General features: G+C 64.7%; 54 protein-coding genes (2 of these 54 running past the window's edge). 38 read left to right on the top strand and 16 right to left on the bottom strand.

What is annotated here, in order from left to right; translation table 11 throughout:
• The 15 genes from hscB to LDJ84_RS23690 form a co-directional block, all read left to right on the top strand.
• Nucleotides 1–376, top strand: partial view of a co-chaperone HscB gene (hscB, locus tag LDJ84_RS23760; protein ID WP_024762956.1) — the 3' portion only. The gene continues 146 nt to the left of window position 1, outside the view; the window shows 376 of its 522 coding nt (coding positions 147–522); the start codon falls outside the window, past its left edge; it ends in the stop codon at nt 374–376.
• Nucleotides 377–420: 44 nt separating this feature from the next.
• Nucleotides 421–2,280 carry a Fe-S protein assembly chaperone HscA gene (gene hscA, locus LDJ84_RS23755; RefSeq protein ID WP_024762957.1) on the top strand — a complete coding sequence of 620 codons (1,860 nt, stop codon included), beginning with the start codon at nt 421–423 and terminating at the stop codon, nt 2,278–2,280.
• Between the two features lie 6 nt (nt 2,281–2,286).
• Nucleotides 2,287–2,625 (top strand): ISC system 2Fe-2S type ferredoxin, encoded by a 339-nt coding sequence (gene fdx / locus LDJ84_RS23750; RefSeq protein ID WP_024762958.1) that lies wholly within the window; start codon nt 2,287–2,289, stop codon nt 2,623–2,625.
• A 14-nt stretch (nt 2,626–2,639) separates the two neighbouring features.
• Entirely contained in the window at nt 2,640–2,840 is a 201-nt protein-coding gene (gene iscX / locus LDJ84_RS23745; protein ID WP_024762959.1) for a Fe-S cluster assembly protein IscX, read from the top strand.
• 249 nt (nt 2,841–3,089) lie between these two features.
• On the top strand, nt 3,090–3,521 hold the full coding sequence (gene ndk, locus LDJ84_RS23740) for a nucleoside-diphosphate kinase (RefSeq protein ID WP_024762960.1): 432 nt from the start codon (nt 3,090–3,092) through the stop codon (nt 3,519–3,521).
• A gap of 29 nt (nt 3,522–3,550) precedes the next feature.
• Nucleotides 3,551–4,699, top strand: coding sequence for a 23S rRNA (adenine(2503)-C(2))-methyltransferase RlmN (gene rlmN / locus LDJ84_RS23735; protein ID WP_170859360.1), 1,149 nt, complete (start codon nt 3,551–3,553; stop codon nt 4,697–4,699).
• A gap of 16 nt (nt 4,700–4,715) precedes the next feature.
• Nucleotides 4,716–5,474, top strand: coding sequence for a type IV pilus biogenesis/stability protein PilW (gene pilW / locus LDJ84_RS23730; protein ID WP_024762962.1), 759 nt, complete (start codon nt 4,716–4,718; stop codon nt 5,472–5,474).
• On the top strand, nt 5,471–6,496 hold the full coding sequence (locus LDJ84_RS23725; RefSeq protein WP_024762963.1) for a helix-turn-helix domain-containing protein: 1,026 nt from the start codon (nt 5,471–5,473) through the stop codon (nt 6,494–6,496). The genes pilW and LDJ84_RS23725 overlap by 4 nt, the downstream gene beginning before the upstream one ends.
• A gap of 1 nt (nt 6,497) precedes the next feature.
• Nucleotides 6,498–7,610 carry a flavodoxin-dependent (E)-4-hydroxy-3-methylbut-2-enyl-diphosphate synthase gene (gene ispG, locus LDJ84_RS23720; RefSeq protein ID WP_084359509.1) on the top strand — a complete coding sequence of 371 codons (1,113 nt, stop codon included), beginning with the start codon at nt 6,498–6,500 and terminating at the stop codon, nt 7,608–7,610.
• A gap of 18 nt (nt 7,611–7,628) precedes the next feature.
• Nucleotides 7,629–8,918, top strand: coding sequence for a histidine--tRNA ligase (gene hisS, locus LDJ84_RS23715; RefSeq protein ID WP_084359511.1), 1,290 nt, complete (start codon nt 7,629–7,631; stop codon nt 8,916–8,918).
• Between the two features lie 23 nt (nt 8,919–8,941).
• On the top strand, nt 8,942–9,586 hold the full coding sequence (locus LDJ84_RS23710; RefSeq protein WP_037014564.1) for a YfgM family protein: 645 nt from the start codon (nt 8,942–8,944) through the stop codon (nt 9,584–9,586).
• A 1-nt stretch (nt 9,587) separates the two neighbouring features.
• Nucleotides 9,588–10,730: an outer membrane protein assembly factor BamB gene (gene bamB, locus LDJ84_RS23705; protein WP_024762967.1), complete on the top strand. Its 1,143-nt coding sequence runs from the start codon at nt 9,588–9,590 to the stop codon at nt 10,728–10,730.
• Between the two features lie 83 nt (nt 10,731–10,813).
• Nucleotides 10,814–12,304, top strand: a complete 1,491-nt coding sequence (gene der / locus LDJ84_RS23700; protein ID WP_226045506.1) for a ribosome biogenesis GTPase Der — start codon at nt 10,814–10,816, stop codon at nt 12,302–12,304.
• Nucleotides 12,305–12,385: 81 nt separating this feature from the next.
• Nucleotides 12,386–13,534, top strand: coding sequence for a pyridoxal phosphate-dependent aminotransferase (locus LDJ84_RS23695; protein WP_024762969.1), 1,149 nt, complete (start codon nt 12,386–12,388; stop codon nt 13,532–13,534).
• A complete protein-coding gene (locus LDJ84_RS23690) occupies nt 13,522–14,316 on the top strand; it encodes an amidohydrolase (protein ID WP_024762970.1) in 795 nt (264 codons plus the stop codon). The genes LDJ84_RS23695 and LDJ84_RS23690 overlap by 13 nt, the downstream gene beginning before the upstream one ends.
• 20 nt (nt 14,317–14,336) lie before the next feature.
• On the opposite strand, the gene LDJ84_RS23685 is transcribed toward LDJ84_RS23690, so the two are convergent.
• Entirely contained in the window at nt 14,337–15,290 is a 954-nt protein-coding gene (locus LDJ84_RS23685) for an aldo/keto reductase (RefSeq protein WP_037014555.1), read from the bottom strand.
• Between the two features lie 133 nt (nt 15,291–15,423).
• Between LDJ84_RS23685 and LDJ84_RS23680 the strand changes: the two genes are divergently transcribed.
• Nucleotides 15,424–15,756 carry a DUF5629 family protein gene (locus tag LDJ84_RS23680; protein WP_037006648.1) on the top strand — a complete coding sequence of 111 codons (333 nt, stop codon included), beginning with the start codon at nt 15,424–15,426 and terminating at the stop codon, nt 15,754–15,756.
• Nucleotides 15,757–15,798: 42 nt separating this feature from the next.
• On the opposite strand, the gene LDJ84_RS23675 is transcribed toward LDJ84_RS23680, so the two are convergent.
• The 4 genes from LDJ84_RS23675 to leuA form a co-directional block, all read right to left on the bottom strand.
• Nucleotides 15,799–17,037: an OprD family porin gene (locus LDJ84_RS23675; RefSeq protein WP_051445567.1), complete on the bottom strand. Its 1,239-nt coding sequence runs from the start codon at nt 17,035–17,037 to the stop codon at nt 15,799–15,801.
• 80 nt (nt 17,038–17,117) lie between these two features.
• Entirely contained in the window at nt 17,118–18,494 is a 1,377-nt protein-coding gene (locus LDJ84_RS23670) for a spinster family MFS transporter (protein ID WP_024762974.1), read from the bottom strand.
• 272 nt (nt 18,495–18,766) lie between these two features.
• On the bottom strand, nt 18,767–19,243 hold the full coding sequence (locus tag LDJ84_RS23665; protein ID WP_170859355.1) for a hypothetical protein: 477 nt from the start codon (nt 19,241–19,243) through the stop codon (nt 18,767–18,769).
• A gap of 74 nt (nt 19,244–19,317) precedes the next feature.
• Nucleotides 19,318–20,988 (bottom strand): 2-isopropylmalate synthase, encoded by a 1,671-nt coding sequence (leuA, locus tag LDJ84_RS23660; protein WP_024762976.1) that lies wholly within the window; start codon nt 20,986–20,988, stop codon nt 19,318–19,320.
• 400 nt (nt 20,989–21,388) lie between these two features.
• On the opposite strand from leuA, the gene LDJ84_RS23655 reads away from it, so the two are divergent.
• The 5 genes from LDJ84_RS23655 to LDJ84_RS23635 all read left to right on the top strand — a co-directional run bounded on the left by LDJ84_RS23655 (nt 21,389) and on the right by LDJ84_RS23635 (nt 26,651).
• Entirely contained in the window at nt 21,389–21,847 is a 459-nt protein-coding gene (locus tag LDJ84_RS23655; RefSeq protein WP_024762977.1) for a DUF2946 domain-containing protein, read from the top strand.
• A gap of 105 nt (nt 21,848–21,952) precedes the next feature.
• Entirely contained in the window at nt 21,953–24,049 is a 2,097-nt protein-coding gene (locus LDJ84_RS23650; RefSeq protein WP_226045505.1) for a TonB-dependent copper receptor, read from the top strand.
• A gap of 53 nt (nt 24,050–24,102) precedes the next feature.
• On the top strand, nt 24,103–25,473 hold the full coding sequence (locus LDJ84_RS23645) for a PepSY-associated TM helix domain-containing protein (RefSeq protein ID WP_226045504.1): 1,371 nt from the start codon (nt 24,103–24,105) through the stop codon (nt 25,471–25,473).
• Nucleotides 25,474–25,602: 129 nt separating this feature from the next.
• Nucleotides 25,603–26,109, top strand: coding sequence for a copper chaperone PCu(A)C (locus LDJ84_RS23640; RefSeq protein WP_037015862.1), 507 nt, complete (start codon nt 25,603–25,605; stop codon nt 26,107–26,109).
• Entirely contained in the window at nt 26,109–26,651 is a 543-nt protein-coding gene (locus LDJ84_RS23635; protein ID WP_226045503.1) for a GNAT family N-acetyltransferase, read from the top strand. The genes LDJ84_RS23640 and LDJ84_RS23635 overlap by 1 nt, the downstream gene beginning before the upstream one ends.
• Here the strand turns inward: LDJ84_RS23635 and LDJ84_RS23630 are convergent.
• From LDJ84_RS23630 to xseA, 4 genes are all read right to left on the bottom strand, one after another.
• Nucleotides 26,632–27,021 (bottom strand): DUF2809 domain-containing protein, encoded by a 390-nt coding sequence (locus tag LDJ84_RS23630; RefSeq protein ID WP_226045502.1) that lies wholly within the window; start codon nt 27,019–27,021, stop codon nt 26,632–26,634. The genes LDJ84_RS23635 and LDJ84_RS23630 overlap by 20 nt on opposite strands.
• On the bottom strand, nt 27,021–27,857 hold the full coding sequence (locus tag LDJ84_RS23625; protein ID WP_226045501.1) for a M23 family metallopeptidase: 837 nt from the start codon (nt 27,855–27,857) through the stop codon (nt 27,021–27,023). Before LDJ84_RS23625 ends, LDJ84_RS23630 begins: the two co-directional genes overlap by 1 nt.
• A 138-nt stretch (nt 27,858–27,995) precedes the next feature.
• Nucleotides 27,996–28,751 carry a M15 family metallopeptidase gene (locus LDJ84_RS23620; protein WP_084359521.1) on the bottom strand — a complete coding sequence of 252 codons (756 nt, stop codon included), beginning with the start codon at nt 28,749–28,751 and terminating at the stop codon, nt 27,996–27,998.
• A gap of 6 nt (nt 28,752–28,757) precedes the next feature.
• Entirely contained in the window at nt 28,758–30,137 is a 1,380-nt protein-coding gene (gene xseA, locus LDJ84_RS23615) for an exodeoxyribonuclease VII large subunit (protein ID WP_196913131.1), read from the bottom strand.
• Between the two features lie 148 nt (nt 30,138–30,285).
• Between xseA and guaB the strand changes: the two genes are divergently transcribed.
• The 4 genes from guaB to tadA all read left to right on the top strand — a co-directional run bounded on the left by guaB (nt 30,286) and on the right by tadA (nt 35,719).
• Nucleotides 30,286–31,755, top strand: coding sequence for an IMP dehydrogenase (gene guaB, locus LDJ84_RS23610; RefSeq protein WP_024762983.1), 1,470 nt, complete (start codon nt 30,286–30,288; stop codon nt 31,753–31,755).
• An 81-nt stretch (nt 31,756–31,836) separates the two neighbouring features.
• Nucleotides 31,837–33,414, top strand: coding sequence for a glutamine-hydrolyzing GMP synthase (gene guaA, locus LDJ84_RS23605; RefSeq protein WP_024762984.1), 1,578 nt, complete (start codon nt 31,837–31,839; stop codon nt 33,412–33,414).
• Nucleotides 33,415–33,809: 395 nt separating this feature from the next.
• On the top strand, nt 33,810–35,213 hold the full coding sequence (locus LDJ84_RS23600) for a multicopper oxidase family protein (protein WP_226045500.1): 1,404 nt from the start codon (nt 33,810–33,812) through the stop codon (nt 35,211–35,213).
• Nucleotides 35,201–35,719 (top strand): tRNA adenosine(34) deaminase TadA, encoded by a 519-nt coding sequence (gene tadA / locus LDJ84_RS23595; protein WP_065084989.1) that lies wholly within the window; start codon nt 35,201–35,203, stop codon nt 35,717–35,719. The genes LDJ84_RS23600 and tadA overlap by 13 nt, the downstream gene beginning before the upstream one ends.
• Before the next feature lie 42 nt (nt 35,720–35,761).
• On the opposite strand, the gene mltF is transcribed toward tadA, so the two are convergent.
• On the bottom strand, nt 35,762–37,237 hold the full coding sequence (mltF, locus tag LDJ84_RS23590; protein WP_024762987.1) for a membrane-bound lytic murein transglycosylase MltF: 1,476 nt from the start codon (nt 37,235–37,237) through the stop codon (nt 35,762–35,764).
• 290 nt (nt 37,238–37,527) lie between these two features.
• Between mltF and purL the strand changes: the two genes are divergently transcribed.
• Together purL and LDJ84_RS23580 are read left to right on the top strand one after the other, a co-directional pair.
• A complete protein-coding gene (gene purL, locus LDJ84_RS23585) occupies nt 37,528–41,424 on the top strand; it encodes a phosphoribosylformylglycinamidine synthase (RefSeq protein ID WP_226045499.1) in 3,897 nt (1,298 codons plus the stop codon).
• A gap of 81 nt (nt 41,425–41,505) precedes the next feature.
• Nucleotides 41,506–41,736: a CDGSH iron-sulfur domain-containing protein gene (locus LDJ84_RS23580; RefSeq protein ID WP_205346025.1), complete on the top strand. Its 231-nt coding sequence runs from the start codon at nt 41,506–41,508 to the stop codon at nt 41,734–41,736.
• A 52-nt stretch (nt 41,737–41,788) separates the two neighbouring features.
• Here the strand turns inward: LDJ84_RS23580 and LDJ84_RS23575 are convergent, their stop codons facing one another.
• Nucleotides 41,789–43,504, bottom strand: a complete 1,716-nt coding sequence (locus tag LDJ84_RS23575; protein WP_226045498.1) for a B12-binding domain-containing radical SAM protein — start codon at nt 43,502–43,504, stop codon at nt 41,789–41,791.
• A 394-nt stretch (nt 43,505–43,898) separates the two neighbouring features.
• On the opposite strand from LDJ84_RS23575, the gene LDJ84_RS23570 reads away from it, so the two are divergent.
• Nucleotides 43,899–44,216: a YqfO family protein gene (locus tag LDJ84_RS23570; RefSeq protein ID WP_024762990.1), complete on the top strand. Its 318-nt coding sequence runs from the start codon at nt 43,899–43,901 to the stop codon at nt 44,214–44,216.
• A 47-nt stretch (nt 44,217–44,263) separates the two neighbouring features.
• On the opposite strand, the gene LDJ84_RS23565 is transcribed toward LDJ84_RS23570, so the two are convergent.
• Complete coding sequence (locus tag LDJ84_RS23565; RefSeq protein ID WP_024762991.1) at nt 44,264–44,764, bottom strand: L,D-transpeptidase family protein; 501 nt, start codon at nt 44,762–44,764, stop codon at nt 44,264–44,266.
• A gap of 50 nt (nt 44,765–44,814) precedes the next feature.
• Nucleotides 44,815–45,369 carry an NUDIX hydrolase gene (locus LDJ84_RS23560; protein WP_024762992.1) on the bottom strand — a complete coding sequence of 185 codons (555 nt, stop codon included), beginning with the start codon at nt 45,367–45,369 and terminating at the stop codon, nt 44,815–44,817.
• A gap of 135 nt (nt 45,370–45,504) precedes the next feature.
• Between LDJ84_RS23560 and LDJ84_RS23555 the strand changes: the two genes are divergently transcribed.
• From LDJ84_RS23555 to LDJ84_RS23535, 5 genes are read left to right on the top strand one after another with little or no spacing between them, the layout of a single operon-like run.
• A complete protein-coding gene (locus LDJ84_RS23555) occupies nt 45,505–46,101 on the top strand; it encodes a CoA pyrophosphatase (protein ID WP_037006654.1) in 597 nt (198 codons plus the stop codon).
• Between the two features lie 40 nt (nt 46,102–46,141).
• Nucleotides 46,142–46,669, top strand: a complete 528-nt coding sequence (locus LDJ84_RS23550) for a gamma carbonic anhydrase family protein (protein WP_024762994.1) — start codon at nt 46,142–46,144, stop codon at nt 46,667–46,669.
• On the top strand, nt 46,662–46,850 hold the full coding sequence (locus LDJ84_RS23545; RefSeq protein ID WP_024762995.1) for a DUF1289 domain-containing protein: 189 nt from the start codon (nt 46,662–46,664) through the stop codon (nt 46,848–46,850). The genes LDJ84_RS23550 and LDJ84_RS23545 overlap by 8 nt, the downstream gene beginning before the upstream one ends.
• A gap of 37 nt (nt 46,851–46,887) precedes the next feature.
• Entirely contained in the window at nt 46,888–48,069 is a 1,182-nt protein-coding gene (gene purT, locus LDJ84_RS23540) for a formate-dependent phosphoribosylglycinamide formyltransferase (RefSeq protein ID WP_024762996.1), read from the top strand.
• Nucleotides 48,066–48,806, top strand: a complete 741-nt coding sequence (locus LDJ84_RS23535) for an SGNH/GDSL hydrolase family protein (protein WP_024762997.1) — start codon at nt 48,066–48,068, stop codon at nt 48,804–48,806. The genes purT and LDJ84_RS23535 overlap by 4 nt, the downstream gene beginning before the upstream one ends.
• A 31-nt stretch (nt 48,807–48,837) precedes the next feature.
• Here the strand turns inward: LDJ84_RS23535 and LDJ84_RS23530 are convergent, their stop codons facing one another.
• The 3 genes from LDJ84_RS23530 to LDJ84_RS23520 all read right to left on the bottom strand — a co-directional run bounded on the left by LDJ84_RS23530 (nt 48,838) and on the right by LDJ84_RS23520 (nt 52,572).
• Entirely contained in the window at nt 48,838–50,151 is a 1,314-nt protein-coding gene (locus LDJ84_RS23530) for an MFS transporter (RefSeq protein WP_024762998.1), read from the bottom strand.
• A gap of 285 nt (nt 50,152–50,436) precedes the next feature.
• Nucleotides 50,437–51,729, bottom strand: coding sequence for an HlyC/CorC family transporter (locus tag LDJ84_RS23525; protein WP_084357578.1), 1,293 nt, complete (start codon nt 51,727–51,729; stop codon nt 50,437–50,439).
• Nucleotides 51,730–51,771: 42 nt separating this feature from the next.
• Complete coding sequence (locus LDJ84_RS23520) at nt 51,772–52,572, bottom strand: inner membrane protein YpjD (RefSeq protein WP_024766880.1); 801 nt, start codon at nt 52,570–52,572, stop codon at nt 51,772–51,774.
• A 220-nt stretch (nt 52,573–52,792) separates the two neighbouring features.
• On the opposite strand from LDJ84_RS23520, the gene ffh reads away from it, so the two are divergent.
• The 5 genes from ffh to rplS form a co-directional block, all read left to right on the top strand.
• Entirely contained in the window at nt 52,793–54,166 is a 1,374-nt protein-coding gene (gene ffh / locus LDJ84_RS23515) for a signal recognition particle protein (protein ID WP_024766881.1), read from the top strand.
• Nucleotides 54,167–54,310: 144 nt separating this feature from the next.
• Complete coding sequence (gene rpsP, locus LDJ84_RS23510) at nt 54,311–54,559, top strand: 30S ribosomal protein S16 (protein WP_024766882.1); 249 nt, start codon at nt 54,311–54,313, stop codon at nt 54,557–54,559.
• A gap of 5 nt (nt 54,560–54,564) precedes the next feature.
• Nucleotides 54,565–55,101 (top strand): ribosome maturation factor RimM, encoded by a 537-nt coding sequence (gene rimM / locus LDJ84_RS23505; protein WP_037015339.1) that lies wholly within the window; start codon nt 54,565–54,567, stop codon nt 55,099–55,101.
• A gap of 26 nt (nt 55,102–55,127) precedes the next feature.
• Nucleotides 55,128–55,871 carry a tRNA (guanosine(37)-N1)-methyltransferase TrmD gene (trmD, locus tag LDJ84_RS23500; protein WP_024766884.1) on the top strand — a complete coding sequence of 248 codons (744 nt, stop codon included), beginning with the start codon at nt 55,128–55,130 and terminating at the stop codon, nt 55,869–55,871.
• Between the two features lie 43 nt (nt 55,872–55,914).
• A protein-coding gene (gene rplS, locus LDJ84_RS23495; protein WP_017522234.1) for a 50S ribosomal protein L19 crosses the window boundary here: on the top strand, nt 55,915–55,954 show its 5' portion. 311 nt of this gene lie beyond the right edge of the window; 40 of the gene's 351 nt are visible here — the first part of the coding sequence; it begins with the start codon at nt 55,915–55,917; its stop codon lies off the right edge, out of view.

The raw sequence follows: 55,954 nt of genomic DNA, 5'->3' as shown, positions 1-55,954 counted from the left end.
GGCGCAGTCCAAGGCCGCCGAGCTCAACGATGCCTACCAGACGCTGAAGAGCGTCCCGCGTCGCGCGCTGTACTTGCTGGCCCTGCGTGGCGATGCATTGCCGCTGGAAGCCACGGTGCAGGACCCGGAGTTCCTGCTGCAGCAGATGCAGCTGCGCGAGGATCTGGAAGATCTGCAGGACAACGCCGATCTTGATGGCGTGGCGCAGTTCAAGCGTCAGCTGAAATCCGCCCAGCAGCGTCTGGAAGAGGATTTCGCCGATTGCTGGGATGATGCCGCCCGTCGTGAGTTGGCCGAGCGTCTGGTTCGCCGCATGCAGTTCCTCGACAAGCTGGCGCAGGAAGTGCGGCAGCTCGAAGAGCGACTCGACGATTAATCCGCGCGGCCCGCGCCGCGCCCGATAGCCTGATTAGAAACCGCATGGCCCTACTGCAGATCGCCGAGCCCGGACAAAGTCCCCAGCCACACCAGCGCCGCCTGGCGGTAGGGATTGACCTGGGCACCACGAATTCCCTGGTCGCTGCCGTGCGCAGCGGCGTCGCAGCGCCCTTGCCCGATGATCGCGGCGAAGTGATCCTGCCTTCTGCAGTGCGCTATCTCGCCGATCGCATCGAGGTGGGGGAGAGCGTTCGCGCCAACGCCTCGCAAGACCCCTTGAACTCCATCATCTCGGTCAAGCGCTTCATGGGGCGCGGCCTGGAAGATGTGAAGCAACTGGGCGGCCAGCTGCCGTATCGCTTCACCCAGGGCGAATCGCACATGCCCTTCATCGAGACAGTCCAGGGGGCCAAGAGCCCGGTGGAAGTCTCGGCTGAGATCCTCCGTGTCCTGCGTCAGCGCGCCGAGTCGACCCTGGGTGGCGAGCTGGTGGGCGCGGTGATCACCGTTCCCGCCTATTTCGACGACGCCCAGCGCCAGGCCACCAAGGACGCCGCGCGTCTGGCCGGCCTCCACGTTCTGCGTCTGCTCAATGAGCCGACCGCTGCTGCCGTGGCCTATGGCCTGGACAAGAACGCCGAGGGCGTGGTCGCCATCTATGACCTGGGCGGCGGTACCTTCGATATTTCCATCTTGCGCCTGACCCGTGGCGTCTTTGAGGTCCTGGCCACCGGCGGCGATACCGCCCTGGGCGGCGACGACTTCGACCATGCAATTGCGGGCTGGATCATCGAGCAGGCCGGTCTCTCGGCCGACCTCGATCCGGGCGCCCAGCGCCGTCTGCTGCAGACTGCCTGCGCGGCCAAGGAAGCGCTGACCGACAGCGCCAGCGCGGCCGTTGCTTATGACGGCTGGTCTGGTGAACTGACCCGTGCCCAGCTCGAGGCTCTGATCGATCCGCTGATTCAGCGCAGCCTCAAGTCCTGCCGTCGCGCAGTCCGTGATTCCGGTGTCGAGCTGGAAGAGGTCAGCGCCGTCGTCATGGTGGGCGGCTCGACCCGCGTACCTCGGGTACGCGAACTGGTGGGCGACCTGTTCGCTCGCGACCCGCTGACCGACATCGATCCGGACCAGGTGGTCGCCATCGGCGCGGCCATCCAGGCTGATGCCCTGGCCGGCAACAAGCGCGGCGAAGAGTTGCTGCTGCTGGACGTGATTCCCTTGTCGCTCGGCCTGGAAACCATGGGCGGGCTGATGGAGAAGGTGATCCCGCGCAATACCACCATTCCGGTGGCCCGCGCCCAGGAGTTCACCACTTACAAGGATGGCCAGACAGCCATGATGATCCACGTGCTGCAAGGCGAGCGCGAGCTGGTCAAGGACTGTCGGTCCCTGGCGCGCTTCGAGCTGCGCGGCATTCCACCGATGGTGGCTGGTGCGGCGAAGATTCGCGTCAGCTTCCAGGTCGACGCCGACGGGTTGCTGGGCGTTTCCGCCCGCGAATTGTCCTCGGGCGTCGAGGCGAGCATCCAGGTCAAGCCTTCCTACGGCCTGACCGATGGCGAAATCGCCCGCATGCTGCAGGACTCCTTCCAATATGCCGGCGATGACCTTGCTGCCCGCGCCCTGCGTGAACAGCAGGTCGAGGCCCAGCGCCTGCTGGAGGCCGTGCAGTCGGCGCTGGACGCTGACGGCGAACGCCTGCTGGAGGCCGACGAGCGCCTGGTCATCGATGCCGGCATGGACTCGTTGCGCGAGCTGGCCACCGGCAGCGATACCGTCGCCATCGAACAACAGATCAAGCGTCTGTCCCAGCTGACCGACGCCTTTGCCGCGCGCCGTATGGACGCCACCGTCAAAGCCGCACTGGCCGGTCGCCGGCTCAACGAAATCGAGGAATAAGCGAAGATGCCGCAGATTGTCTTTCTGCCCCACGCCGAGCACTGCCCTGAAGGCGCGGTGATCGAAGCCCAGCCGGGCGAAACCATCATGAAGGCAGCGCTGCGCAATGGCATCGAGATCGAGCATGCCTGCGAGATGTCCTGTGCCTGCACCACCTGCCACGTGATCGTGCGCGAGGGCTTCAATTCGATGGAAGCCTCCGACGAGCTGGAAGACGACATGCTGGACAAGGCCTGGGGTCTGGAGGCGGATTCGCGTCTTTCCTGTCAGGCCGTGGTCGGCGAGACGGACCTGGTGGTGGAGATTCCGAAGTACACCATCAACCAGGTGTCCGAAGGTCACTGAGGCGGAGCGTTCACATGAGTCTGAAATGGGTTGATGTGCTCGAAATCGCGATCCAGCTGGCCGAGTCCAAGCCGGATGTCGATCCGCGCTACGTGAATTTCGTCGATCTGCACCGCTGGGTGCTGGCATTGCCGGAGTTCAGCGACGATCCTTCCCGCGGCGGGGAAAAGGTCCTGGAGGCCATCCAGGCCGCCTGGATCGACGAAGCCGACTGAGGGGCGGCTCACCAGAGCCGCGTACCCATTTGTCATGAACCCGCGTATAATTCGCGGGTTTTATCTTTAGGTGAGCTGTCGAAAATTTCCCCAGGGGAATTTTCCAGTCGCCGGCCCTGTCGCAGTCGGGCCGGTTTCGCGGCCTTCGCCCTGCGGGCTCGGCACGCGGCAAACCCTAGAATCGCAGGAGCTCCTGGCCACGCCAGGGGCTTCTTGGCATTACCAACCTTGCTTTTCGGAGTTATTTCCATGGCCCTGCAACGTACCTTCTCCATCATCAAGCCCGACGCCGTTTCCAAGAACGTCATCGGCGAAATCCTGACCCGCTTCGAGAAAGCCGGTCTGCGCGTTGTCGCTTCGAAGATGGTTCAGCTGTCCGAGCGCGAAGCTGGCGGCTTCTACGCCGAGCACAAAGAGCGTCCCTTCTTCAAGGACCTGGTTTCCTTCATGACCTCCGGCCCGGTCGTCGTTCAGGTTCTGGAAGGCGAAGACGCCATCCTGCGCAACCGTGAGCTGATGGGTGCCACCGATCCGAAGAAAGCCGACGCCGGCACCATCCGCGCCGACTTCGCTGTTTCCATCGACGAGAACGCCGTACACGGTTCCGACTCGGAAGCTTCGGCTGCCCGCGAAATCGCTTACTTCTTCTCCAGCACCGAGGTGTGCGAGCGCATTCGCTGATCCGTCAGTGAATGAGCGAGGGTGAATCCATGACTGATACCGCTGTAAAGGCCAACCTGCTGGGCATGACCAAGCCCCAGCTCGAGGAATTCTTCGAGTCCATCGGTGAAAAGCGCTTCCGCGCCGGCCAGGTGATGCAATGGATTCACCACTTTGGCGCCGTCGATTTCGACGCCATGACGAATGTCGGCAAGGCCTTGCGCGAAAAGCTCAAGGCCGTTGCCGAAATTCGCCCGCCGGAGATCGTCAGCCAGGACATTTCCTCTGACGGTACCCGCAAGTGGGTCGTACGCGTGGCCTCGGGCAGTTGCGTCGAGACCGTGTACATCCCGCAGGGCGGCCGCGGCACCCTGTGCGTGTCGTCCCAGGCCGGTTGCGCGCTGGACTGCAGCTTCTGCTCCACCGGCAAGCAAGGCTTCAACAGCGACCTGACCTCTGCCGAGATCATCGGCCAGGTGTGGATCGCCAACCAATCGTTCGGGACCATCCCGGGCAAGATCGACCGTGCCATCACCAACGTGGTGATGATGGGCATGGGCGAGCCGCTGCTGAACTTCGATAACGTCGTGACCGCCATGAGCATCATGATGGAAGACCTCGGCTACGGCATTTCCAAGCGCAAGGTGACCCTGTCCACCTCCGGCGTGGTGCCGATGATCGACAAGCTCGCCGAGGTGACCGACGTGTCCCTGGCACTGTCGCTGCACGCGCCCAACGATGAACTGCGCAACAAGCTGGTGCCGATCAACAAGAAGTACCCGCTCGAAATGCTGCTCGACTCCTGCTACCGCTACATCACGCGCCTGGGCAAGGAGCGCGTGCTGACGGTGGAGTACACTCTGCTGGCCGGCGTCAACGACCAGCCCGAGCATGCCGAGCAGTTGATCGCATTGCTCAAGGATTTCCCTTGCAAGATCAACCTGATTCCGTTTAATCCGTTCCCGCATTCCGGCTACGAGCGTCCGAGCAACAATGCCATCCGCCGTTTTCAGGACATGCTGCACAAAAGCGGCTTCAACGTTACGGTTCGCACCACTCGCGGCGACGACATCGATGCCGCCTGTGGTCAGCTGGTAGGCCAGGTGATGGACCGCACCCGCCGCAGCGAACGCTATATTGCCGTACGACAGCTGGCCGCCGATGCCGAACAGGCTCCGACCAACGCCAATCGAAACTGAACTAGGGAGGATTCCGATGACCCTGCGCGCCGCGCTGTTCTTACTGTTGGCAACCGTGCTGACGGGTTGCGTGACGACTGGTAAACAGGATCCTCTGAAAACCGAGAAGGGCCGGGACGAGGCGCGTGACGCCTACATCCAGCTTGGTATCGGTTACCTGCAGATGGGCAATACCGAGCAGGCCAAGGTGCCGTTGCGCCAGGCGCTGGAGATCGACTCGTCCAGCGCTGACGCCCACGCTGCGCTGGCGGTTGTCTACCAGACCGAAATGGAACCCAAGCTCGCCGAGAGCGAGTACCGCAAAGCGCTGTCCGCGCGTTCGGGAGATGCCCGTATCCTGAACAACTACGCGAGTTTCCTGTTCGAGCAGAAGCGCTACAAGGAAGCCTACGACACCTATATGAAGGCCACCGAAGACGGCCTTTACTCCGAGCGCTCGCGCATCTTCGAGAATCTCGGCATCGTCAGCCTCAAGCTCAACGACCGGGTCCAGGCCAAGCAGTACTTCGAGAAGGCCGTGCGCCTGAATCGCAATCAGCCGGGGGCACTGATCGAACTGGCTGACCTGAACTACCAGGATCGCGAGTACGTGCCGGCCCGGACTTTCTACGAGGAATACCTCAAGCAGGGCCCGCAGACCGCACGCAGTTTGCTGCTGGGGATTCGACTGGCGAAGATTTTTGACGACCGGGATACCGCTGCCAGTTACGGGCTGCAACTCAAGCGCCTGTATCCCGCTTCTCCTGAATACCAGGCATACCAGGCGGATAAATGATGAATACGTCGCAGTCCGATGTCATCGGCACGACCCGCGCCAATCCTGGCGAGACCCTGCGCCAGGCGCGCGAGAACAAGGGCTGGAGTACCGCTCAGGTCGCCGGTCAGCTGAATCTCACCGAGAATGCGCTGCGCCAGCTGGAGCAGGGCTCCTTTGACCAGTTGCCGGGCCACACTTTCGCCCGTGGCTATATCCGCGCCTACGCCAAGCTGCTGGGCATGGACCAGGCCCAGATGGTCACTGCCTTCGATCAGTACACCGGCACCGATGCCAGCGGCAGCAACGTCCAGGCGCTCGGCCGCGTGGTCGAGCCGGTGCGCCTGTCGCGCAACCTGTTGCGCCTGTTCAGCCTGGCCCTGTTGGCCGTGCTGATCGGCTTCGGTTACTTCTGGTGGCAGGAACGCTCCGCGCGTCCGGCCGAGACGGGCAGCCTGAACATGGAGCACGTCGAGGTCGAAAGCGCCGACGGCACCACTGAAATCCACACCCTCGACGAGCCGGAAGATCAGGCCGTCGCCGAGGACCAGGCCAATACCCCGCCGGTTCCGTCCGAGCCCGCTGGCGACAGCGGCACCGCCGAGGCTCCGGCCGAAGGTACTCCGCCGGCCACTGCCGCACCTGTCGCTCCGGGCACACCCGCCGTACCTGAAGCCGCACAGGCTCCCGCACCGGCAGTTCCAGCCCCGGCGCAACCGCCGGCTGCGCAACAGCCCGCCGTACCGGCGAACCCCGCTGCACCGGCCGAGGCGCCGGCTGCTCCTGTGGTCGCGGCCGCCGGGCAGGGCGTGGTCAAGGTTCAATTCACCGCCGATTGCTGGACCCAGGTGACCGATGCCGACGGCAAGGTCATCCTCGAGGGCCTCAAGCGCAAGGGTGATTCGCTGGAAGTCGCCGCCAAGGCGCCGGTCCAACTGCGCCTTGGCTTTGCCCAGGGCGCCCAGGTCAGCTACAACGGCCAGCCAGTTGAAGTCACGCCAGCGCGCGGTGGCACCGCACGCCTGAAGTTGGGTGGACAGTAAGATGCATTGCGAGTCTCCGATCAAACGTCGCCTGTCCCGGAAAATCTGGGTAGGTAACGTGCCGGTAGGTGGGGATGCCCCCATTGCCGTGCAGAGCATGACCAACACCGACACCCTGGATGTGGCGGCCACCGTGGCCCAGATCCGCCGTCTGGAAGACGCCGGCGCCGACATCGTTCGCGTCTCCGTGCCGGACATGGACGCCGCCGAGGCGTTCGGCAAGATCAAGCAGCAGGTGAAAGTCCCGCTGGTGGCCGATATCCACTTCGACTACAAGATCGCCCTGCGCGTGGCCGAACTGGGCGTCGACTGCCTGCGTATCAACCCCGGCAACATCGGTCGCGAAGACCGGGTCAAGGCCGTGGTCGATGCCGCCCGCGAGCGCAATATCCCGATCCGCATCGGCGTCAACGCCGGCTCGCTGGAAAAGGATCTGCAGAAGAAATACGGCGAGCCGACTCCCGAAGCACTGCTGGAGTCGGCCATGCGCCACGTCGACCACCTGCAGCGTCTGGACTTCCAGAACTTCAAGGTCAGCGTGAAGGCTTCCGACGTGTTCATGGCCGTCGCCGCCTACCGACTGCTGGCGAAAGAGATCGAGCAACCCCTGCACCTGGGCATCACCGAAGCCGGTGGCCTGCGTTCGGGCACCGTGAAGTCGGCCGTGGGCCTGGGCATGCTGCTCGCCGAAGGCATCGGCGACACCATCCGCATTTCCCTCGCCGCCGACCCGGTGGAAGAGATCAAGGTCGGCTTCGACATCCTCAAGTCGCTGCGCCTGCGCTCCCGTGGCATCAACTTCATCGCCTGCCCGAGCTGCTCGCGGCAGAACTTCGATGTGGTGAAGACCATGAATGAGCTGGAAGGCCGCCTGGAGGACCTGCTGGTTCCGCTGGACGTCGCCGTGATCGGCTGCGTGGTCAACGGCCCGGGCGAAGCCAAGGAGGCCCACATCGGCCTTACCGGTGGTACGCCGAGCAACCTGATCTACATCGACGGCAAGCCGGCGCAGAAGCTGCAGAACGATAACCTGGTGGATGAGCTGGAACGGCTGATCCGCGAAAAAGCGGCCGAGAAGGCCGAGGCCGACGCCGCACTCATCGTGCGCGGCTGACCGCAACAAGGATCCTAAGTGAGCAAGTCCCTGCAAGCCATCCGTGGCATGAACGACATCCTGCCGGACCAGACCCCGGCCTGGCGCTATCTGGAGCGCACCTTTGCCGATCTGCTGGATGCCTATGGCTACAGTGAGATCCGCATGCCGATCCTGGAATTCACCGAACTTTTCGCCCGCGGCATCGGTGAAGGCACAGACGTGGTCGACAAGGAGATGTACACCTTCCTCGATCGCAACGGCGAATCCCTGACCATGCGTCCGGAGGGCACTGCCGGTTGCGTGCGCGCTGTGCTTGAGCACGGCCTGTCCGGTGGCGGCCAGGTACAGAAGCTCTGGTACACCGGCCCGATGTTCCGCTACGAGAAGCCGCAGAAGGGCCGTTACCGCCAGTTCCACCAGATTGGCGTGGAAGTCTTCAACCTGCCCGGCCCGGACATCGACGCCGAGCTGATCATCCTCACCTGGCGCCTGTGGCAGAAGCTGGGCATGGCCGACGCCGTGACCCTGCAACTGAACACCCTGGGCTCCAGCGAAGCTCGGGCGCGTTTTCGCGAGGACCTGGTGGCCTACCTGCAGGAGCGCTTCGACCAGCTTGATGAAGACAGTCAGCGCCGCATGACCACCAACCCGCTGCGTATCCTCGACAGCAAGGTGGAGGCCACCCAGGCCCTGCTGGTCGGTGCACCGAGCCTGCATGATTACCTGGACGAAGAGTCGATCGCCCACTTTGAGGGCTTGAAGGCCCGCCTGGACGCGGTCGGCCTGCGCTACGAAATCAATCAGAAACTGGTGCGTGGCCTCGACTACTACTGCCGCACGGCTTTCGAGTGGGTCACCGACAAGCTCGGCGCCCAGGGCACCGTATGCGGCGGTGGCCGCTACGACGGCTTGGTCAGCCAGTTCGGCGGCAAGCCGACGCCGGGCGTGGGCTTCGCCATGGGCGTGGAGCGCCTGGTGCTGCTGCTGGAAACCCTGGGCGTGGTCCCGGCCGAGCTGAATCGCCCGGCCGACCTCTATGTCTGCGCCTTCGGCGAGCCGGCCGAGCTGGCCGCGCTGACCCTGGCGGAACAACTGCGCTCGGCTATCCCGGGGCTGCGCCTGCTGGTCAATGCCGGCGCCGGCAGCTTCAAGAGCCAGTTCAAGAAGGCCGACAAGAGCGGCGCACAGTTCGCCATGATTCTGGGTGACGACGAACTGGCCAACCGCGTGGTAGGTTTCAAGCCCCTGCGTGGCGAGGGCGAACAAAAGAATATCGCCTGGGATGCTCTGCCCGAGCACCTGGCTGCCTGCCTCCAGCAGGCCTGAATCGAGCGGATAGGAGTATTGGGGTGAGTAACCGTACCGAAGAAGAACAGATCGCTGACATCAAGGACTGGTGGCAGCGTAACGGCATGCCCCTGCTGACCGGCGCCGCTCTGGCGTTGATCGTGGTGTTCGGCTGGCAAGCCTGGAAAAAGTACCAGACCAACCAGTCCCAGGGCGCTTCCATCATTTACCAGGCCCTGCTGGAAACCGCGTTGAACCCGGCCGGCAAGCCCGACACCGCCAAGGTCGCCGAACTCGCTGGCAAGCTGACCACCGAGTACGCCGGTACTCCGTATGCCCAGTACGGCCGCCTGTTCGTCGCCAAGGTCGCCGTGGACAACGGCAAGCTGGATGACGCTGCCCTCGAGCTCAAGGCCGTGGTCGACAAGCCGGTGGATGCCACCCTTGGCGAACTGGCCCGGCAGCGCCTGGCGCGTGTCCTGGCTGCCCAGGGCAAGGCCGAGGACGGTCTCAAGCTGCTCGACGGCAACGTCGACAAGGCCTATGTAGCCACTCGCGAAGAACTGCGCGGCGACCTGCTGCTGCAGCTCAAGCGCAACGACGACGCCCGTGTCGCCTACGAAAAGGCCAAGGCTGCCCTGCCGGAAGACGCCGCCGTTGGCGCCCTGCAGATGAAACTCGACGACCTGGCCAAGGGAGACGCCTGAGATGTTGCGTTGGAAACACGTTGCACTGCTGGCACTGACCCTGATGGCTGTGGGTTGCAGCAGCAATAGCAAGAAGGAACTGCCGCCGGCCGAGCTGACCGATTTCAAGGAAGAGGTCCGCCTGGAGAAACAGTGGAGCCGTTCGGTCGGTGACGGCCAGGGCGACCTGTACAACCTGCTCGAGCCCGCTGTGGATGGCCAGACCATCTACGCCGCGTCTGCCGAAGGCCGCGTCATGGCCATGCAGCGCGAAACCGGCGAAGTGCTGTGGAAGAAAGACCTCGACCTGCCCATCTCCGGCGCCGTCGGCGTGGGTAACGGCATGGTCCTGCTGGGCACTCTGCGCGGTGACGTGATCGCCCTGGATTCCGGTTCGGGCGAGCAGAAGTGGCGCGCCAAGGTGAGCAGCGAAGTACTGGCAGCCCCGGCCACCAACGGTGACGTGGTAGTCGTGCAGACCCAGGACGACAAGCTGATCGGCTTCGATGCCGCCACCGGCAATCAGCGCTGGATCTACGAAGGCACCGTGCCGGTGCTGACTCTGCGTGGCACCGGCGCTCCGCTGATCGCTGGCCGCCTGGCCCTGGCCGGCCTGGCCAGCGGCAAGGTCGTCGCCGTGGACGTCGAGCGTGGCCTGCCGGTCTGGGAGCAGCGCGTTGCCATTCCGCAAGGCCGTTCCGAGCTGGACCGCGTCGTCGACATCGACGGCGGCCTGCTGCTGGTCGACAATGTTCTCTACGTCGCCAGCTACCAGGGCCGCGCCGCGGCGCTGGACGTAGGCACCGGCCGCGTGCTCTGGCAGCGTGAAGCTTCCAGCTACGTCGGCGTCGCCGAAGGGACTGGCAGTGTGTTCATCAGCCAGGCCAGCGGCACCGTGGAAAGCCTCGACTCCCGTGGTTCGTCCTCGCTGTGGAGCAACGACGCGCTGGCTCGCCGCCAGCTGTCCGCTCCGGCCGTGCTGTCGAGCAACGTGGTTGTCGGTGACCTGGAAGGCTATGTGCACCTGCTGAGCCAGGTGGACGGTCGTTTCGTTGGCCGCGAGAAGGTTGACGGTGACGGCGTGCGGGTTCGCCCGCTGGTAGTCGGCAGCTGGATGTACGTGTTCGGCAACAGCGGTAAGCTGGCCGCCTACACGATTCGCTAAGCTGAGTGTTACTGCCGGCCGCTGCCGTGAAAAACGGCAGCGGCCGTCGTGTTTTCTGAAAATCAAATTTCCTGGAGAGCCGCATGGTTCCCGTAATAGCCCTGGTGGGCCGCCCGAACGTCGGCAAGTCCACCCTGTTCAACCGCCTGACCCGCACCCGTGACGCCATCGTCGCCGAGTACGCGGGTCTGACCCGCGACCGCCAGTACGGCGAGGCCAAGTGGCAGGGCAAGAAATTCATCGTCATCGATACCGGCGGTATTTCCGGTGACGAAGAGGGTATCGACGCCAAGATGGCCGAGCAGTCGCTGCAGGCCATCGAAGAGGCCGATGCCGTCCTGTTCATGGTCGACTCCCGCGCGGGCCTCACCGCCGCCGACGAGATGATCGCCGACCACCTGCGCAAGAAGAACAAGCGCACCTACCTGGTGGCGAACAAGGTCGATACCGTCGATCCGGACATCGCTCGCGCCGAGTTCAGCCCGCTGGCTCTGGGGCATGCGATCCCGATCGCTGCCGCCCACGGCCGTGGCATCACCCAGATGCTCCAGGAAGCGTTGGGCGAGATGTTCGCCCCGGAGCCCGAGGCGCCGGAAGACAACGACCTGCCCAGCGAGCTGGAAGAGGTCGCCGAGGGCGAGGAAGCCAAGCGCATCCCCGGCCCGAGCGAGAAGGATGGCATCAAGATCGCCATCATCGGTCGCCCCAACGTCGGCAAGTCCACCCTGGTCAACCGCATGCTCGGTGAAGAGCGGGTGATCGTGTACGACCAGGCCGGCACCACCCGCGACAGCATCTACATCCCCTTCGAGCGCAACGAAGAGAAGTACACCCTGATCGACACCGCCGGCGTACGTCGTCGTGGCAAGATCTTCGAGGCGGTGGAAAAGTTCTCGGTGGTGAAGACCCTGCAGGCGATCCAGGACGCCAACGTGGTCATCTTCGTCATGGACGCCCGCGAAGGTGTGGTCGAGCACGACCTCAACCTGCTTGGTTTCGTGCTGGAGACCGGCCGTGCGCTGGTCATTGCGCTGAACAAGTGGGATGGCATGGAGTCGGCCGAGCGCGACTACGTGAAGACCGAGCTCGAGCGCCGGCTGATGTTCGCCGACTTCGCCGACATCCACTTCATCTCCGCGCTGCACGGCACTGGCGTTGGGCACCTGTACAAGTCGGTGCAGGATTCCTTCCGCTCCGCCGTGACCCGCTGGCCCACCAGCAAGCTGACGCAGATCCTCGAGGACGCCATCCAGGTCCACCAGCCGCCGATGGTCAACGGCCGCCGCATCAAGCTGCGCTATGCGCACCTGGGGGGCGCCAACCCGCCGTTGATCGTGATCCACGGCAACCAGGTGGATGCGGTGCCCAAGGCCTACACGCGCTACCTGGAGAAGACCTTCCGCCGCGTGCTGAAGCTGGTCGGTACGCCGATCCGCATCGAGTATAAGGGCGGCGACAACCCGTTCGAGGGCAAGAAGACCCAGCTCACCGATCGCCAGGTCAACAAGAAGCGCCGCCTCATGTCTCACCACAAGAAGGCGGAGAAGAAGAAGAAGAAGGACAAACGTAAATAACGTCTGTCAGGCTTTAGACCGCAAGCCGCAGGCGATAGAGTAGGGACTTCCCTCCCATCGCCTGCAGCCTCCAGTCACGCCATGCTTACCAGCAAACTGCCGAATGTCGGCACCACTATCTTCACCCGCATGTCCCAGCTCGCCGCCGAAAGCGGGGCGCTGAATCTCTCCCAGGGCTTCCCGGACTTCCCCGGCCCCGCGCCGCTGCTCGAGGCGGTCGCCCGCCATGTCATGGCCGGAAACAACCAATACAGCCCGATGACCGGCCTGCCGGCGCTGCGCGAACAAGTAGCGATCAAGGTTGCCAGCCTGTATGGGCGTAGCGTCAGCGCCGACACCGAGGTGACTATCGTTCCTGGTGCGACGGAAGGTATCTTCTGCGCGGTGCAGGCTCTGATCCGCGCCGGTGATGAGGCCATCGTCCTCGATCCTTGCTACGACAGCTACGAGCCTTCGGTAGAGCTGGCCGGTGGTCGCTGCGTGCATGTCGCCCTGAGCCAGCCGGATTTTCGCATCGACTGGCAGCGCCTGGCGGATGCCATCACCCCGCGCACGCGCCTGATCTTCCTCAACAGCCCGCACAACCCCAGCGGTGCGCTGATCGACCGAGCCGACCTGGATCGCCTGGCCGAGCTGATCCGCGACCGAGAGATCTACGTGGTCAGCGACGAGGTCTATGAGCACCTGATCTACGACGGCGTGCAGCACGCCAGCGTGCTGGCCCATGACGAACTGTATCCGCGCGCCTTCGTCATCAGCTCCTTTGGCAAGACCTATCACGTCACTGGCTGGAAAACCGGCTACGTGGTGGCGCCGCCGGCGCTGTCGGCGGAGATGCGCAAGATCCACCAGTACGTGAATTTTTGCGGCGTGACGCCGCTGCAGTGGGCGCTGGCCGATTTCATGGCCGCGCATCCCGAGCACTTGCGCGAGCTGCCGGGCTTCTACCAGGCCAAGCGCGACCTGTTCTGCGACCTGCTGGAAGGCTCGCGCTTCACCTTCCAGCGCGCCGCCGGCACCTATTTCCAGGTGGTCGATTACTCGGCGATCCGCCCGGACCTCGATGACGTCGCCATGTCCAAATGGCTAACCCGCGAGCACGGCGTGGCTGCCATTCCGGTCTCGGTGTTCTACCAGCAGGCCCCGGCGGACATGCGCCTGGTGCGCTTCTGCTTCGCCAAGAAAGAGGAGACGCTGCGCCAGGCAGCGGAACGACTATGCGCGATCTGAGCCAACTATCAGACCTCAAGCTTGCCCTCGTGCAGACCACCCTGGTCTGGCACGACGCCAAGGCCAACCGCGAGCGCTTCGAGGCGCTGCTGGAAAGCGCCCGTGGCGCAGACGTGGTGATCCTGCCGGAGATGTTCACCACCGGCTTCTCCATGGATTCCGATGCGCTGGCCGAAGCGGAGGAGGGCGAGACTTACGTCTGGCTGCGCGAACAGGCGGCGAAACTGGACGCCGTAGTCTGCGGCAGCGTGATCATCCGCGCCGCTGACGGCAGCCATCGCAACCGCCTGCTCTGGGCGCGCCCGGATGGCGAAGTGCAGCACTACGACAAGCGCCACCTGTTCCGCATGGCTGGCGAGCACAAGCACTACACGCCGGGCGAACAGCAGGTGCTGCTGGATTGGAAGGGCTGGCGGATTCGCCCGCTGGTCTGCTACGACCTGCGCTTCCCGGTGTGGAGCCGAGATGCCCAGGACACTGACCTGCTGCTCTACACCGCCAACTGGCCGGCCGCGCGCCGCCAGCACTGGAATCGGCTGTTGCCGGCGCGGGCCATCGAAAACCTGTGCTACGTCGCGGCAGTCAACCGGGTCGGTGAAGACGGCAAGGGCCACGCCTATTCCGGTGACAGCCAGGTGCTGGATTTCCAGGGAGACAATCTGCTGGCCGCCGGGAATGCCGATGGCGTCTTCCAGATAGCCTTGAGCGCGGCGGAGCTGGCGGCTTACCGGGAACGCTTCCCGGCCAATCTCGACGCCGACCAGTTCGATATCCGTTTGTAGTCGCAGGCCAGTCGCCCCGCTCAATACGCACTGGCAGCATTCAATCGCTGGATCGCCTCATCGCTCAGCTTCAGGTCGACTGCTGCGATCAGGTCCGGCAACTGTTCCAGTTTCGAGGCGCTGGCAATCGGCGCGGTGATGCTGGGACGTGCCATCAGCCAGGCGAGGGCGACCTGCGTCGGCGTAGCGCGGAGTTCGCCGGCCACTTCCTCCAGCGCGTCGAGAATGGCAAAGCCGCGCTCGTTCATGAAGTTCTTCACCTTGTAGCCGCGTACGCTGCTCTTGCCCAGGTCCGCCTCGCTGCGGTACTTGCCGGTGAGGAAGCCCGCCGCCAGCGAATAGAAGCTGATCACGCCCAATCCCAGTTGCTGCACCGTGGGCTCCAGGTTGGTCTCGTAGTTGGCGCGGTCGTAGAGGTTGTAGTTGGGTTGCAGGCTCTGGTAGTTCGGCAGCTTCAGGCGGTCGCACACTTCGCACGCTTCGCGCAGGCGCTTGGCCTCCAGGTTCGACGCGCCGATCACCCGCACCTTGCCGCTCTTCACCGTTTCGGCGAAGGCGCCCATGGTTTCCTCCATCGAGGTGTGCGGGTCATCGCAGTGGGACTGGTAGAGGTCGATATAGTCGGTCTGCAGACGCCTGAGCGAGCGTCCCAGGGCCTGTTCGATGTATACCGCCGACAGGCCCTTGTGACCGTTGCCCATGTCCATGCCGACCTTGGTGGCGATCTGTACCTGGCTGCGCTTGCCGGTTTTCTTCAGCCATTTGCCGATCAGGATTTCGGACTCCCCGCCCTCGTGCCCCGGCACCCAGCGCGAGTACACGTCGGCGGTGTCGATGCAGTTGAGACCGGCGTCGAGCAGCGCATCGAGCAGACGGAAGGAGGTCGCTTCGTCGGCGGACCAGCCGAACACATTGCCGCCGAAGACCAGCGCGGGAATCTTCAGGCCCGATTGTCCGAGTTCGCGTGTACGCATCGGCTTTGCCTCCTCAGGGGTGTGCGAGAACCCTCAGTGTAGACGCCGCCTCTGCCCGCGCCGGGCGGAATAACCGGCAGCCGGCACCCAGCTGGTCTATCATGGCGGCCAGCCCAATTGCCGAGTGCCAAAGATGACCACGACTCCCTATCTGCTGGACCAGCTGGAAACCGCCGACATGCTCTTGATCGACGGCCTGCATGCCTGGCAGTTCGAGCTCAACGAGGCACTGCTGGACCAGGCGGACGCCGCCGCAAACGCCGGGCAACCCTTCGCCAGCGAAGACGTGGTGCTGCAGATCGAATCCATCGACGGTCGTGACCGCCGCGAATGGCGCTTCAGCTACAACCAGGTGATGGAGGCCAGCTACCAGGCCGAGGACGAGAGCTGGCTGCTGCAGGGGGGTGAACAGCAGCACCGCCTGTGTTGCCTGGGTGCTGTGACGGCCAGTGGCGACGACGAGTGAATAAAGAAGGCCCCGAAAGGGGCCTTCTTCATTTCTGGGCCTTCAGAATCCCAGCGGATAGCTGGTGATGAAGCGCACCTCGTCGTAGTCGCTGGAATAGCTGCTGCGCACGGTGGAGGTGCGCATCAGGAACGACAGTGCCTTCAACGGTCCGTCCTGGATGGTGTAGCCGATATCCGTGTCGCGCTCGTACTCGTGGCCATCGCCCTTGCCAGGGCGCGCAATGTCGGTGCCCTTGGTGTAGCGTGTCATCAAGGTCAGGCCCGGCAGCCCGAGGCTGGCGAAGTCGTAGTCGTAGCGCAGCTGATAGGAGCGCTCCTGCGCCCAGAAGAACCCGCCGTTGGTGACCCAGTTGACCAGGTAGGGCTGCGGCGTATTGCCCAGCAGCATGGGGAACATGTCCTCGCCCAGCATGCGCTGGTAGGTGGCCGACAGCGTGTGGCCGCCGTGCTTCACGCCCAGCCGCGCCCCGTAGGCGCGATTGTCGATACGACCGGACAACGCCTGCCCGGATTCCTCGTTGTGGAAATAACTCAGGGTGCCGAGCAGCGCGGTGTTCTCCCCGACCGGCTGTTTGAAGTTGGCTCCCACATAGTGTTGGTCATAGATGTCCTCGAGTTGGGCGAAGTAGTAGCTGGTGGACAGCCCCGGCGTCCATTGCGCGTCGACGCCGCCCAGGTTCAGCTTGTTGCTGTCCTGGCTGGCGGGTCGAGTGGCGAGGTAGAACGACTCGCGATCGCTGGAGGCGCGGGTGCTGGTGTTCCACAACTGGGCCGCAGTGAACTTGAAGCGCTCCGACTCCTTCGACTCCAGCATCACGCCCTGAAAGGTCTGCGGCAGTACGCGCACATCGTCCTGGAAGATCACTGGCAGACGCGGCTCCAGCAGGCCGACCTTCAGCGTGGTCTTCGAATAGCGCAGCTTGAGCGTGGCGCCACCACGGCTGAAGTCGTCCACCGGCTCGCCGGTCGAGCGGTCATAGGGCAGGTTGCTGTCGTTGCTGGTGCCAGCGCCGCCGTCGAGCTTCAGGGCGTAGAAACCGGTGAAATCCACACCGACACCGATGGTGCCTTCGGTAAAGCCCGAGCTGAAGCGTGCCAGCACGGCTTGGGACCAGCTACCCGCTTGGGACTGCGGAGCGTTGTCCTGGCGGTAGTCGCGCAACATGTAGAAGTTGCGCAGGGTGGTGTCCAGGCGGCTGTCGTCGATCAGGTCGGCCTGGGCGCAGAGGGGCAACAGCGCGCTGGAAAGCAGCGCACTGGCAAAGCGATTACGCAACATCGTCATCTCCTGGGCTCGGTTCGCCGGGGCGCGGGGCGACCCGCCGGCGAACGGCCCTATGTCTTGTCGGGCGGACGCGGTCAATTCGCAGCGGCTGTGGTGCTGTTCAGCGGCGCGGCGGCTTCGGGCCGGGCCCGTTGCTCTTCGCCCAGGCTGCGGCGGAAATGCTTGCGACCGCTGCCCAGCAGCCACAGGCAGAGCAGCCCGGCGAGGGTGACAATGATGCCGATGGAGGAGCCGACGGCCTTCGGGTCCTTGAAGTAGTGGTCGGTGAGCAGAGCCACCAGCGTGGTGCCGACGCCCAGGCCGATCAGGTTGGAGACCAGCAGGAACAGCGCCGACACCTGCGCGCGCAGGCGGTTGGGCGTGAGCACCTGCATGGCGGCCGCCGAGGTGGAGATGCAGAAGGCGCAGAAGAACATCGCCGGGCCCATCAGCAGCACCGACAACTGCAGGTTACCGGCTGTCACGGAGCCGATGACGAAAGGAATGGTGCAGGCGGCGCCGAGCATGCCGCTGATCAGCGCGGCGTCGCTGCGCCCGCGCTTCTGCAGCCCGTCCACCAGCCAGCCGGCGCAGAACACCCCGGCAGTGTTGAGCACCAGCAGGATGCCGCCGAGGATGTAGCCCACCTCCAGTGGCGACAGGCCGTATTGGCGGATGTACATGGCCGGTGCCCAGCCCATCAGCGCGTACTGGCACATGGCGAAGAAGGAGAAGCCCAGGTAGTGGCAGGCGAAAGTGGCGCGATGGCGGCGCAGGAAACGCAGTCCGTCACGAACCGTTGCCTTTTGTTCCCGATCGCCCAGCTTGCGCTCCGGGTCGCGGATGGTCAGCGCGATCAGCAGCGCCACCAGCACGCCGGGCAGGCCGACGATGAAGAATGCGATCTGCCAGGAGCGCACCTGGCCCAGCCAGCCCAGGTCGATGGCCGGCACGTCGCGCAGCGCCTCGATCACGTAGCCGCCGACCAGGAAGGCCAGGCCACCGCCGAGGAAGGCACCCATGGAGTAAAGCCCCAGTGCGCGGCCGAGCTTTTCCTTGGGGAACAGGTCGCTGAGCATCGAATAGGTCGCCGGAGTCAGCGCGGCCTCGCCGACGCCCACGCTCATGCGCGCCAGGAACATCTGCACGAAGTTCTTCGACAGCCCGCACGCGGCGGTGGCGATGCTCCAGAAGGCCACGCCGATGGCGATGATCCTGACCCGCGAGGAGCGGTCGGCGAGGTAGGCAATGGGCAGGCCCATGAAGGCATAGAACAGCGAGAAGGCCAGCCCGCTGAGCAGGCTGAACTGGGTGTCGCTGATCTGCAGATCGGCTTTGATCGGCTCGATCATCAGCGAGAGGATCTGCCGATCAACGAAGGAGAAGATGTAGGCCACCATGCATAGCACGACGACATACCAGGAATAACGGGAAGCACGGACGGATAGCGGGTGGGGAGATTGCGGGTTCACGGTTACTGGCTCCTGAAGCGGGTGAAGGCAGATGGCCAAGCACGTCGAGCTCGTTGTTGTTGTAGGTAACCAGGCGCCTCTGTACGCAAGGCAGGGGCGGCCGAAAGTGTCTGATTGCGTGACACGATTTTTTGTTTGCCTGCCGCTTTCACGGCAGTGCACGCAAGACTAGGGAAGGGGAGAGCGGGGAGTAATCGGGGCGAGCCCCAGCATTGCGGAGACTTCCCCCTAGGGGGCTAGGGGGAATCTTTAGGTGATGTGCGGAGGATGATTCAGATCAGTCCGAACAGAGCCAGGACAAAGGCTCCGCCGAAGACCACGGCCATGACGGCGAGCAGGAACAGCAGGCTGACGCCGAAAGCGCGCCAGTTGGAGGCGAACTGGCCACCCTGGGCCGCATGCTGCTCGACGGCGCCGCCGGTGTGCTGCTTGGCGTAGTGATACATGCCGAAGACGGCGGCAATGTTGATGGGAGTGGCGGGGACGCTATCCGGCAGGAACATGCCCAGCAGGAAGATCGCGATGAGGGCACCGATGCCGGTGATCCAGGCGTTGCGCACCTGGGCGTGGCGGCCCAGACGTTTGAGGTTCTGGACGATGATCCAGGCTCCGGCGACCGGCGTGCCGAAGAAGGTGGCGATGCCCACGGCGGCGAGACGGTAGAGCGGTTCGCCCGTGGCGACGGCGGGGCCGTCCTGAAGTGCGGCGGCGGGCGTCTGGAAGGGGTTGTCCTGCGATGTATCGGTCATGTTTTCACTCCGTTGAAAACAGCCCCGGACGCACGAGGCGTCCGGGGCAAAGGGGGACTACGGTTGAACCAGACTTACGCTGCTTTCGCGTGGCCCAGCGTCACCGCACGGTTCAGGGCGCTGAACAGCGCGCGGAAACTGGCGGTGGTGATGTTTTCATCGATGCCGATGCCGTGCAGCGAACGACCACCCTCGACGCGCAGTTCGATGTAGGCGGCCGCGCGGGCGTTGGTGCCGGCGCCGATGGCGTGCTCGTTGTAGTCCATGATCTCGACATCCACCGGCAGCGAGGCGACCAAGGCTTCCAGGGTGCCCTTGCCCTTACCGTGCCAACGGTGCTGTTCGCCCTTGTGAGTCACGTCGATGTCGATGGCGCAGATACCGTTCTCTTCCTGCAGGCGGTAGTTCTTCAGGCCGAACGGGGAGACGGCCTGCAGGTACTCGGTCTGCAGCAGGGTGTAGATCTGCTCGGCGGTCATTTCCAGGCCGAGGCGGTCGGTCTCGTTCTGCACGACCTGGCTGAACTCGATCTGCATGCGGCGCGGCAGGCTGATGCCGTATTCCTGTTCGAGCAGGAAGGTGATGCCGCCCTTGCCGGACTGGCTGTTCACACGGATCACCGCTTCGTAGCTGCGGCCGATGTCCGCCGGGTCGATCGGCAGGTACGGCACCTCCCACACGGCGTCGTCTTTCTGCTGGGCGAAGCCCTTGCGGATGGCGTCCTGGTGGGAGCCGGAGAAGGCGGTGTGGACCAGGTCGCCCACGTACGGGTGGCGCGGGTGCACCGGAATCTGGTTGCACTCTTCCACCACCTTGCGCACGGCGTCGATGTCGGAGAAGTCCAGCTCGGGGTCGATGCCCTGGGTGTACATGTTCAGCGCCATGGTCACCAGGCACAGGTTGCCGGTGCGCTCGCCGTTGCCGAACAGGCAGCCTTCGACGCGGTCGGCACCGGCCATCAGCGCCAGTTCCGACGCGGCTACGCCCGTGCCACGGTCATTGTGGGTGTGCAGGCTGATCAGCACGCTGTCACGCTTGTTGATCTGGCGGCCGAACCACTCGATCTGGTCGGCATAGTTGTTCGGCGTGGCGCACTCGACGGTGGCAGGCAGATTGAGGATCAGACGGTTCGCTGGGGTCGGCTGGAACACGTCGATCACCGCGTTGCACACCTCGACGGCGAAATCGGTCTCGGTGGAGCTGAACACCTCCGGCGAGTACTCGAAGCCCCACTGGGTTTCCGGCGCGGCGGCGGCCAGGCGCTTGATGGTCTGGCCAGCGGCCACGGCGATGGCTTTCACGCCGGCCTTGTCCTGGTTGAAGACGATCTTGCGGAAGCTCGGTGCGCAGGCGTTGTAGTAGTGGACGATGGCTTTCTTCGCGCCCTTGAGGGACTCGAAGGTGCGCTCGATGAGGTCATCGCGAGCCTGGGTCAGTACCTGGATGGTGACGTCATCGGGAATGTGGCCGCCCTCGATCAGCTCACGAACGAAGTCGAAGTCGGTCTGCGAGGCGGACGGGAAGCCCACTTCGATTTCCTTCAGGCCGACCTGCACCAGGCACTTGAAGAAGCGCATCTTCTTCTCGGCGTCCATCGGCTCGATCAGGGACTGGTTGCCGTCGCGCAGGTCGGTGGACAACCAGATCGGCGCCTTGTCGATGATCTTGTCCGGCCAGGTACGGTCGGGCAGGGTGATCTGGGTGAAGGCGCGGTATTTCTTCGACGGGTCTTTCAACATGCTCATGAGCGGAATCCTTGTTCTCTGCGGCCTGCGGGGCCGGCGCATAAAAATCTGAATGAGGCGAAACCGGGGGAGGGGGGCTCAGCCACGCAGTCGCGGGCTGACCAGGCGCAGGCAGGCGTGTTGGCGAAGCAGGATGAGGGTGTGTGCGGTTTTCATGAGTGCCAAGCTAAAGGCCTGGAAGACCAATGGCAAGCATTTGGGGAAATTTGGTAGAAATAGTCTCTGGAGAATGTCCTGTGAGATTAAATTGTTTGAATAATTGATTTTGAGCAATTTTTCCTAGCGCTTAACGCTGTGCTTAACTGATTCTGCGTCTACTTGCCGCAGCGGAGCTTTGTCACTCCATGCGATCATTGCGCACCTCGCCTCAGGCGGGGCCCACCATCCCCAAGGACATTTCGTGACCCGTCGCACGCGACAAGGCGTAGGAACCTGGCTGGCGCTGTTCGCCATGCTGATGATCTATGTCGGCCCGCTGGTTTCCCAGTCGATGCCGATGGATCACGCCATGCCTATGGATCACGTCATGCCGATGGAGCATGGCAAGGCCATGGACCATGGTGCGGCGGTCGCCGCCATGGACGAGATGGCCTGTTCGGACGGGCACCGGGCTGCTGCACAACACGCGGCACCGACTTCCCACGGCGAGCAACCGCTCACCGCCGACGCCTTCATGGAGAAGTGCGGCTACTGCAGCCTGCTGATCCACAGCCCGCCGCTGACGCCGCCACCGGTTCTGCTCGATCACAGCATGCCGGTCGCTGGGGCCCCTGTCGCACAGCTCTCCTCCTCTAGTATTCCCGCCTCGCCGGTCTTCCCCGGCGCCCGCTCGCGCGCACCTCCTGCCCTGATCGGCTGACCCGCAATCCCGACTCCCCGACCCCGGCGCGGATGCCTGCATTCGCTTGCGCGCCGTGCGAGTACGCGTGGAGCGGGCGTCATCACCGATCATGGAATTAATGGAATGTCCCGCATGCAAATGCGCCGTCGGCAACGTGCCGTCGGCTTGCGCGCCCTGTGCGCGCTGACCGCCCTTGGCGGTTTCACTGCCGTCCCGGCGATGGCCGAAGAGGAAGATCACTCTTCGCATGTCACCGAACTGTCGCCCAGCGTCATTACCGCCGTGGCGCAGAGTTCGCCGCTGACCATCGTCACCGACCCCAAGCAGCCGCGTCAGCCGATCCCCGCCAGCGACGGCGCCGATTATCTCAAGACCATTCCCGGCTTCTCCGCCATCCGCAACGGCGGCACCAACGGTGACCCGGTGCTGCGCGGCATGTTCGGCTCGCGCCTGAACATCCTCACCAACGGCACCACCATGCTCGGTGCCTGCCCGGCACGGATGGACGCGCCCACCTCTTATATCTCGCCGGAAACCTTCGACAAGCTCACCGTGGTCAAGGGCCCGGAGACCGTGATCTGGGGCCCCGGCGCCTCGGCCGGCACCATCCGCTTCGACCGTGAGCCGGAGCGCTTCGGCGAACTGGGCACGCGAATCAACGGCAGCCTCACCGCCGGCTCCAACGGCCGCTTCGACCGCGTGCTGGACGCCGCCGCCGGTGGACCGCTGGGCTACGTGCGGGTCATCGGCAACAAGTCGCAGTCCGATGACTACGAGGACGGCAGCGGCAACACCGTGCCCTCGCGCTGGAACAAGTGGAACGGCGACGTGGCCGTGGGCTGGACGCCGGACGCCGACACCCTGGTCGAGCTCACCGCCGGCAAGGGCGACGGTGAAGCGCGTTACGCCGGACGCGGCATGGATGGCTCGCAGTTCAAGCGCGAGAGCCTCGGCCTGCGCTTCGAGAAGTCCAACATCGGCGAAGTGCTCGACAAGCTGGAGGCGCAGGTCTACTACAACTACGCCGACCACGTGATGGACAACTACAGCCTGCGCACGCCGTCGGGCATGGGCATGATGGCCGGCCCGATGGCTTCCAACGTCGACCGCCGGACCCTCGGCGGGCGCCTGGCCGCCACCTGGCGCTGGGACGACTTCAAGTTGATCACCGGCGTTGACGCGCAGACCAACGAGCACCGCGAACGCTCCGGCATGGGTATCAATACTTATGACGAGCAGCCGTGGGACAAGGATGCCGTTTTCCACAACTACGGCGCCTTTGGCGAGCTGACCTGGTACGCCGCCGACCGCGACCGCGTGATCACCGGTGCGCGCCTGGACCGCGCCTCGGTCAAGGATTATCGGCAGAGCACCGGCTCGGGGATGATGGCGATGCCCAACCCCACGGCCGACGACACCCGCGCCGACACGCTGCCCAGCGGCTTCGCGCGCTATGAGCACGACCTGGCCGACACGCCGACCACGCTCTATGTCGGCCTTGGCCACGTGCAGCGCTTCCCCGACTACTGGGAGCTGTTCTCCCCGGACAAGGGACCGACCGGCTCGGTCAATGCCTTCGACAGCATCAAGCCGGAGAAAACCACCCAGCTGGACTTCGGCGCGCAGTACGAGGACGAGAAGCTCAAGGCCTGGGCGTCCGGCTATGTCGGCGTGATCCGCGACTACATCCTGTTCGACTACATGCCCGGCGGCATGATGGGCCGCACCTCCCAGGCGCGGAACGTCGATGCACGGATCATGGGTGGCGAACTGGGCGCGGCTTACGCGCTGACCAGCAACTGGACCGCCGACGGCACCCTGGCCTACGCCTGGGGCAAGAACACCACCGACGATACTGCGCTGCCGCAGATGCCGCCGCTGGAGGCGCGTTTCGGCCTGAGCTACGAGGAAGGCGACTGGAGCGCCGGCGGTCTCTGGCGCGTGGTCGCGCACCAGGGCCGTATCGCCGAGAACCAGGGCAACGTGGTCGGCTACGACTTCGACGAAAGCCCCGGCTTCGCGGTGTTCTCGCTCAACGGCGCGTACAAGCTGAGCAAGAACCTCAAGGTCAGCACCGGCGTCGACAACCTGTTCGACAAGGACTACGCCGAGCACCTGAACCTGGCGGGCAACGCCGGCTTCGGCTACCCGGCCAACGACCCCGAATCGATCCACGAGCGGGGACGTACGTTCTGGACCAAAGTGGACTTCTCGTTCTAATGCCCGACCGGCCCCCGCCGGTCGGGGGCCTCCTTGCGTGAGGAGATCAACGAATGCAGAAGAAGACATTCGATTTCTACAACCAGGCCTGGCGCTGGCACTTCTATGCCGGGCTGTTCGTCGCGCCGTTCATGATCCTGCTGTCGCTGACCGGGATCATCTACTTGTTCAAGCCGCAGCTCGACCCGCTGATGTACAGCGACCTGCTGCAGGTGACGCCGGGTGAGGTGCGGCTGTCCGCCGACGAGCAACTGATGCACCTGCATCACCAGAACCCGCAGCTGCAGGTCAGCCAGTATTTGCCGGCACCGGCCGCTGACCGTAGCGCACAGTTCGTCGCCCAGCTCGATGGGCGCGAGGTGAATGCCTTCGTCGACCCCTACAGCGGCAAGCTGCTCGGCGTGCAGGACGCGAAGTCCAACCTGCAGGCCATGGCCCGTGCGCTGCACGGCGAGCTGATGATCGGCACCGTCGGCGACCGACTGATCGAGCTGGCCGCCGGCTGGGGCATCGTATTGGTGGTGTCTGGCCTGTACCTGTGGTGGCCGCGTAAGCGTTCGCTGCGGGTGCTGCTGTGGCCGGACCTGTCCCGCCGTGGCCGTGCGTTGTGGCGCGACGTGCACATGGTGGTCGGCTTCTGGGGCTCGCTGCTGATGCTGTTCATGCTGCTCACCGGCATGACCTGGACCGGCTTCTGGGGCAAATCCTTCGCTGATGTCTGGAACCGCTTCCCGGTAGCCATGTGGAACGACGTGCCCAAATCGGACCTGGAGGCGCGCACGCTCAACGAGGCGCACCGCCAGACCATTCCCTGGGCGATGGAAAACACCCCGATGCCGATGTCCGGCGGCGCCCACGCCGAACACATGGCCCATGGTTCCGGCGGCATGGCGATGCCGCAGATCAGCCTGCAGCAGGTGGTCGACACCGCCGACCGGGCCGGTGTGACGCCGGGCTACACCATCGCCCTACCCAAGGGCGAGCAGGGCGTTTTCACCGTCTCGGTGTTCGCCGACGACTCGCGCAACGACGCCACCCTGCACATCGACCAGTACACCGGCAAGGTGCTCGCCGACGTGCGCTGGAAGGACTACGGGCTGGTGGCCAAGGGCGTCGAGTCCGGCGTGATGCTGCATGAGGGCAAGATGTTCGGCCTGTTCAACCAACTGCTCATGCTCGGCGTCTGCCTGATGATCCTGCTCAGCGCCGTCAGCGGCCTGTGGATCTGGTGGAAGCGCCGTCCGCAGGGGCGACTCGGCGTGCCGCCGATGCCGCACGCGCTGCCGGTATGGAAGGGCGGGGTGGCGCTCATGATCATCCTCGGTGTCGCCTTCCCGCTGGTGGGCGCGTCGCTGCTGCTGGTGTGGGCGCTGGACTGGGCGGTGCTGTCGCGCCTCAAGTCGCGCAGCCCGGCGCTGGGTTGATGCGTGCGCTGTTCAACCCTGACGCCTGCCGCGAGGCAGGCTATGCTGCGGCGCGATCGTTTCGTCCGCCGCCCGATGTTTTGCCGCCGATCCGGCGGAACCGATCACAAGCCAACTGGAGTCTCGAACATGCGTAAAACCCTGCTCGCTTTCGCTGTCCTGCTGGGCTTCTCCGGGGCCGCCATGGCCCACGAATACGAGGCTGGCAACCTGCACATCGACCATCCCTGGTCGCTGTTGCTGCCGGCCAACTCGGTGAACGGCGCGGCCTACTTCATCGTGCAGAACCACGGCAAGGACGCGGACCGCCTGCTCGGCGCCGACACCGACCGCGCCGCCAGCGCCGAAATCCACCAGCACGTGGAGAAGGACGGCATGATGAAAATGCAGAAAGTCGAGGGCGTGGATATTCCTGCCGGCGGCAAGGTCGTCTTCGCGCCTGGCCAGTACCACCTGATGCTGTTCGGCCTGAAGAAGCCGCTCACCGATGGTGAGCGCTTCCCGCTGACCCTGCACTTCCAGAAGGCCGGCGACGTGAAGGTCGAGATCGCGGTGCAGAAAGAAGCCCCACTCTCTAAAGGAACAGAAGGGGGCACCGACATGGGCCACGACATGCACGGCATGCAGATGAACTGATGAGCGACCGGCTCCTGCGCCCCTTGGTGTGGGCGCAAGACGGCGAGTGGCTGCTGGGTTTCGACGGCAGCTACTCGAGCGACTCGATCCTGCGTGTCGAGAGTGCCGCCGATGGTTTCATCCTGCGCGAGGAGCGACTGGCCGAGACGCAGACCAAGCGCTATCCCTTCGCTGATCTGAAAGATGATGTCACGGCGGCCGACTGGACCGCCGTGGTCGTCGACGAAGAAGGCGAACGCCTGGGCTTCGCTATCGCCCGCTACGAAATCTGGAATCGCCGTGCGGTACTGGACGACCTGTTCGTCCTCCCCGAGGCGCGCGGGTTGGGCGTAGGCAAGCAACTGCTGGAAGGCTGCCTGGACTGGGCGCGCGGCACCGAGGCGCGCCACCTGTGGCTGGAAACCCAGAACCTCAACCTGCCGGCGGTAGGCTTCTACCGCTTGCGCGGCTTCTCCCTCAGCGGGCTTTCCACCGACCTCTACGACCCGGCGCAGGTGCTGCCCGGGGAGATGGCGCTGTTCTTCAGTTACCCGCTGGCCTGAGAGCCAAGCGGGTCTGCCGCGCCGCGAGAGTCAGCGCGAAGCCGATGCAGTAGGCCAGCACGTCCAGCCAGTCCGGCGTGGCGCCCAGCACGATGCGCAGTGCGCGGTTGCCGATCTGCCAGTGGAGGGTCGCGGCGAGGAACTGGCCGAATTCGATCAGCAGCCCGCAGGCCAGCGCCGCGCCGGCGAGCCAGTGCGCCGGTGCATCCAGCGCCGCGCGAAACAGGCAGTACAGCCAGATCACCGCCAGCACGTCGCCGCCGAAGCCGCGCAGCCAGCCGAGGTGCGCGCCGGCCGTGGCCAGCCAGACCAGCACGGCGAACCAGAGCAGCGCGAACAGCGCACTGCGCCCATCGAAACGAAGTCGCATCAGGGCTTGAACGCGCCGATGAAGATCGCCGGGTCGACGCGGGCGTCGTTCAGGCTGACGTTCCAGTGCATGTGCGGCCCGGTGGCGCGGCCGGTGGCGCCGACACGGCCGACCACGCCACCGCGTGGGAGCTGATCGCCGAGTTTCACGTCGATCTTCGACATATGGCAGAACATGCTGATGAAGCCCTGGCCGTGGTCGACGAACACGGTGTTGCCGTTGAAGAAGTAGTTGCCGATCAGGATTACCTTGCCGGCGGCCGGTGTCTTGATCGGCGTGCCGGCGGGCACGGCGAAGTCGAGGCCCGAGTGCGGGTTGCGCTCCTCGCCATTGAAGAAGCGGCGCAGGCCGAAGGGGCTGGAGAGCGGGCCGTCGACCGGCTTGTCCAGCACCAGGTTGCTCGGCGTGCCGGGGCTGAAGCTGCGGTAGGCGGCGGTCTGCTCGGCCAGTTCGCGGTTGATGCGCTTGAGGTCCTCGGGCAATGGGTTCACCTGGCGGGTGTTCTTCAGGGTGATGCGCTGCTCTTTATAGTGCTTGGCGCCGACGGTGAAACCGAGGTTGCGGCTCGCGCCGGCCTGCTTCACGGCGATCTGCTGGTTGCCGGCCTTGGTGGTCAGCGGGATGCCGACGATGGCGATCCAGTCGCGGCCTTCCTCGCGCACCACCAGCACCGGCTTGCCCTGGAAGGTGGCGGTGGGCACGGCGGCATCCTGGCCCAGTTGCACCACGACGACACCGCCGGGCACTGGCTTGTTCAGGGTACGGCTGATGAAGCCTTCGGCGTGGGCGGGCAGGGCGAGGAGGGTGGCGGCGAGCAGGCAGAAGAGTCGGAACATGGCGCAATCCGTGGACGTGTCGGCGGATGAAGCGGGCAGTCTACACGGCGCTCTTCGGCGAGCGGGACGATTTCGTCGAAAGCGGAACGTCGTGGCAGGGCGCTCCTGCAGGTCCGGGCTCCCCGGCAGAGGAGAAAGCTAACGGAGCAGGCCCTCGAGCTGCTGGCGCCACAGCTGTTCCAGCGGCAGCACCTGCGCCGGGCCATAGATGGCGTGGGGCTTGCCCAGGTGCGCGGCCCACAGCTGGTCGCCGTAGTCGTAGTGCCACCATTCGCTGGACAGGTTGCTGAACCCTGCATCGCTCATGGCGTTGAACAGGATCCGACGGTTGTCGCGGATGCGCCCCTGCTGCTCGTCCGGCGCGGCGATCTCTTCGTAATGGCGGGTATAGGAGCGCGGCGTGGCTTCGTCGAACAGGCTGCCCATGTCCAGCCAGCGGCCTTCGCTGTCGCACAGGGTCAGGTCGATGGCGCCGCCGGTCAGGTGCGGGCTCGGCGATTCGGCGCGGGTGCTGGGCGGCGCGACGAATTCGCGGGTGCGCCGGGTCAGCTCGGCTGGGTCGGCGTCTGGCTGGTGCTGGCGGAGGATGTCGTAGAGCGTGTCGTACAGGTGTTGCTGCACGGCGAACGGCCGCCAGGCATCGAGGATGACCAGGCGCAGGCCGTCGGGCAGCAGGCTGGCGGCGTGCAACAGGCGCTCGAATACTCCCGTTCGGGCATAGCACTCCGGTTGCGCGTTGGGCACGCCGAGGCGGTGATAGGCCGGCCATACCGCGAAACCCGTGGCGATGCCCATGGCCTGCAGCGGCTGGTGGCACTCGACGATAGGCACGCGGAAGGCCTCGGCCCAGTCCGGATCGGGTTGCGGCAGGATCGGTGCGAGCAGGTCGGTCATCGGTTCTCAGTCCAGCAGCGACAGGGTGACGGGCGCCTGGTGGTTGTCTTCCACGCGTACTTCCAGCTCGCCGTCGCCCAGCTTGGCCTTGAGGCGCTGGCCGTTCTTCGTCTGCGCGGCGCTGCGGATCGCCTGGCCCTTGTCGTCCAGCAGGATGCTGTAACCGCGCCCCAGTGTCGCCAGCGGGCTGACGATGTGCAGCGTCTGCATCAGGCTGTCGAGGCGCTGGCGCTGTTCGCGCAGGATCGCGTTGGTAGCGCGGGGCAGGCGGGCGCTGAGATTGTCCAGGCGCTGGCGCAGCAGGGCCAGGTTGCGCCCAGGGTGTTGCGCGGCGAGGCGAGTATCCAGGCGTGCCACACGCTCCTGGCGGATCTGCAGCTGGCGCTCGAAGGCCCGGCGCAGGCGCATGTCCAGGTCATCCAGGCGCTGGGATTGCTGGCGCAGGCGCTCGCCGGGGTGGCGCAGGCGCCGCGCGGTGCCTTCCAGGCGCAGCCGTTCGCGGGTCAGACGGTCCTGGATGCGCAGGATCAGCCGGCGGCGCAGGCTGTCCAGGCGCTGTTGCAGGTCGCCGCTGTGGGGCGCCAGCAGCTCGGCGGCGGCCGAGGGCGTCGGTGCGCGCACGTCGGCGACGAAATCGCTGATGGATACGTCGGTTTCGTGGCCCACGGCGCTGACGATGGGCGTCACGCAGGCGGCGATGGCGCGGGCCACCGGTTCCTCGTTGAAGCACCAGAGGTCTTCCAGCGAGCCGCCGCCACGGGCCAGGATCAGCGCGTCGAAGCCCTGCGCGTCGGCCAGCTTGAGCGCGCGGACGATCTGCCCGATGGCTTCGCGGCCCTGTACGGCGGTGGGGACCAGGGTCAGCTCGACCTGCGGCGCGCGGCGGCGGAACACGCTGATGATGTCGCGGATTACCGCGCCGGTGGGCGAGCTGACGATACCGATGCGCCGGGGATGAGCCGGAAGTTCGCGCTTGCGCTCGGCGGCGAACAAGCCTTCGGCGGCGAGTTTCTCTTTCAGCGCCTCGAAGGCCAGTCGCAGCGCGCCATCGCCGGCGGGTTCGACGGTGTCGGCGATCAATTGGTAGTCGCCGCGCCCTTCGAACAGCGAAATCTTGCCGCGCACCCGCACGGCCAGGCCGTCGCGCAGGGCCTGGCGCACCCGCAGGGCGTTCTGCCGGAACAGCGCGCAACGCACCTGGGCGTTGCTGTCCTTGAGGGTGAAGTACAGGTGACCGGACGCGGGCCGCGCGAGGTTGGAGATCTCGCCCTCGACCCACACCTGCGGGAACACGTCCTCCAGCAGGTGGCGGGCGCGCTGGTTTAGCTGGCTGACGGTCAGAACCTCGCGGTCGAGGCCCAGCCGTTGGAAGGGATCGTTCTGCATGGCGAAGGATGATAAGCGGGCCTGTGGACAGGGGCCAGCACGCAAGGTGGAGAAAGGCCTTATTCAGATCGTCAGGTCACGTTGAGCCGCAGCCCCCAGCTGGGATATAATGCCGCGCTTCCATTTTTCCCGATCGGGAGCCCCCGCCATGCTGCGCATCAGCCAAGAAGCCCTCACTTTCGACGACGTCCTCCTGATCCCAGGTTATTCGGAAGTCCTGCCCAAGGACGTGAGTCTGAAGACTCGCCTGACCCGTGGCATCGAACTGAACATCCCGCTGGTGTCCGCCGCGATGGATACCGTGACCGAAGCCCGCCTGGCCATCGCCATGGCACAGGAAGGCGGCATCGGCATCATCCACAAGAACATGAGCATCGAGCAGCAGGCCGCCGAGGTCCGCAAGGTCAAGAAGCACGAGACCGCGATTGTTCGCGACCCGGTCACCGTGACCCCGTCGACCAAGATCATCGAGCTGCTGCAGATCGCCCGCGAGTACGGTTTCTCCGGCTTCCCGGTGGTGGAAGAGGGTGAGCTGGTCGGTATCGTCACCGGCCGCGACCTGCGCGTGAAGCCGAACATCGGCGACAGCGTGGCCGCGATCATGACCCCGAAGGACAAACTGGTCACTGCCCGCGAGAACACCCCGCTGGAAGAGATCAAGGCGGCGCTCTACGAGAACCGCATCGAGAAGATGCTGATCGTCGACGAGAACTTCTACCTCACTGGCCTGGTGACCTTCCGCGACATCGAGAAGGCCAAGACCTACCCGCTGGCGTCCAAGGATGACCTGGGCCGCCTGCGCGTCGGCGCTGCCGTCGGCACTGGCGCCGATACCGGCGAGCGTGTTTCCGCCCTGGTCGCCGCCGGCGTTGACGTGGTTGTCGTCGACACCGCCCACGGCCACTCCAAAGGCGTGATCGATCGCGTCCGCTGGGTCAAGGAAACCTTCCCGCAAGTCCAGGTCATCGGCGGCAACATCGCCACCGGCGAAGCGGCCAAGGCACTGGCTGACGCTGGCGCCGACGCCGTCAAGGTCGGCATCGGCCCGGGCTCCATCTGCACCACCCGTATCGTCGCTGGCGTCGGCGTGCCGCAGATCTCCGCCATCGCCAACGTCGCCGCTGCCCTGGAAGGCACCGGCGTTCCGCTGATCGCCGACGGTGGCATCCGCTTCTCCGGCGACCTGGCCAAAGCCATGGTGGCTGGCGCCTACTGCGTGATGATGGGTTCGATGTTCGCCGGTACCGAAGAAGCGCCGGGCGAGATCGAGCTGTTCCAGGGTCGCTCCTACAAGTCCTACCGTGGCATGGGCTCCCTGGGCGCCATGGCCGGTTCCACCGGTTCCTCCGACCGCTACTTCCAGGACGCCTCCGCCGGCGCCGAGAAGCTGGTACCCGAAGGCATCGAAGGCCGCGTGCCCTATAAAGGCCAGCTGACCGCCATCGTCCACCAGCTGATGGGCGGCCTGCGTGCCGCCATGGGCTACACCGGCAGCGCCGATATCCAGGACATGCGCACCAAGCCGCAGTTCGTGCGCATCACCGGCGCCGGCATGGCCGAGTCCCACGTCCACGATGTGCAGATCACCAAGGAAGCCCCGAACTACCGCGTAGGTTGAGGGTTTCAGGTTAATGAGTCGGACACGGGGCTGGTTGATACAGCCCCGTGTCGTTTAAGAATTTCGCTACGAGAGATGGCCATGGCCCAAGACATTCACGCTCACCGGATCCTGATCCTCGACTTCGGCTCCCAGTACACCCAGCTGATCGCCCGCCGCGTTCGCGAGATCGGCGTGTACTGCGAGATCCACCCGTTCGACATGAGCGACGACGAGGTTCGTGCCTTCGCCCCGCGCGGCGTCATCCTGGCCGGCGGCCCGGAGTCGGTGCACGAGGCCAACAGCCCGCGCGCGCCGCAGGCGGTGTTCGACCTCAAGGTGCCGCTGTTCGGTATCTGCTACGGCATGCAGACCATGGCCGAGCAGATGGGCGGCAAGGTGCTGGGTTCGGACCTGCGCGAGTTCGGCTACGCCCGCGTCGACGTCGTCGGCAAGGCCCGCCTGCTCGACGGCATCGAAGATCACGTGGATGAGGACGGCGTCTTCGGCCTCGACGTGTGGATGAGCCACGGCGACAAGGTTACCGAGATTCCGGCCGGCTTCCACATCCTCGCCAGCACCCCGAGCTGCCCGATCGCCGCCATGGCGGACGATGCCCGTGGCTACTACGGCGTGCAGTTCCACCCGGAAGTGACCCACACCAAGCAGGGCGGTCGCATCCTCTCGCGCTTCGTGCTGGACATCTGCGGCTGCGAAGCCCTGTGGACTCCGTCCAACATCGTCAACGACGCCATCGCCACCGTGCGTGCCCAGGTCGGCAACTCCAAAGTGCTGCTGGGCCTGTCCGGCGGCGTGGACTCCTCGGTGGTCGCAGCCCTGCTGCACAAGGCCATCGGCGACCAGCTGACCTGCGTCTTCGTCGACAACGGCCTGCTGCGCCTGCACGAGGGTGACCAGGTGATGGCCATGTTTGCCGAGAACATGGGCGTCAAGGTGATCCGCGCCAACGCCGAAGAGAAGTTCCTCAGCCGTCTGGCCGGCGTCAGTGACCCGGAGCAGAAGCGCAAGATCATTGGCGGCAGCTTCATCGAAGTCTTCGATGAGGAAGCCACCAAGCTGAAGGACGTGAAGTTCCTCGCCCAGGGCACCATCTACCCCGACGTGATCGAGTCGGCCGGCGCCAAGACCGGCAAGGCCCACGTGATCAAGTCGCACCACAACGTCGGCGGCCTGCCCGAGGACATGCAGTTCGAACTGGTCGAGCCGCTGCGCGAGCTGTTCAAGGACGAAGTCCGCAAGATCGGCCTGGAGCTGGGCCTGCCCTACGACATGGTCTACCGCCACCCGTTCCCGGGCCCGGGCCTGGGCGTGCGCATCCTCGGCGAGGTGAAGAAGGAGTACGCCGACCTGCTGCGTCGCGCGGACCACATCTTCATCGAAGAGCTGCGCAACTTCGACTGGTACCACAAGACCAGCCAGGCCTTCGTGGTATTCCAGCCGGTGAAATCCGTCGGCGTGGTCGGCGATGGCCGCCGTTACGCCTGGGTCGTTGCGCTGCGCGCCGTGGAAACCATCGACTTCATGACCGCTCGCTGGGCGCACCTGCCGTACGAGCTGCTGGAGAAGGTCTCGAATCGCATCATCAACGAGATCGACGGCATCTCCCGCGTCACCTACGACGTGTCGAGCAAGCCGCCGGCGACCATCGAGTGGGAATGATCGGAGACGTCTAAAACCTGCTTCGATCTGCTGCGCGTCGGCCGTAGGGCGTTGGAAAGCGCCCTCAGGTGCCCATTTACAGCTGTAAACTCCGCTCTTCGGGCGCTTTCCGCCTACTACGGCTCTAGCTCGCGAGATCGAATTCAGGTTTTAACGTTTCCTTAACGAGGAAAGCGGCAATCTCGCCGCTTTCTTCAACAGGCGAGGACGGGGATACCTGTCCTTGACCTGGCGCATGAGAGGCGTTTGCGCCTTCATGCACAGTTGCCTTCTGCTTCCTATGTGGGAAGCAGAGCAATGCAGCCGGCCGCAAGAGCCTGGCGCCGGGCGCGAACGCGCCAACCTCCGTGAAAGCCGATGGGGTCGCAAGTCCCTTGTTCGAGGAGTCTGGACCCATGTCGTTTACCCGTAGACAAGTACTCGGTGGCCTCGCTGGCCTGGCCGTCGTCGGCCTGGGCGCCGGTGGCGCGCGCATCTGGCTGGCGCGCCCGCAGGTAGCCGCCGAGCATGATTACGAACTGATCGCCGCGCCGCTGGACCTGGAGCTGGTGCCCGGCCACAAGACCCCTGGCCTGGGTTATGGCGGCCAGGCACCCGGTGTGGAAATCCGTGCGCGCCAGGGCGACTGGCTGCGCGTGCGCTTCACCAACAAGCTGGACGAGCCGACCACCATCCACTGGCACGGCATCCGCCTGCCCATCGAGATGGACGGCGTGCCCTACATCTCGCAGCCGCCGGTGCAGCCGGGCGAGAGCTTCATCTACCAGTTCAAGACGCCGGACGCCGGCAGCTACTGGTACCACCCGCACCTGATGAGCAGCGAGCAACTGGGCCGCGGCCTGGTCGGGCCGCTGATCATCGACGAGCGCGAGCCCACCGAGTTCACCAGCGAAAAGATCCTCAACCTGAAGACCTGGCACGTGGACGAGGAGGGCAACTTCACGGCCTTCAGCGTGCCGCGCGAGGCCGCGCGCGAAGGGACTCGCGGACGCCTGTCGACCATCAACGGCGAACGTACCCCGGTGATCGAATTGCCGGCCGGCGAGATCGTCCGCGTGCGTATCCTCAACGTCGACAACACCGTGACCTACCGCCTCAACCTGCCGGACGCCGAGGCGAAGATCTACGCCATCGACGGCCACCCGGTGGAGCCGCGCGATTTCGGCAAGGGGCCGAATGACCAGTACTGGATCGGCCCGGGCATGCGCCTGGAGCTGGGCATCCGCGGCCCGGCGGAAGGCGCCGAGCTGTCGCTGCGCAATGGCCCGGTGCGTCTGGCGACCATCCGTGGCGTCGCCAACCCGAAAGCGCCCACCGCCAAGTGGCCGGCGCCGCTGCCGCGCAACCCGGTGGCCGAGCCGGACCTGAAGAACGCCGAGACCATCAACTTCAAGTTCGAGTGGGTCGGCGCCATGTCCGACTACTCCAAGGGGCAGTCGGCGCCGTCGCTGTGGCAGATCAATGGCGTGGCCTGGCAGGGCGGTGAGGAGCACAAGCACAACGCGCCGCCGCTGGCCAAGCTCAAGGAAGGCAACAGCTATATCTTCGTGCTGCGCAACATGACCCAGTACCAGCATCCGATCCACCTGCACGGCATGGCCTTCAAGGTGCTGGATTCGGATCGCCGCGACATCATCCCGTACTTCACCGACACCTACCTGCTGGGCAAGAATGAGACGGCACGCGTGGCGCTGGTGGCGGATAACCCCGGCCTGTGGATGTTCCACTGCCACGTGATCGATCACATGGAGACCGGGCTGATGGGAACCATCGCGGTGGGCGAGGCATGGTGCGGCTGACCAACAGCAAGGGGCATCCGACGGTGAAGGGGCTGGCGCCGGTCATCGACCGCAGCCAGGACATCCCCTTCATGCGTGAAGCCATGGCCCTGGCCGAGCAGGGCGCGGCGCTGGGCGAAGTGCCCGTGGGCGCTGTGCTGGTGCTGGACGGCCAGGTCATCGGCCGAGGCTTCAACCGCCCGATCAGCTCCCACGACCCCAGCGCCCATGCGGAAATGGTCGCCATCCGCGAGGCCGCCGCCGCCGCGCAGAACTACCGACTGCCCGGCAGCACGCTCTATGTCACCCTCGAACCCTGCAGCATGTGCGCCGGCCTGCTGGTGCACTCGCGCATCCAGCGCGTGGTGTTCGGCGCCACCGAGCCCAAGTCGGGCGTGGTGGTCAGCCGGGGTAACTTCTTCGAACAGGGCTTCCTCAACCACCGGGTGCTGGTGGAAGGTGGAGTGCTGGGAGAGGAATGCAGCGCGATGCTCTCTGCCTTCTTCAAGGCGCGTCGCAAGGGCTGAGCACTTCTGGAGTTGTAGGAGTGCGAGTCGGCGTGGATCAGCTCAGAGCTTCTGATCCCGCCCGTCGTCATCGTCGGGCTTGGTCTTGTTCACGCCCGGCAGGTGCAGGCCGCTCTCGGCGAGCTGGCCGCCTTCCATCTGCGGCTGGGTCACCCAGGTGAGGATGTCGTAGTAGCGGCGCACGTTCTGCACGAAGTGCACCGTCTCGCCGCCGCGCGCGTAGCCGTAACGGGTCTTGCGGTAGTACTGCTTCTGCGACAGGCGCGGCAGCATCTTCTTCACATCCAGCCACTTGTTCGGGTTGAGGCCCTGCTGCTCGGCCATCTTGCGCGCGTCGTCGAGGTGCGCGCCGCCGATGTTGTAGGCCGCCAGGGCGAACCACATGCGGTCCGGGTCCTTGATGCTGTCGGGCAGCTCGTCCTTGATCTGCACGTAGTACTTGCTGCCGCCCTGGATGCTCTGCTTCGGGTCCAGGCGATTGGCCACGCCCATGGCCTGGGCGGTGCGGTTGGTCAGCATCATCAGGCCGCGCACGCCGGTCTTGGAGGTAGCGTCGGGCTGCCACATCGACTCCTGGTAGCCGATGGCCGCCAGCAGGCGCCAGTCTGCCTCGAGCTTGGTACCGCTCTGGCGGAAGTGCTGTTCGTACTTGGGCAGGCGTTGCTGCAGATGCTGGGCGAAGGTGTAGGCGCCGACATAACCGAGCACGTCCACATGGCCGTAATAGCGGTCCTTCAGGCGCTGCAGCAGACCATCCTGCTTGGCCTTGTCGAGGAAGGCGTTGACCTTCTCCAGCAGGCTGTTGTCATCCCCGGCCGGCAGCGCCCAGGCCAACCCCTTGGCGTCGCCAAGGTCGAAGGCGACACGAACGTTGGGGAAATACACCTGGTTCATTGCCAGTTCGTTGGAGTCGACCAGGGTCAGGTCGATCTCGCCGACGTCCACCATGCGCAGCAGGTCGACCATTTCGTCGGCATCGGATTCGCGATACTCCAGCTTGGGGTACTGCTTCTTCAGTTCGGCCAGTTGCGCGGCGTGGCTGCTGCCTTTCAGGACGACGATGCGCTTGCCCACCAGATCGTCCGGGCGGGTAGGGCGCTGGGCACCGTTGCGGTAGACAACCTGCGGGGTGACGTCGAGGTAGGAGTGCGAGTAGCGCACCTGGCTATCGCGTTCGCCGCCCGGCGTCAGTCCGGCGGCAGCCAGGTTCGGCCCGCCGTCGCGGCCGATGCGATCATAGAGGTCGTCGATGTTGTCGGCGGTTTCGATCTGCAGCTGTACGCCCAGGCTGTCGGCAAAGCGCTTGGCCAGCTCGTACTCGAAGCCGGTGTCGCCGTTGCGGTCCTGGAAGTAGGTGGCCGGACTGTTGCGGGTGATCACGCGCAGCACGCCGTCCTTCTGCACGCGCTCGAGGGCCGTCGGGGCTTTCGCCTCGCTACAGCCGCAAAGCAGCAGAAAGATACAGGTCGCCAAGATCCAGGCGGTGCAGCGCACACGGGACACAGTCAGGGCAAGCATCAGGGCAGTATACGCAAAGGCAGTTGTGCGCCATATCTCGACAGCCGACGGCTTCTCTGCTAGCTGGCGCGCCGTTCGTCGGCCTGTCGGCCACGGAGGCCCGGACGCAAGCGCTCGCGCGGCCGTCGCTCGAAGGCATTCGAAGATGAATGGCGATTTTCGCGGGAGCAACGGCAAGGAAGGCGCTTGAGAGCTGCCGCCACGCAGCGCTTTACGGTAGAATGCACGGCCTCTGTGGGCCGGCCCGTCCGGCCCCACACACTTCCCCGTCTCCAGAGGCTGTTCCGACAATGCTGATCCTGCGCGGTGCTCCCGCCCTTTCCGCTTTCCGCCACGGCAAACTGCTCGACCTGCTGACCCAGCATGTGCCCGCCGTCACCGGGCTGTATGCCGAGTTTGCGCACTTCGCCGAGGTCACCGGAGCCCTCAACGCCGAGGAAGAACAAGTCCTGGCGCGCCTGCTGAAATACGGCCCGAGCGTCCCCGTGCAGGAGCCCGCCGGCCGTCTGTTCCTGGTGGTGCCGCGCTTCGGCACCATCTCGCCCTGGTCGAGCAAGGCCTCGGACATCGCCCGCAACTGCGGCCTGGCCAAGATCGAGCGCATCGAGCGCGGCATCGCCTACTACGTCAGCGGTGAGCTGAGCGAGGCCGACGTACAAGCCGTTGCCGCCCGCCTGCACGACCGCATGACCCAACTGGTTCTGAGCCAGCTCGAAGAGGCTTCCGCCCTGTTCAGCCACGCCCAGCCCAAGCCGCTGACCGTGGTGGACATCCTTGCCGGCGGTCGCGCCGCGCTGGAGAAGGCCAACCTTGAACTGGGCCTGGCCCTGGCCGACGATGAGATCGACTACCTGGTGAAAAGCTTCGTCGAGATGGGTCGCAACCCGCACGACGTCGAGCTGATGATGTTCGCCCAGGCCAACTCCGAGCACTGCCGCCACAAGATCTTCAACGCCAGTTGGGACATCGACGGCCAGTCGCAGGACAAGAGCCTGTTCGGCATGATCAAGAACACCTATGAAATGCACCGCGAAGGCGTGCTGTCCGCGTACAAGGACAACGCTGCGGTCATGAAAGGCTACGTCGCCGGCCGCTTCTACCCGAACGCGGAAACCCGCGAGTACGCGGCGAGCGAAGAGCCCGTGCATATCCTGATGAAGGTGGAGACCCACAACCACCCGACCGCCATCGCTCCCTTCCCCGGCGCCTCCACCGGCTCCGGCGGCGAGATCCGCGACGAAGGCGCAACCGGCCGCGGTGCCAAGCCGAAGGCCGGCCTGGTCGGCTTCACCGTCTCCAACCTGAACATCCCCGGCTTCGAGCAGCCCTGGGAAGTGCCCTACGGCAAGCCCGAGCGCATCGTCACTCCGCTGGACATCATGATCGAAGGCCCGTTGGGCGGCGCCGCGTTCAACAACGAATTCGGCCGCCCAAACCTGGCCGGTTATTTCCGTACCTTCGAGCAGGCCATCGCCACTCCGCGTGGTGAGGAAGTCCGTGGTTACCACAAGCCGATCATGATCGCCGGCGGCCTGGGCAACATCCGCGAAGACCACGTGCAGAAGGGCGAGATCTCGGTCGGCGCCAAGCTGATCGTACTCGGCGGCCCGGCCATGCTGATCGGCCTGGGCGGCGGCGCCGCGTCCTCCATGGCCACCGGCGCGTCCGCCGCTGACCTGGACTTCGCCTCGGTGCAGCGCGAGAACCCGGAAATGGAGCGCCGTTGCCAGGAGGTCATCGACCGCTGCTGGCAGATGGGCGAGAACAACCCGATCAAGTTCATCCACGACGTGGGCGCGGGCGGCATCTCCAACGCCCTGCCGGAACTGATCAACGACGGCGGCCGTGGCGGCCGCTTCGAACTGCGCGCCGTGCCCAACGACGAGCCGGGCATGAGCCCGCTGGAAATCTGGTGCAACGAGTCGCAGGAACGCTACGTGATGTCGGTCGACGCCGCCGACTTCGAGACCTTCAAGGCCATCTGCGAGCGCGAGCGCTGCCCGTTCGCCGTGGTCGGTGAAGCCACCGAAGAGAAGCAGCTGACCGTCGCCGACAGCCACTTCGGCAACAATCCGGTGGACATGCCGCTGGAAGTACTGCTGGGCAAGCCGCCGCGCATGCACCGTTCGGTCACCCGCGAAGCCGAACTGGGCGATGACTTCGCCACTGTCGGCCTGGACCTGACCGAGTCCACTCAGCGTGTGCTGCGTCACCCGGCCGTGGCCAGCAAGAACTTCCTGATCACCATCGGCGACCGCACCATCACCGGCCTCGTGGCGCGCGACCAGTTGGTCGGCCCGTGGCAGGTGCCGGTGGCCGACTGCGCCGTCACCGCCACCAGCTTCGACGTCTACACCGGTGAAGCCATGGCGATGGGCGAGCGCACTCCGCTGGCCCTGATCGACGCCCCGGCCTCCGGCCGCATGGCGATCGGTGAGACCATCACCAACCTGGCCGCCGCGAGCATCGACAAGATCTCCGAGATCAAGCTCTCCGCCAACTGGATGGCCGCTGCCGGCCACCCGGGCGAAGACGCGCGCCTGTACGACACCGTCAAGGCTGTCGGTATGGAACTGTGTCCGGCGCTGGGCATCACCATCCCGGTGGGCAAGGACTCCATGTCCATGAAGACCCGCTGGCAGGATGGCGACGCCGAGAAGAGCGTGACCTCGCCGATGTCGCTGATCATCTCCGGCTTTGCCCCGGTCAACGACGTACGCAAGACCCTGACCCCGCAACTGCGCCTGGACAAGGGCGAGACCGACCTGATCGCCATCGATCTGGGCCGTGGCAAGAACCGCATGGGCGGCTCCATCCTCGCCCAGGTCAACGGCCAGATCGGCCGCGCTGCGCCGGACGTCGACGATGCCGAAGACCTGAAGGCCTTCTTCGCTGTGATCCAGGGCCTGAACGCCGACGGCCACCTGCTGGCCTACCACGACCGTTCCGACGGTGGCCTGATGGCCACCGTGGTGGAAATGGCCTTCGCCGGTCATTGCGGTCTGGACCTGAACCTCGACGCGCTGGCCGACAGCCGTGACGAGCTGACCGCCGCCCTGTTCAACGAAGAGCTGGGCGCCGTCATCCAGGTTCGCTCCGCCGCCACCCCGGAAGTGCTGGCCCAGTTCAGCGCTGCCGGCCTGGAAGACTGCGTCGCCGTCATCGGCCAGCCGGTCAACGGCGCCGAGATCAACCTGGACTTCAATGGCGAGCGCGTCTTCAACGACCAGCGCCGCAACCTGCAGCGTATCTGGAGCGAAACCAGCTACCGTATCCAGCGCATGCGCGACAACGCCGACTGCGCCGACCAGGAATTCGACGGCCTGCTGGACGAGGACAACCCCGGCCTGTCGGTGAAGCTGAGCTTCGACGTCAACGACAACATCGCCGCGCCCTACATCAAGAAAGGTGTGCGTCCGCAGATCGCCATCCTGCGCGAGCAGGGCGTCAACGGTCAGGTGGAAATGGCCGCTGCCTTCGACCGCGCCGGTTTCACCGCAGTCGACGTGCACATGAGCGATATCCTCTCCGGCCGCATCAGCCTGGAGCAGTTCAAGGGCCTGGTGGCCTGCGGCGGCTTCTCCTACGGCGACGTGCTGGGCGCCGGCGAAGGCTGGGCCAAGTCGATCCTGTTCAACGCCCGTGCCCGCGATGGCTTCCAGGCCTTCTTCGAGCGCAAGGACAGCTTCGCACTGGGCGTGTGCAACGGTTGCCAGATGATGTCCAACCTGCACGAGCTGATCCCCGGCACCGAGTTCTGGCCGCACTTCGTGCGCAACCGCTCCGAGCAGTTCGAGGCGCGCGTGGCGATGGTTCAGGTGCAGGAGTCGCAGTCGATCTTCCTGCAGGGCATGGCCGGTTCGCGCCTGCCGATCGCCATCGCCCACGGTGAAGGCCATGCGGAGTTCGAAAGCGAGGAAGCCCTGCTCGAAGCCGACCTGTCCGGTACCGTGGCCATGCGCTTCGTCGACAACCTGGGCAAGGTCACCGAGACCTACCCGGCCAACCCGAACGGCTCGCCCCGTGGTATCACCGGCCTGACCAGCCGCGACGGCCGAGTCACCATCATGATGCCGCACCCGGAGCGCGTGTTCCGCGCCGTGCAGAACTCCTGGCGTCCGGACGAGTGGGAAGAGGACGGCGGCTGGATGCGCATGTTCCGCAATGCCCGCGTTTGGGTCGGCTGAGTTCGGCCTTCATGCGTGACGAAAAAGGGGAAAGCTTCGGCTTTCCCCTTTTTCTTTGCCTGGCCATCGCTGGAGGCTGCCTTGGCTGACGACCCCGTGCTTCCCGAAGTTCGCCCGGTGACGTCGGGGCAGGTGCTGCGCCTGTGTCGCTGCGGACATTGCGCGAGTCTGCCGGATGCTGCCGAGCAATGCCCGGATGTGCTGGAACTCACGGTGAAGCGCGAGCGTTACCTGCTGCTCTGCCGCTGCGGCCGGTCTGCCGAACTACCCTACTGCGATGGCCAGCATTCAAGGCGCCGGGAGCTTCGCTAGCGGCGCAGAACGGCTGAAGGAAGAACGGTGGCGAGTGGCCTGTGTCAACGGATCAACTCATCAGGTCCGCAGTGGTGGTCTGGCTGTTCCTGGCTTCAATCACTTTGCTCAGGTCGGGGAAGTGACGGGGCATCTTGTGCACCGCGTCGGCGCCGAGCTTGTCGTAGACCAGCATGGCGTGATCCCGGTAGTTGGCCAGGAATACCGCATAAGGGTTGAAGCGCCGCAAGAACGGCTGGGCCGCGCGGAAGACCGTTTGTACTTCGTCCCTATTCATGCCGCTGACCGTTTCATGGTGCCAGCGTCCGCCCAGGGGCGTGGGACGGGCCATCCAAGCGCGGGTAACGCCGAAGCGTTCCTGTTCCTTATGGATGGGGGAGCCAGGCTCCAGCGAGAAGGTGCCGCGGTGAATCGAGTAGATGTAGTCGCGGTTGCGGTCCAGGAAGCGCAGTGTGTTGTGGAATTCTTCCTCGGTTTCGGTTGGGAAACCGCAGATCATGTAAACATGGTTGGCAATCCCCGCGGCGTGGGCATTGCGCAATACCTGTTCGACATCGTCGATTTTCGTGCCCTTGTCCATCAGGTCGAGAATGCGTTGTGTGCCGCTTTCCAGGCCCCAGAGCAGGTACTTGCAACCGGAACGCGCCATCTTGGCGAGAATCTCGGGGGTGAAGGTGCGGTTGGGCTTGCTCAGGGCGTAGTAGGAAATATCCAGGCCAGACTCGATGATGGCATCCGCCAACTTGGCAAAATGGCCGGGAGCGATCATTTCATCGACGAACGAGAAGTGCCGGATGCCCTTTTCGACAAAGCCTCGGAGCATGTCGATGACCATTTCCAGGCCATGCAGGCGATAAGTCAGCCCGGCGGACATGTAATGCACGCAGAAAGTACAGCGGCGCCAGTAGCAGCCGCGTGACAGCAGCAAAGGGATGACGGGAGTGGGGGAGTAATAGCGGTCAAGCGTCAGGTCGCCGAAGTCCGGCTTGCCGTAGGCGTCGATATCCCGACGGTATTCGGAGGGGTTGCGTTTGACTTCACCAGCCTCGAAAAACACGGCGCCCGGGACATTCGCTGGTGAGCCACCTTGCAGCAGCAGTTGCTTGAGAGGCTCTTCGCCATCGCCATCGATGATGACGTCTGCCGAATGGGGATACCAGCGGAGGAAGTCTTCCGCGCCTGCCGTAAAGCAGCTGCCGCCAAAGAAGACCTTGCGCCCGGTGACTTGCCGCACCAGGCGTCCGAACGCCGCACCGATGGGCAGTTGCTGGCTGAAGATCATGGAGAAGCCATAGCAGTCAGCCTGCTCCTTGATAATGAGGTCGAAGGCTTCTGAGAGCAGCGGGGTGAGGTGGGCGCCCTGGTGCAGGTCATCGGCCTCGCGCCCGAGTATTTCGCTCATCATGTGCGTGAGGGTGAGCAGCAATTCACCGTATTGATCGTAAGCGACCGGGTCGCCGTAGAAGTCCTTCATCGATTTGCCACGGAAGAAGTCTGGCGTTTCCAGCAGTGCAGCGAGGCTGCTGGGGCTTGTCCCGGGTATCTGCAGGAACCCGCTGCGCAACATCTCGAACAATCGTTCGTAGCACCACAGGTTCAGGTCCAGCACCTTCACGTCCCAATTGGGCAGTTCCCGCTCGATGTAGCCCTTGAGCATCGGAGCACCCAGGGGCGGCGAGGTGGGGGTGGTCATCGGTGGGTAGATCAGTAGAAGCTTCTGGCGGCGTGTGGAGCCGTCGGGGTTGGAGCGGGCGATGAGGTCGTTCATGGTGCAGTACCGTACGAGTGGGAAGGACCGTGCAGTTATCGCCTTATCCCACGGCGGGTGCTGTGACCAGAGCGCCCAAAAAATCTCTTAGGGATTTACCCTACGCAGTAAGAAGAAATTTCGTTCGAAAAATCTCATTCAATGCTCAACAAGCTAGGTTGGTTATGCGGAATAGTCTGACGGCTTCCGCTCACCGCTTCGGCAAAGTGGAGCTCGAAGTCGGTCACAGATTTCATACAAAGGACTTCCCCGACGAACCAGCAGGGAGCCGGACGGTCGAACTTGGACGACGACTTGTCGGTCGCAAGAGGCAAAGTGCCACTATTTGTGGCAGCATTTGTCACCCGTGGCCCGTCTTGCCACGGTCGTGTCCCCGTTTCGATCGGAGTCTCCGATGTACAAACTGTGTTTCTACGTTCCGGAAAGCCATCTGGAATCGGTCAAGAAAGCGGTGTTCGCCGCCGGTGCAGGACGCATCGGTGCCTATGACAGCTGTAGCTGGCAGGCACTCGGACAGGGACAGTTCCGCCCCTTGCAGGGCAGCAATCCCTTCATCGGCCAGGCCGGCAGCATCGAGCAGGTCGCCGAATGGAAGGTGGAGATGGTGGTCGCCGACGAGTTGATCCATGACTCGGTCAAGGCCCTCAAGCAGGCTCATCCTTATGAGACGCCGGCCTTCGAGGTCTGGCGGCTGTCGGACATGGTGTTCTGAACCATACGAAAAAGGCGCCCGCGGGCGCCTTTTTCATGCTGCTGCCCTTACGGGCGAATCTCGATCAGCGTGCCGTCCTTGACCAGGCTCCAGACCTCGCGCATGTCGGCATTGGTCATGGCGATGCAGCCGTTGGTCCAGTCCAGGGTCGAGAAGTACCACTCGGGGTATTCATCATCCATCGGAGTGCCGTGGATCATGATCATGCCGCCCGGCTGCAGGCTCTTTTCCCGCGCCTTGGCCACGTCGCGGGCGTTGGGGTAGGAGATGTGCATGGAGAGGTTGTACTTGTCGCTGGTCTTGCGCCAGTCGACCCAGTAGAAGCCCTCCGGCGTGCGGTTGTCGCCCTCGGCCAGTTTCGGGCCCTGCGGGCGCTTGCCCAGGGACACGCGGTAGCTCTTGAGCACCTTGCCGTTGCTCATGAGGTGCAATTTGCGCTCGGACTTGAGCACGAGAATCTTGTCGATGTGACCGTCGAGCGTGGGCGTCGCGTTGGCATGCGAGAACGCTGCGAAGGTCAGACAAAGTACGGCAATCAACCAGCGCATCGAGTGGTGTTCCCCGGTAGTTCCTAAAGCCTTAGAGGCGGTAAATGAGCTTATAAGTTCTTTTTCTGTGCAAGCATTGGGAGAATCCCTTCATTGCGTATCGGGAAGTTCTGAATGACCCGATCCGCCAGGAAATATTCTAAGGTACGACCCACGGTGGGGAAAGCCAGCTCACCCCACGGAATGTCGGATTCTTCGAAGAGCCGTACTTCCAGGCTTTCGTCGCCGGCACAGAAGTCGAGGTCGGTGAGTTCGGCACGGAAGAAGATATAAACCTGGCTGATATGCGGCAGATCAAAGACCGTATAAAGCTGCAGGTCGTGGACGCGGGCATTGGCTTCTTCAAGCGTCTCGCGAGCGGCGGCCTGTTCCAGGGTTTCACCGTTTTCCATGAAGCCCGCCGGCAGCGTCCAGTATCCTCGGCGCGGATCGATGGCACGGCGGCAGAGAAGGATGCGCCCATGCCAGGCCGGCAGGCAGCCGGCAACGATGCGCGGGTTCTGGTAATGAACAGTCTGGCACTGGTCGCAGACGAAGCGCAGGCGGTTGTCGCCGCTGGGGATGCGCAGGCTTACGCAGGCGCCGCACTGACTGCAGAATTTCATGCCGTTTCCTTGTTTTTCGATGCGGCAATCTTGCGCGCTGCGTGGTGCACCCAGCAAGGGGCGGGGGTTGGGCAGGGACGTCTTTCGTGCCATGATCCTTCAATTAGAAGAATCGGCCCCCGCAGGATGTTCGGCATGCTGGACCAGCTGCGCCAACGCATACAGACGCACCAACCAAGCGACCTTGAAACGGACCACAGCTTCCCCGAGGCGGCGGTTCTGCTTCCCATCACACCCCAGGAAGAGCTCGTGCTCACCCTGCGCGCGACCGGGCTCTCGACCCACAGCGGCGAGGTGGCCTTCCCCGGCGGGCGCCGTGATCCTGAGGACGTCGACCTGATCCACACCGCGCTGCGCGAGGCGCAGGAGGAAATCGCCCTGCCGCCGGGGCTGGTGGAGGTGGTCGGTCCGTTGAGCACTCTGGTGTCGCGGCACGGCATCCTGGTCAAGCCATTCGTCGGCTTCGTCCCCGATTTCGTGGAGTACCGTCCCAATGACGGCGAGATCGACGCCGTGTTCAAGGTGCCACTGGAGTTCTTCCGTGGCGACCCGCGGGAAACCACTCACCGTATCGATTACTTCGGCCGCAGTTGGTACGTCCCGAGCTACCTGTTCGAGGGCTACAAGATCTGGGGCCTGTCCGCGATCATGCTGGTCGAGTTGCTGAACCTGCTGTACGACGCCCGTATCGACCTGCACCAGCCGCCATCGAAGTTCATCAAGCTGAGCTGAGACCCGATAATAACGAGCGGCCACCGTCTGAGGAGAAATCATGAAGTACCGCCTGGGCTCTTCCCGAGTCGAAACCCATCCGGAAAGCTGGATCGCCCCCAACGCCACGGTGGTCGGCAAGGTGCGCCTCGACGCCGGCGCCAGCGTCTGGTTCAACGCCGTGCTGCGCGGCGACAACGAGCTGATCCACATCGGCGAGCACAGTAACGTGCAGGACGGCACCGTCATGCATACCGACATGGGCTTCCCGCTGACCCTGGGCAAGGGCGTGACCATCGGCCACAACGCCATGCTGCACGGCTGCCAGGTAGGCGACTACAGCCTCGTCGGCATCAACGCGGTGATCCTCAATGGCGCGAAGATCGGCAAGTACTGCATCATCGGCGCCAACGCGCTGATCCCCGAGGGCAAGGAAATCCCCGACGGCTCCCTGGTCATGGGCTCCCCCGGCAAGGTGGTGCGCGAGCTGACCGAGCCGCAGAAGAAGATGCTCGAAGCCAGCGCTGCCCACTACGTACACAACGCCCAGCGCTACGCCCGCGACCTGGCCGAGCAGGAAAATGACTGAAGAACGTCCCGTCGCCTCGCCCTGCGTGCACGTCTGCGCGCTGGACGATGCCGACATCTGCCTGGGTTGCCAGCGCAGCGCTGCCGAAATCACCCGCTGGGGGCTCATGGACAACGCCGAACGGCGCGAAGTGCTTCAGCGTTGCGAACAGCGTGCCCGCGAACAAGGCGTGCTGGTCTAGCACGCCGTCGATTTTTCCCTTCTTGAGGTTTCCCGCAATGCCCCGTATTGGAACTCCCTTGTCGCCGAGCGCGACCCGCGTACTGCTCTGTGGCTCCGGCGAGCTGGGCAAGGAAGTGGCGATCGAACTGCAGCGCCTGGGCTGCGAAGTCATCGCCGTGGACCGCTACGCGAACGCGCCGGCCATGCAGGTCGCGCATCGCAGCCACGTGATCAGCATGCTCGACGGCGTCGCCCTGCGCGCGGTGATCGAGCAGGAGAAGCCGCACTACATCGTGCCGGAGATCGAGGCCATCGCCACCGCGACCCTGGTCGAGCTGGAGAACGAAGGCTACACGGTCATCCCGACCGCGCGCGCCGCGCAGCTGACCATGAACCGCGAAGGCATCCGTCGCCTGGCCGCTGAAGAGCTGGGCCTGCCCACTTCGCCCTATCACTTTGCCGATACCTACGAGGATTACGCTGCGGGCGTCGCCGCCGTGGGCTATCCGTGCGTGGTGAAACCGATCATGAGTTCCTCGGGCAAGGGCCAGAGCGTGCTCAAGTCCGACGCCGACCTGAAGACCGCATGGGATTACGCTCAGGAAGGCGGCCGCGCCGGCAAGGGCCGGGTGATCGTCGAGGGCTTCATCGACTTCGACTACGAAATCACCCTGCTGACCGTACGCCACATCGGCGGCACTACCTTCTGCGCGCCCATCGGCCACCGCCAGGTGAAGGGCGACTACCACGAGTCCTGGCAGCCGCAGGCGATGAGCCCGAAGGCGCTGGCCGAGTCCGAGCGCGTGGCCAAGGCGGTCACCGAAGCGCTGGGCGGCCGTGGTCTGTTCGGCGTGGAACTGTTCGTGAAGGGCGATGAAGTGTGGTTCAGCGAAGTCTCGCCACGCCCGCACGACACCGGCCTGGTGACGCTGATTTCCCAGGACCTCTCCGAATTCGCCCTGCATGCCCGCGCTATCCTCGGCCTGCCGATTCCGGTGATCCGCCAACTGGGCGATTCCGCCTCGGCGGTGATCCTGGTGGAAGGCAAGTCGCAGCAGGTTTCCTTCGGTAATCTCGGCGCCGCCCTGAGCGAACCAGACACCGCCCTGCGCCTGTTCGGCAAGCCCGAGGTGGATGGCCAGCGCCGTATGGGCGTTGCTCTGGCGCGCGACGAGTCGATCGACGCCGCCCGCGCCAAGGCCACCCGTTCGGCCCAGGCGGTCAACGTCCAGCTGTGAGCCGCTGGGCGGGGCTGATGTGGTGGGCGGCGGCATTGCCGCTGTTGCCGTTGGCCCTGCCCATGGCCGTGCGTACCAGGCGCACGGCCTTGCGCCTGGCTCCCGCCGCGGGCGTCTGCGAAGGCGTTGCAGGCGCGGAGTTTCCTGGCGAACCTTTTCGTCTTCTCCTGCTGGGTGAGTCCACGGTCGCCGGCGTTGGTGCGTCCTGCCTGGACTTTGCGCTGGCCGGGCGGCTGGCGTTGGCGCTATCGAGCCGCCTGGAGCGTCCTGTTGCCTGGCGTGCGGTAGGGGAGAACGGCATTACTGCCGCAGAGGCCTGCGAGCGCCTGCTGCCGGTGGCGACTGATCAGGATTACGAGCTGGTGGCGCTGGTCTTCGGCGTCAACGACACCACGCATTTCAGCTCCGGCCAGCATTGGCTGGGGGCTCTTGAGCAATTGATCGCGCATTTTCGTGGTCGCGGCGCACGGGTCGTCTGCACGGCGGTGCCGCCATTGCAGCATTTCACGGCGTTACCCTGGTTGTTGCGCCGGCTGCTCGGCTGGCGCGCAGCGCTGCTGGATCGTCAGCTCAGAAGCCTCGCCTTGGCGCAGGGGGCGGGGTATTGCGGCGTCAGCCTGGAGATGCAGCCACAGTTCCTTGCCATTGATGGCTATCACCCGTCGGCGCTGGGTTATCAGGTCTGGGGCGAACACCTGGCCCAATGGCTGGTTTTCCAGGATCGAACCCTCCTGTAGGAGCGAGCAAGCTCGCTCCTACAGGCAAGTCTCAGCGGATATCGTTCAGGTCGTCCCCGCGCGTCTCGCGCAGGCACAGCACCGCCAGCAGGCTGAGTGCCGCCGCAACCGACACATAGCCGCCCACCCAGCTCAGGCCACCCATGCCCACCAGCTTCTGCGCGATGTACGGCGCCACTGAGGCACCAAGGATGCCGCCCAGGTTGTAGGCCGCCGAAGCACCGGTGTAGCGCACGTGGGTGGGGAAGAGTTCTGGCAGCAGCGCGCCCATGGGAGCGAAGGTTACACCCATGAGGAACAGCTCCAGCGACAGGAAGATCGCTACCTCCACCGACGAGCCCTGGCTCAGCAGTGGTTCCATGGCGAAGCCCGAGGCGATGGCGGCGACGCAGCCGATGATCAGCACCGGTTTGCGCCCGAAGCGGTCGCTCAGCCAGGCCGATACCGGTGTTGCTGCCGCCATGAAGAGCACGGCGATACATAGCAGGCCGAGGAAGTCTTCGCGGCTGTAGCCCAGGGTGCTGACGCCATAGCTCAGCGAGAACACCGTGGAGATATAGAAGAGGGCGTAGCACACCACCATCGCCAGGGCGCCCAGCAGGGTCGGCCGCCAGTGCTTGGCGAACAGCTCGGCAATCGGCAGGCTGGAGCGTTCGTGGCGTTCCATGGCCTTGGCGAACACCGGGGTTTCCACCAGCTTCAGGCGGACGTACAGACCGACGATCACCAGCACGGCGCTGAGCACGAACGGAATACGCCAGCCCCAGGCGCGGAACTGCTCTTCGCTGAGCAGCATGGCCAGGCAGAGGAACAGGCCGTTGGCGGCGAGGAAGCCGATCGACGGGCCCATCTGCGGGAACATGCCGAACCAGGCCCGACGGCCCTTGGGCGCGTTCTCCGTGGCCAGCAGCGCCGCGCCGCCCCATTCGCCACCCAGCCCGAGACCCTGGCCGAAGCGCAGCACGCAGAGCAGGATCGGCGCCCAGGCGCCAATGCTGTCGTAGCCCGGCAGCAGGCCGATCAGGGTGGTGGAGATGCCCATCAGCAGCAGCGAGGCGACCAGGGTCGACTTGCGCCCGATACGGTCGCCGAAGTGGCCGAACAGTGCCGAGCCCAGCGGGCGGGCGAGGAAAGCGATGCCGAAGGTGATGAAGGCGCTGAGCGCCTGGGCAGTGCCGGAGGTCTGCGGGAAGAACACCGGGCCGATCACCAGCGCGGCGGCGGTGGCGTAGACGTAGAAGTCGTAGAACTCGATGGCGGTGCCGATGAAGCTGGCTACCGCGACGCGGGTGGTGGAGTTGGTCTGTTCGGCCGGTTGTGCGGCTTCGAGGGTGGCACTGGTCATACGGGAATATCCCTGGCAGTCAGGCGCGGCGACGACTCTGGCGGTCGTGTCCGACGTTTCTTGAGGCATCGCCATGGCGCGAGTGCGAGCGCGGCCCGGTGTCGGGGCGGGATGGGCGCGGCTCGCGGGGGGGCGGGGCGAGGCCGGCTGCTTCGCAAGGCAACGACGCAGGGTCGAGGGTCGGCGGGGCGTGCGATTGACTGGCCGGCGCTGCGTCGCGGATAGCGGCGGGCGTCGGCGGGAGGCTGGGTAAGCCGCCTGGATTATAGGGGCGGGCGGGGCGGCTCAGGCAAGCTCGTCGGCGTAGGGTTCTCTCGGCGGCGCGCCAGGCAGCCACGCGCGCACACTTTTCACCCGGTTTTCGCCGGACTGGAGGATTTCCAGGCGGTAGCGGCCGATCTTCAGGCATACGGCGCAGTCGGGAATCTGCTCCAGTGCTTCGGTGACCAGGCCGTTGAGGGTCTTGGGGCCGTCGCTGGGCAATTGCCAGCCCAGTGCGCGGTTGACGTCGCGCAGATTGGCGGAGCCGTCGATGACATAGGTGCCGTCGGCCTGGGGGTGGATGTCCGGGTTGCGCAGGGTGTTCTGGTTGCTGAACTCGCCGACGATCTCTTCGAGGATGTCTTCCAGGGTGATGATGCCGATCACCTCGCCGTATTCGTCGACGACGATGCCGATGCGCCGCTTCTGCTTCTGGAAGTTCACCAGCTGGGTCGACAGCGGCGTGCTCTCCGGCACGAAGTAGGGCTCCAGGCAGGCGGCCTTGAGGCTGTCCTTGGTCAACTGGTTATGGGTCAGCAGACGGGCGATCTGGCGCATGTGCACCACGCCTTCGACCTGGTTGATGTCGTTGCGGAACACTGGCAGCCGGGTATGGGTGGTGTTGCGCAGCTGGCCGATGATGGTTTCCAGCTCGTCGTCCAGGTCGATGCCCTGGACTTCGTTGCGCGGCACCATCAGGTCGTTCACCGTGATCTTTTCCAGGTCGAGGATGCTCAGCAGCATGTCCTGGCGATTGTGGGTGAGCTTCTCGCTGGAGTCGGTGACCACGCTGCGCAGCTCGTCATTGCTCAGCGGCTTGCCGCCGCGCTGGGTCGGGTCGAGGCCGCCCATGCGCAGCAGCAGGTTGCTGATGCCGGTCATCAGCCAGAGCAGCGGGCTGAACAGCTTCTGCATCCAGATCAGCGGCAGGCTGGCGGGGAAGGCCACGCGCTCGGGGCGCAGGGCGGCGTAGGTCTTGGGCGTGATCTCGCCGAAGATCAGCAGGATCAGCGTCAGCGCCACGGTGGCGATGGCCACGCCCGCTTCGCCCCAGAGGCGCAGGGCCAGCAGGGTCGCCAGGGACGAGGCGATGATGTTGACGAAGTTGTTGCCGATCAGGATGGTGCCCAGCAGCCGGTCGGTGCGCAGCAGCAGCCAGCTGGTACGGCGCGCCCCGCGGTTGCCCTGCTTGGACAGGTGGCGCAGGCGGTAGCGGTCGAGGCTGAGCATGCCGGTCTCGACGCTGGAGAAGAACGCCGAACAGAGGATCAGGAAGACCAGCAGGCCGATCAGGTAGCCGGGGTGGATCTCTTCCATGCGCGCGTGTCCTTCAGCGGCGCGCAGGCGCCGCCGTTAGCCTCAGATGTGCAGGATGAATTCCTTGACCAGCTTGCTGCCGAAGTAGGCCAGCATCAGCAGGCAGAAACCCGCGAGGGTCCAGCGGATCGCCTTGTGGCCGCGCCAGCCGAGCTGGTGGCGGCCCCACAGCAGCACGCCGAACACCACCCAGGCGAAGCAGGAGAGGATGGTCTTGTGCGCCAGGTGCTGGGCGAACAGGTTGTCGACGAACAGCCAGCCGGAGATCAGCGACAGCGAGAGCAGCGACCAGCCGCCCCAGAGGAAGCCGAACAGCAGGCTTTCCATGGTCTGCAGCGGCGGGAAGTTGCGGATCAGGCCCGACGGGTGCTTGTGCTTGAGCTGATGGTCCTGCACCAGCAGGAGCAGCGCCTGGACCACGGCGATGGTCAGCAGACCATAGGCCAGGATCGACAGCAGGATATGGGCGAGGATGCCCGGCTGCTCGTTGATCGGCTCGATGGTGCCGTGGGGCACCAGCACGGCCAGCAGGGTGGTCAGCGCGCCGAGCGGATAAAGGAAGAGCAGCAGGTTCTGCACCGGGATGCGCAGGCAGGCCAGCAGGGTCAGGGCGGTGACCGCGGCGGAGATCAGGCTGGCGGCGTTGAAGAAGTCCAGCGCCAGGCCCGCAGGCGTCAGCAGCTCCTGGCTCAGGCTGTAGGCCTGGCAGAGCAGGGCGACCAGGCCCAGCAGGAGGAGCAGCGGTTTTTGCGGCGGGGTGCGGCGGGCCAGGCTTGCGCCCTGGTAGACGGTGGTGCCGATATAAAGGACGGCGGCGATCAGGCTGGGCAGCAGAGGTTGCATAAGTCCTTGGAACAGTCCTTCGACGGGGGACCCGAAAGGTGGTGAGTGTGGCACAGATCGCCCGCGCCTAGAAAGCCGCTGAGAACAGTTCGCTTCTGGCCTGCGAAGCGCTCCGTCACATCGGGATCATCGGCGGTGTTGGCGCTGCCCGCACTTCGCTATAATCGGCGGCTTGCTGACAAGCCAAACCCAGGCCCGACCGGGCTGATTAGGAACGCGCATGTTCGAAAACCTTACAGATCGCCTCTCGCAAACGCTGCGCCACGTCACTGGCAAGGCCAAGCTGACCGAGGACAACATCAAGGACACGCTCCGCGAAGTGCGGATGGCCCTGCTGGAGGCCGACGTGGCCCTGCCGGTGGTCAAGGACTTCGTCGCCAAGATCAAGGATCGCGCGGTCGGCACCGAGGTTTCCAAGAGCCTGACCCCGGGCCAGGCCTTCGTGAAGATCGTCCAGGCCGAGCTGGTCGAGCTGATGGGCGCGGCCAACGAGGACCTCGATCTCAACGCCGCGCCGCCGGCGGTCATCCTGATGGCCGGCCTGCAGGGCGCGGGCAAGACCACCACCGCCGGCAAGCTGGCGCGCTTCCTCAAGGAGCGCAAGAAGAAGTCGGTACTGGTGGTGTCCGCCGACGTCTACCGCCCGGCGGCGATCAAGCAGCTGGAAACCCTGGCCAGCGACATCGGCGTGACCTTCTTCCCGTCCGATACCAGCCAGAAGCCGGTGGCGATCGCCGAAGCGGCGATCCGCGAAGCCAAGCTCAAGTTCATCGACGTGGTGATCGTCGATACCGCCGGTCGTCTGCACATCGACGCCGACATGATGGACGAGATCAAGCAGGTCCATGCGGCGATCAAGCCGGTGGAAACCCTGTTCGTGGTCGACGCCATGACCGGCCAGGACGCCGCCAACACCGCCAAGGCCTTCAACGATGCGCTGCCGCTGACCGGCGTGGTGCTGACCAAGGTCGACGGTGACGCCCGTGGCGGTGCCGCGCTGTCCGTGCGCGCCATCACCGGCAAGCCGATCAAGTTCCTCGGCATGGGCGAGAAGAGCGAAGCGCTCGATCCGTTCCACCCCGACCGCGTGGCCTCGCGCATCCTCGGCATGGGCGACGTGCTCAGCCTGATCGAGCAGGCCGAGCAGAACATGGACCGCGAGAAGGCCGAGAAGCTCGCGAAGAAGATCAAGAAGGGCAAGGGCTTCGACCTGGAAGACTTCCGCGATCAGCTGCAGCAGATGAAGAACATGGGCGGCCTGGGCAGCCTGATGGACAAGCTGCCGATGCTCGGCGGCGTCAACCTGTCGCAGATGGGCAACGCGCAGAACGCGGCGGAGAAGCAGTTCAAGCAGATGGAGGCGATCATCAACTCCATGACCCCCGCCGAGCGCCGTGATCCGGAAGTGATCAGCGGTTCGCGCAAACGCCGTATCGCCATGGGTTCCGGTACCCAGGTGCAGGACGTTGGTCGCCTGATCAAGCAGCACAAGCAGATGCAGAAGATGATGAAGAAGGTCACCGCCAAGGGCGGCATGGCCAAGATGATGCGCGGCATGGGGAGCATGTTCCCCGGCGGCATGCCCAAGATGTGAGGCCAGACGGCTCGCCGCCCAGCGGGCCGGACGCGCTGCGGCTTGCGGCGCGGGGCTTTAGCTCATAGAATATGCGGCCTTTCGGGCTCTGTGCCCGAGGGCTGCATTTCTTTTTTGCAAGCAAACCATAGGAACAACGTACGCATGGTAACCATTCGTCTGGCTCGTGGCGGCTCCAAGAAGCGCCCGTTCTATCACCTGACCGTGACCAACAGCCGCAACGCTCGTGACGGCCGTTTCGTCGAGCGCGTCGGCTTCTTCAACCCTGTCGCCACTGGCGCCGAAGTCAAGCTGTCGGTCAACCAGGAGCGTCTGAACTACTGGCTGAGCCAAGGCGCTCAACCGTCTGAGCGTGTTGCTCAACTGATCAAGGAAGCCGCCAAGGCTGCCTGAGATCGATGAACACGAAGCCTGCTCCCGCCGAGGAGATGATCGTTCTCGGCAAGATCGTATCGGTGCACGGCATTCGTGGTGAGGTGAAGGTGTATTCCTTTACCGATCCGTTGGACAACCTGCTGGACTACCGTCGCTGGACGCTCAAGCGTGGCAACGAGGTTCGACAGGCTGAACTGGTCCAAGGTCGCGTGCAGGGCAATGTCCTGGTCGCGAAGCTGAAGGGACTGGATGATCGCGAGATCGCCCGCACCTTCGCCGAATTCGAGATCCTGGTTCCGCGCAGCGAGCTGCCGGTGCTGGATGATGGCGAGTTCTACTGGAGCCAGTTGGAAGGTCTCAAGGTGATCGATCAGAACGGGCAACTGTTCGGGATTCTCGACCACTTGCTGGAGACCGGCGCCAACGATGTGATGGTAGTCAAGCCCTGCGCAGGCAGCCTGGACGACCGCGAACGCCTGCTTCCGTATACGGATCAGTGCGTACAGGCGGTGGACCTGGAAGCCGGTGAGATACGGGTGGACTGGGACGCGGACTTCTAACCCATGTGGATGAGAGCCCTCAGCCGATGTGGATAGGAGTAATCAGCATCTTTCCGGAGATGTTTCGCGCCATCAGCGACTATGGCATCACGAGTCGCGCGGTCAAGCAGGAGCTGATTCAGCTTCAGTGCTTCAACCCGCGAAGCAACACCGAGGACCGTCACCAGACGGTGGACGACCGGCCTTTCGGCGGTGGTCCCGGCATGGTGATGAAAATCAAGCCGCTCGAAGGCGCACTGGGCGATGCCCGGCAAGCCGCAGGCGGACCGGTGAAGGTGATCTACCTCTCGCCGCAAGGTCGCAAGCTGACGCAGGCGGCCGTGAAAGAACTGGCGAACGAGGAACGTCTGATCCTGATCGCCGGGCGTTACGAAGGCATCGACGAGCGCTTCATTGAAGAGCATGTCGATGAGGAATGGTCTGTCGGCGATTATGTCCTGTCCGGGGGTGAGCTTCCGGCCATGGTGCTGATTGACGCGGTCACGCGGTTGTTGCCCGGAGCATTGGGCCACGTGGACTCCGCCGAGGAGGACTCCTTCACGGATGGCCTGCTCGACTGTCCGCACTACACCCGACCCGAGGTGTACGCAGACAAACGTGTTCCGGAGGTGCTGCTCAGCGGCAACCACGAACACATCCGGCGCTGGCGTTTGCAGCAGTCCTTAGGCAGGACCTGGGAACGACGTGCCGATCTTCTGGATTGCCGCTCGCTTTCTGGAGAAGAGAAAAAGCTGCTGGAGGAATACATCCGCCAGCGGAACGATAGTTAACGTATCGATGGCGAGCGCCGAGCGCTTGTCTTAGGAGCATGAAATGACCAACAAGATCATTCAGCAGATCGAAGCTGAACAGA

Origin of the sequence: Pseudomonas sp. HS-18, assembly GCF_020401845.1 — a bacterium.
GTDB classification, from domain to species: Bacteria; Pseudomonadota; Gammaproteobacteria; order Pseudomonadales; family Pseudomonadaceae; genus Pseudomonas; species Pseudomonas nitroreducens.
This window is presented reverse-complemented; position numbering and strand designations above follow the sequence as displayed.

Bases quoted from the DNA above. Each gene is read 5' to 3' on its own strand.
- hscA (WP_024762957.1), top strand. From the start codon at position 421: ATGGCCCTACTGCAGATCGCCGAGCCCGGACAAAGTCCCCAGCCACAC.
- fdx (WP_024762958.1), top strand. From the start codon at position 2,287: ATGCCGCAGATTGTCTTTCTGCCCCACGCCGAGCACTGCCCTGAAGGC.
- iscX (WP_024762959.1), top strand. From the start codon at position 2,640: ATGAGTCTGAAATGGGTTGATGTGCTCGAAATCGCGATCCAGCTGGCC.
- ndk (WP_024762960.1), top strand. From the start codon at position 3,090: ATGGCCCTGCAACGTACCTTCTCCATCATCAAGCCCGACGCCGTTTCC.
- rlmN (WP_170859360.1), top strand. From the start codon at position 3,551: ATGACTGATACCGCTGTAAAGGCCAACCTGCTGGGCATGACCAAGCCC.
- pilW (WP_024762962.1), top strand. From the start codon at position 4,716: ATGACCCTGCGCGCCGCGCTGTTCTTACTGTTGGCAACCGTGCTGACG.
- LDJ84_RS23725 (WP_024762963.1), top strand. From the start codon at position 5,471: ATGATGAATACGTCGCAGTCCGATGTCATCGGCACGACCCGCGCCAAT.
- ispG (WP_084359509.1), top strand. From the start codon at position 6,498: ATGCATTGCGAGTCTCCGATCAAACGTCGCCTGTCCCGGAAAATCTGG.
- bamB (WP_024762967.1), top strand. From the start codon at position 9,588: ATGTTGCGTTGGAAACACGTTGCACTGCTGGCACTGACCCTGATGGCT.
- der (WP_226045506.1), top strand. From the start codon at position 10,814: ATGGTTCCCGTAATAGCCCTGGTGGGCCGCCCGAACGTCGGCAAGTCC.
- LDJ84_RS23695 (WP_024762969.1), top strand. From the start codon at position 12,386: ATGCTTACCAGCAAACTGCCGAATGTCGGCACCACTATCTTCACCCGC.
- LDJ84_RS23690 (WP_024762970.1), top strand. From the start codon at position 13,522: ATGCGCGATCTGAGCCAACTATCAGACCTCAAGCTTGCCCTCGTGCAG.
- LDJ84_RS23685 (WP_037014555.1), bottom strand. From the start codon at position 15,290: ATGCGTACACGCGAACTCGGACAATCGGGCCTGAAGATTCCCGCGCTG.
- LDJ84_RS23680 (WP_037006648.1), top strand. From the start codon at position 15,424: ATGACCACGACTCCCTATCTGCTGGACCAGCTGGAAACCGCCGACATG.
- LDJ84_RS23675 (WP_051445567.1), bottom strand. From the start codon at position 17,037: ATGTTGCGTAATCGCTTTGCCAGTGCGCTGCTTTCCAGCGCGCTGTTG.
- LDJ84_RS23665 (WP_170859355.1), bottom strand. From the start codon at position 19,243: ATGACCGATACATCGCAGGACAACCCCTTCCAGACGCCCGCCGCCGCA.
- leuA (WP_024762976.1), bottom strand. From the start codon at position 20,988: ATGAGCATGTTGAAAGACCCGTCGAAGAAATACCGCGCCTTCACCCAG.
- LDJ84_RS23650 (WP_226045505.1), top strand. From the start codon at position 21,953: ATGTCCCGCATGCAAATGCGCCGTCGGCAACGTGCCGTCGGCTTGCGC.
- LDJ84_RS23645 (WP_226045504.1), top strand. From the start codon at position 24,103: ATGCAGAAGAAGACATTCGATTTCTACAACCAGGCCTGGCGCTGGCAC.
- LDJ84_RS23640 (WP_037015862.1), top strand. From the start codon at position 25,603: ATGCGTAAAACCCTGCTCGCTTTCGCTGTCCTGCTGGGCTTCTCCGGG.
- LDJ84_RS23635 (WP_226045503.1), top strand. From the start codon at position 26,109: ATGAGCGACCGGCTCCTGCGCCCCTTGGTGTGGGCGCAAGACGGCGAG.
- LDJ84_RS23630 (WP_226045502.1), bottom strand. From the start codon at position 27,021: ATGCGACTTCGTTTCGATGGGCGCAGTGCGCTGTTCGCGCTGCTCTGG.
- LDJ84_RS23625 (WP_226045501.1), bottom strand. From the start codon at position 27,857: ATGTTCCGACTCTTCTGCCTGCTCGCCGCCACCCTCCTCGCCCTGCCC.
- LDJ84_RS23620 (WP_084359521.1), bottom strand. From the start codon at position 28,751: ATGACCGACCTGCTCGCACCGATCCTGCCGCAACCCGATCCGGACTGG.
- xseA (WP_196913131.1), bottom strand. From the start codon at position 30,137: ATGCAGAACGATCCCTTCCAACGGCTGGGCCTCGACCGCGAGGTTCTG.
- guaB (WP_024762983.1), top strand. From the start codon at position 30,286: ATGCTGCGCATCAGCCAAGAAGCCCTCACTTTCGACGACGTCCTCCTG.
- guaA (WP_024762984.1), top strand. From the start codon at position 31,837: ATGGCCCAAGACATTCACGCTCACCGGATCCTGATCCTCGACTTCGGC.
- LDJ84_RS23600 (WP_226045500.1), top strand. From the start codon at position 33,810: ATGTCGTTTACCCGTAGACAAGTACTCGGTGGCCTCGCTGGCCTGGCC.
- tadA (WP_065084989.1), top strand. From the start codon at position 35,201: ATGGTGCGGCTGACCAACAGCAAGGGGCATCCGACGGTGAAGGGGCTG.
- mltF (WP_024762987.1), bottom strand. From the start codon at position 37,237: ATGCTTGCCCTGACTGTGTCCCGTGTGCGCTGCACCGCCTGGATCTTG.
- purL (WP_226045499.1), top strand. From the start codon at position 37,528: ATGCTGATCCTGCGCGGTGCTCCCGCCCTTTCCGCTTTCCGCCACGGC.
- LDJ84_RS23575 (WP_226045498.1), bottom strand. From the start codon at position 43,504: ATGAACGACCTCATCGCCCGCTCCAACCCCGACGGCTCCACACGCCGC.
- LDJ84_RS23570 (WP_024762990.1), top strand. From the start codon at position 43,899: ATGTACAAACTGTGTTTCTACGTTCCGGAAAGCCATCTGGAATCGGTC.
- LDJ84_RS23565 (WP_024762991.1), bottom strand. From the start codon at position 44,764: ATGCGCTGGTTGATTGCCGTACTTTGTCTGACCTTCGCAGCGTTCTCG.
- LDJ84_RS23560 (WP_024762992.1), bottom strand. From the start codon at position 45,369: ATGAAATTCTGCAGTCAGTGCGGCGCCTGCGTAAGCCTGCGCATCCCC.
- LDJ84_RS23555 (WP_037006654.1), top strand. From the start codon at position 45,505: ATGCTGGACCAGCTGCGCCAACGCATACAGACGCACCAACCAAGCGAC.
- LDJ84_RS23550 (WP_024762994.1), top strand. From the start codon at position 46,142: ATGAAGTACCGCCTGGGCTCTTCCCGAGTCGAAACCCATCCGGAAAGC.
- LDJ84_RS23545 (WP_024762995.1), top strand. From the start codon at position 46,662: ATGACTGAAGAACGTCCCGTCGCCTCGCCCTGCGTGCACGTCTGCGCG.
- purT (WP_024762996.1), top strand. From the start codon at position 46,888: ATGCCCCGTATTGGAACTCCCTTGTCGCCGAGCGCGACCCGCGTACTG.
- LDJ84_RS23530 (WP_024762998.1), bottom strand. From the start codon at position 50,151: ATGACCAGTGCCACCCTCGAAGCCGCACAACCGGCCGAACAGACCAAC.
- LDJ84_RS23525 (WP_084357578.1), bottom strand. From the start codon at position 51,729: ATGGAAGAGATCCACCCCGGCTACCTGATCGGCCTGCTGGTCTTCCTG.
- LDJ84_RS23520 (WP_024766880.1), bottom strand. From the start codon at position 52,572: ATGCAACCTCTGCTGCCCAGCCTGATCGCCGCCGTCCTTTATATCGGC.
- ffh (WP_024766881.1), top strand. From the start codon at position 52,793: ATGTTCGAAAACCTTACAGATCGCCTCTCGCAAACGCTGCGCCACGTC.
- rpsP (WP_024766882.1), top strand. From the start codon at position 54,311: ATGGTAACCATTCGTCTGGCTCGTGGCGGCTCCAAGAAGCGCCCGTTC.
- rimM (WP_037015339.1), top strand. From the start codon at position 54,565: ATGAACACGAAGCCTGCTCCCGCCGAGGAGATGATCGTTCTCGGCAAG.
- trmD (WP_024766884.1), top strand. From the start codon at position 55,128: ATGTGGATAGGAGTAATCAGCATCTTTCCGGAGATGTTTCGCGCCATC.